This window comes from Lactobacillus sp. B4026, from assembly GCF_026535825.1.
GTDB lineage: Bacteria > Bacillota > Bacilli > Lactobacillales > Lactobacillaceae > Lactobacillus > Lactobacillus panisapium.
The window spans coordinates 57,672-98,789 of sequence record NZ_JAFNPD010000009.1; the positions used below are offsets into that span (position 1 = coordinate 57,672).

Consider the following 41,118-nt stretch of genomic DNA (forward strand, 5'->3'; position numbering starts at 1 on the left):
GAATGGAAACATATCTAAAACATAATAATTTTTCTTTTGCGGATCACTACCTGTTTTAAATGTTTGATTTTTTTCCCAATAATCTTGCCATTTTTGCTCAACTACTTTGTGATTGTACATAAACATTTCCCTCATAAAAAAAGTCCTATGAAATAAACTCATAGGACGAATAATCGCGGTACCACCTAAGTTTCACGTAAATTAACGTGACCCTCACAAGCCCCTTAACGCGGATAGCAAACGAAAGATTTAACCTAGGCTCAGTTCACAATATATTTTTCAAGTCTTGCACCAACCGACTCTTCTCTATAGAAAAATAAAATTGCTACTAGTTCCTAACCTTTATTTTTTGATCAATAATGATTATAATTTACCACAAATGCTAAAAAAAACAAGGGGAGAAAGATATTTGAACACTACAGATCATTCGAAAAAAGATACAATCATACCCGCGACCATATTTTTACTTATCTACGCGGCTTGGGCAATTCTGGTTTCCTCTGGCAACCAATTTATCCATCAGTTTGATAAATCGTTAATTGGTTTAATTTGTAATAATAACCCTGCTATCATCAAATTCGCAACCACTTTTACCAACTTGGGCAATACTAGCGTTATTATGGTTGCGACCATTATTCTGGTAATTGTTTTAGGCGTTTTCCGCAAATACGCTTTCGCGGTTTTTACGGCGGGAACAATGATTGCAGCTAATGGTTACAATTGGATCATTAAACATGCGATTGGTCGGCAGCGACCAATGGTGCACCACCTTGTTGAAGCGCATGGTTACAGTTTTCCTTCAGGACACTCCGTGGGAAGTGCCACACTTTTTGGCATTCTGATCATTTTAACCATCTTGCTAGTTAAGAAGAAGGGACTTAAAACCATTCTGTGTATCATTTGGCTATGTTTCCCCATACTGATTGGCTACACGAGAATCTTTGACCATGTTCACTATCCATCCGATGTTGTCGGTGGCTTTTTAGAGGGTATCTCCTTCTTACTAATTGGGTATTCATTTTTATACCATTACTATTTAGATAAATGAAGATTAAGTCGTTTTAAATAAACGGCTTTTTTATTTGCTCTTTTTCTTAAAAACAGCTCAGAACATTATTTGATAACGCTAAGCAAATCTCGCTGCAGGTGTTCTTGTAAAACCGCGTGAAGTTTAACCAATTGGTCTTGATAATCCGAACTGAAATTTCGTGGGCTTTGATCATTTACAAACCGACCGGCGTTTGTCATTCCCCAAAATTGAGCGGTATCGTCATCAAAAACTTTAAATGCATTCATGTATTTATCCCAGATTTGATCGTTTTGACCAATGCCATCGCCAACATAACCTTGACCACCACCAAGGTAGCCGCAATTCATGATGGTGTACAGATATTTCCCGCTAAGTAACCCGGTTAGACCATTTTTACCTGCTTCATAGGCAAATCCGGCAGCAAAAACTTTTTCAATATAGCCCTTAACGATACTTACAGGGGCATCATGCCAATTGGGATAAGCAAAAAGAACCACATCTGCCTTTTTTACAAACGACTGCTCTTGAGCAAGGTAAACCGGTGCTTCACCTAGACCATCTTTGACATAGTAAAACTCTTCTTGGTGTAAAACGGGATCATAATTGAGATCATAGAGATCGCGTAATTCAACTGCCCAATCATTTTCTTCTAAATAGCGCATAGCGGTATAAACCAAATCATAAGTTAAACTATATTTTCTTGGTTCTCCGACGATAAACAAGGCCTTTTTCTGATTAGGTTTAGCGTTAAAACCGTGTGGTTTATATGGCTGCTGCAATTCTTGCGGTACTACTGTCCCAGAAGTTCGTATTTCTCCGTTTAAAATTTTTTGAACTAATTCCATTTAATTATTTCTCCTCTGCTAGTTTTACCTTAACGGCAAATTTTTTAGTTTTAATGATAATTTTTATGCCTGCTGTTTGTTCTTACTTTGATAGATACTATTAAAAAGCAAGGCAAGAATGATTGCTACTAGTGAAGCCACAAATACTCCCTTTAAAGCACTGAACAATACCTGACGCAGCTGCGGAACCAAATTGGCTGCTAGCTCCTTGGCTTTAGCCGATGAAACAATTTTGTTCATCATTGCCTGATTTAATTGCGGGTGCTTGGCTAACTGTTTAGCAACCACCGTGTTAAAGGTAATACCAAAGATTGACATCATCATTGTTTGTCCTAAAAAGCGCATCAAAGTATTAAACGATGTGGCGACGCCCACATTACTTGGTTCAACTAAAACTTGCGCCTGTACTTGGGAAGCAGGAATTACGACACCAAAGGCAACGCCATTAATCCCAGCAATAACGTAATAAGTCCAGACGGGCGTAGTAATCGGTAAGATTAAGAGTACGCAATCTACTATTAAGATAATTGTTAATACCCCATAGAAAGTCTTCCGAACACCCCAACGTTTGAGCAGTCTGCCTACCAAAAATGAGCCAACAACCCAAAGAAGTGAGCAAGGAGTTACCGCAAAGCCTGCTACCGTGGCACTAACACCTTTAACTCCCTGCATCCAAGTCGGAAGATAGAATTCAAAACCGGCAACAACACCACCAATTAATAATGTTGTCATGTTCATAGCCAGAAATTGGCGCTTTTTAAGCATTGTTATGGGCATTATTGGGTCTTCGGCACGTTTTTCTTCCCGGTAAAAAAGTATGGCACAGACAAGCACCACTGTAAATAAGACAAGAAGATACACTGGCTTAAGTGTGCCCAGCTGCTGCAATAAAAACATTAAACTCAGAAGCAAAATCATTAACCAGAAAGTGCCTTTAAGATCCAGTTTGACCTTTGTTTTAGCTCGTGATTCATTCATAAAGATGATTACCAAAATTAAGGCAAGAAGACCAGTGGGCACGTTGATGTAAAAGACCCAGTGCCAGGATAATTTTTGGATAACAAAACCGCCTAAAAGCGGCGCAATAATGGATGCTACTAGCCAAAAACCGGAATTGAGTCCTAACATTTTAGCTCGTCTTTCTGGTTCATACATGTCAGCTAGGATAGTCATCGCAACAGGCTGAATAGCACCGGAGCCCAAGCCTTGAATAACTCGAAATAAAATTAACTGAACCATGTTATGGGCTAAGCCGCAAAGAGCTGAACCAACTATAAAAAGCGTTATTCCAAATAGAAAAATTGGTTTACGTCCAACACTGTCTGCCAATTTGCCAAAAATGGGTGTTGATACCGTTGTCATGAACACAAAGATGGCAACAACCCAATTCATAATTTTTAAACCATTTAGACTTGAAACAATCGTGGGCATTGCTGTTGAGACAATTGTTCCTTCGATAGCAGTCATAAAGGTGGTCAAAAATACGGCAAGCGTTATGACCATTATATTAACTTTTTTCAAAATTCTTCCTCCTTAATCTCAATTTGTTGCTTAAAAATTGCCGATTTTAACTTAGTCTCCCGACTTTAAGTCAAAAAGCTGGCATGATTATCTGCTTATTTACTCCCACTTATTAACATACTAATCAGACCATTTCTATATTATTAATTGTCATCCCCTCTTTATTAGCTAATTCAAGCCATAATTCATTATCATTAATTATCATTTTTGATCACGTAAATATATCACAAAATATTACTATGATAAACACATTTTAATATTGCCATTAGGTCAAGTAAAAATTACTAGTAGAAGCTTTTTTGATAACTAATTGACTATTGCGAGTTATGTAGCAGTAATAAATTAATATAGAAACATATTTATAATCTTGAATTTATAAAATTTAGAAATCACTTTCTTTAAATGCTATACGCTTATCGGTTTTTCTACTATTTTTTAGCCATATCAGATTATTTGTTAACGCCTATTTTTCTTATTATTAATCACTCTTTTAATGCTGGCTTTTTGTTTATTAATTATGTATTAATTCTTACTTTGTATCTATCAAAACAATACGTACAGTTAATTTTTGCAAAACAAAAAGGGAATCGAAATTCGATTCCCCAAAATTGTTGATCTTCAGTTTTAATACTTTAGGTTAATTTTCTTGTTTCTTTTTATAAATGCAGTTGAAAATAATTGACAGAACAATTGCTACAAGTGATACGGTATAGACTCCCTTAAGAGCACTAAAAAGTACTTGACGCAATTGAGGAATCAAATTAGCTGCTAATTCTTTTGCCTTTTCTGCCGAAACTATTTTGTTCATCATTGATTGTGTTAGGTTTGGGTGTTTTGCTAGTTGACTGGCAACGATTGTATTAAAAGTAATACCATAAATCGATACCATCATCGTTTGTCCTAAATAACGCATTAACGTGTTAAATGAGGTTGCCACCCCAACATTATTTTGATCAACCAATACTTGTGAGCGAACTTGCGCAGCGGTCATAACAGAACCAAAGGCGAACCCATTCATTGTGGCAATAATACAGAATACCCAAAATGGCGTATGTACCGGTACGATTAAGAGCATGCAATCAGCAAGCAGCAGCAGCGTCAACATGCCGAAGAATGTTTTGCGCACGCCCCATCTACTGAGCATCCCGCCAATCAAAAATGAACCGATCACCCACATCACTGAACTTGGTGTAACCGCAAAACCAGCAATTGTAGCAGACGTCCCTTTAATCCCCTGCATCCAAGTTGGAATATAGAATTCGAAACCAATCACAACGCCTGAAATAAACAGCGTAATCATGTTCACTGCCAAAAATTCTCTACCTTTAAGCATCGTCAAAGGCATTATTGGATCTTCAGCCCGCTTTTCTTCATGGTAAAACATCATTGCACTAAGAATAATTAAAGCTGCTAAAGCCAGTAAAATAATTGGGCTAAGTGAACTTAATTCTTGCAAGGTAAACATTAAAGTTAGTAGTAAAACTACTAGCCAAAATGTTCCCTTAACATCCAACTTGGTCTTCTTTTTCGCTTTTGGTTCACTTAAGAACACAACAACGAGTAAAAAGGCAATTAAACCAATTGGAACGTTAATGTAAAAGACCCAGTGCCATGAAAGGTTTTGGACAATAAAACCACCGAGTAATGGTGCGATCACCGATGCCACTCCCCAAAATCCGGAATTGAGTCCTAACATCTTAGTCCGTTTTTCCAAAGTATACATATCGGCAATGATCGTCATTGCAACAGGCTGAACAGCACCAGAGCCTAGACCCTGAATCACCCGAAATAGGATTAGTTCTAGCATGTTATTGGCCTGACCGCAAAGTGCAGAACCAATGACAAAAAGAGCAATCCCAAAAAGAAAGATTGGCTTACGGCCTATGCTATCAGCTAATTTGCCGTACAAAGGAGTGGAAACAGCTGTCATAAACAAAAAGATTGAGACAACCCAATTCATAATTTCTAATCCGTTCAGATCAGAAACAATAGTCGGCATTGCAGTTGAAACGATTGTACCCTCAATGGCGGTCATAAACGTTGTCATAAAAATTGCAAGCGTAACTATTGGTACATTAGTCTTTTTCAAAATTACTGCTCCTTCAATTTACTTATTTTCCTTAACAAAATCCAAAAGTGCTTGAATTTTATCGGTTTTCTCCCATGGTAAATCGATATCAGTACGACCAAAATGACCGTATGCAGCCGTTTGCTCATAAATTGGGCGTCTTAAATCTAGCATTTTAATTATGCCGGCAGGACGCAAATCAAAGACGCTTCTAACTGCCTTAGTCAGCAATTCATCACTTACTTTGCCAGTATTTGCAGTATCAATCATGACAGATACAGGGTGAGCCACCCCAATAGCGTAAGCTAATTGGACTTCACACCGCTTAGCTAAACCAGCTGCAACAATGTTTTTAGCAACATAACGAGCAGCATAGCTAGCACTACGGTCGACTTTTGTCGGATCCTTACCTGAGAATGCGCCGCCACCATGACGAGCATAACCACCATAAGTATCAACAATAATCTTTCGCCCAGTAAGACCAGAGTCACCCTTAGGTCCGCCAATTACGAACCGACCAGAAGGATTAATCAAAAATCTGGTTTCTGCATCAAGATATTTGGCAGGAATAACTTTTTTAATTACTAAATCAATCATTGCTTGCCGAATATCTTCATTACTTACCTGGTCATCTGTTTGCGTCGAGATAACAACAGTATCAACCCTCTTAGGCTTATTGTTATCATCATACTCTACGGTGACTTGCGCCTTCGCATCAGGTCTAAGCCAAGTCAAAGTGCCTTCTTTACGCAATTTTGCGACTTGACGCATTAACCGGTGTGCCAAAGAAATTGGCAACGGCATTAATTCGGGTGTTTCGTCAATGGCGAAACCAAACATAAGTCCTTGATCACCAGCACCTATTTGGTCAAGCTGATCATTATCAGACTTATCTTCCCGCGTTTCAAGTGAGTGATCAACACCACCAGCAATATCAGGAGATTGCTCGTCAATTCCGACTAAAACAGCACAATTATTGCCGTCAAAGCCAAGCTCTGGCTTATCATAGCCAATTCGCAAAACAGTCTTTCTGACAATGCTCTGGATATCAACATAAGCACTAGTTGATATCTCACCAAATACATACACAATGCCAGTATTGACAATCGTCTCGCAGGCTACATGTGCATCCGGGTCTTGAGCAATAATTGCATCAAGAATCGCATCGGAAATTTGATCAGCAACCTTATCAGGATGCCCTTCAGAAACTGATTCTGAAGTAAATAAACGTTTTTCCATAATAGTCCCCCTTAATAGACGTTAGCTATTCGGTTACAAGGCATCTCCAAATCTTGGATCCTCTCAGGACTTGAACCGATAAATTATTCGTTCTTTTTGTAAAAAAAAGACTACCGTAGTTTCGGTAGTCCTAGAACGATGGAGGATACAGGGCTCGAACCTGTGACCTCCTGCTTGTAAGGCAGATGCTCTCCCAGCTGAGCTAATCCTCCAAAGTGACCCGTACGGGATTTGAACCCATGTTACCGCCGTGAAAGGGCGATGTCTTAACCACTTGACCAACGGGTCATGTTCTGAATCAAAGCACATTCAATAGTATACTAGATAAGCGCCAAAATGCAAGAAGAAAATGCCAAAAAATTACAACTTTTTGAAAAAAGCGCTTTTATCCTTGAAAAAGCAAAAAAACTCAATGCCAATTTTGACATTGAGTTTATTTATTATTCTTTACTTTGTTGCTGCTGCAACAGAACTTGATCGTACTTTTTAATAAAAGGCCAATAAACAATTGCGGATAAAGCAATAATAACAAACTGCCATAATGCGGTCCGCCAGCCACCAATCAAGAATCCTGAAATGATTGGCGGTGTTGTCCAAGGAACCATCACGCCGGAAAACAATGGTAAAACACCAATTGCCATTAACCAGTAACTAAAAATCCCAACTAAAGTCGGAAAAAGAACAAATGGCACTAGCAGGTACAAATTCATTACAATCGGTACCCCAAAAATAACCGGTTCGTTAATATTAAAAATATTAGGGAAAAGCGATAATTTGCCAAGTTCCTTTAAAGTAGACGATTTAGCAAAAAAAGTCATATAAATGACAAGTCCCATCACAATTCCAGCACCAGTCATACAAAGATAATTATCCCAAAATTGCTGCGTAAAAATATGGCCACCATTAGCAATGGTTAATTTCTTTCCTGTCGCTAAAATTGCCTGATTTGCAGACATATTTGACTGAAGAATAGGCGTCAGGATTGCACCACAAATGGCACCGCCGTGCACTCCGCACCACCAAAGAAGAGACATTACAATTGTCATAATGACGACTCCGCCAAGAGAATCCGTTACTCCCTGCAATGGAACTTGAATTGCCGAGTATATTAATTCTGCAAAACTTGTTTTTGCCAAAAAAGTGAAACAGGCACAAATCGCACCCGCCACGATCAAAACTGCACCGGTCGGAATTAATGCCATAAAGGAACTTGCAACTGCAGGCGGTACTCCTGTTGGTAATTTAATTCGCCAATTTTTTTTGACACAAAAACTATAGATATAACCTGCTAAGAGCCCAATAATAATTGCGCAAATCATCCCTTGACCAGCAGTCCAGGTCTTAGAAATCACATTTGGAATAATCTGACCAGCTTTGGGCTTAATATCAGGTGGCAGTACCATAATAAATGCACTCAATGCAGCCAAACTGCCGGAAAAAGGAGAATCGATCTGCTCATTTTTAATATAGGTATACGCGATTCCAACGGTCGCAAAAATTGCCATTAAGGAAAACGATGATTGATAAATCTGATTAAAGATCGCAGCCCAACCACTTGCAGTAATCGCATTTGCAACTGCAGGAATTGGAATGTTTGCCAGTAACATAAAAAGTGAACCAACAATTAAAAACGGTAGGACAAACATCATCCCGTCTTTTAATGCCTTGATAATTTTGGTATTGCTAAATTTTATAACACTTGGGACGATTTTTTGATTAATATAATTACTCATCTTTATTTACCCCACTTGATCGGCTAAACAGTCACCGTTGGTCGAAATAATATGTTGATACCATTTAAAAGATTTTTTGCGATAAAAGCCTGCCGCGCCTTTTTTCACTTGCTCTAAGTCAATATAGATAAAACCATAGCGCTTTTCAATTTCACCCGTAGAAGCGCTAATAATATCTATTGCAGCCCACGGTGTATAACCAATAACATTAACACCATCAATTTCAATGGCTTTGAGCATTTGGACTATGTGCTCTTGTAAATAATTAATTCGATAATCATCATTCACCGTTTCGTCCTTTAGTTCATCAAATGCACCTAAGCCATTCTCAACGATAAAAAGCGGCTTCTGGTATCTTTCATAAGCTAAATTCAAAATATAACGTAAGCCGACCGGATCAATGGCCCAATCCCATGCACTTTTAGGTACGTGAGGATTAGCTTTTTCAACATAAGTATTTTTTTCGTCATATTCAGCAATAGTTGATTTGTAATAGCTAAATCCCAAAAAATCGACTGTCCCCTTTTTTAAATTTTCTAAATCCTCATTTGTGATGTCTAAATTTAAATTTTGTTTTTCCCAGTGCTTTAAAGTGTATTTTGGGTAAGTTCCCCTAATTTGAACATCGCTAAAAAAGAAACGTCGATCCATTGCTTTCAAACTAGCAATTTGATCTAATGGCTTACAACTGGCTGGATAAATTGGACCTAAATGCAACATACAGCCAATTTGATTTTGCACATCAATTCTTTTACCTACTTGTACCGCTAATGCGCTGGCCACAAACTGGTAATGCGCAATTTGATACATTGTCTGCTCAACATTTTCATTTTCACTGTAAACTACTCCTGCGCCAGTCCATGCGTTAAATGGATTATCTGTATCGATTAAATTGTTAATTTCGTTAAAGGTCATCCAATATTTTACTTTTCCGCGATAACGCTTAAAACAGACTTCGGCATACTTGAGAAAGAAGGAAATCATTTTCCGATTGCGCCAGCCACCATATTTTTTGGTTAAATAATACGGCATTTCAAAATGTGATAGCGTAACGACTGGCTGAATCTGATACTTTAAACATTCTGCGAAAACATCGTCGTAAAACTTTAACCCAGCTTCATTAGGCTTTTCTTCATCTCCTTTAGGAAAAATTCGCGACCAAGCAATACTAAGCCTAAAGCACTTAAAGCCCATCTCTGCAAAAAGCTTGATTTCAGCTTTGTAGTGATGATAAAAATCAATGCCCAAATGATTGGGATATTCCTTGCCCGGTAAAATGCCAGCTGTAATTTCACGTGGCTTTTTAGCGCTCCCCTTTGTCATTACATCGGCTACGCTCAGACCTTTACCAGCAACATTCCAGGCGCCTTCATACTGATTAGCGGCAACTGCGCCGCCCCATAAAAAATTTTTATCTAACAATTTTTATTTATCCTTATTCTGTTCAACCAATTCCGATAACTTCTGGATCTCATCGTAATTATCAATCATTTTCATCGACATCAACACGTTGAACAAGTATTGAATTGATGTGACATACACAATATTACTAAGATCCATCGTATTTCTTGTTGTTTTAATGACCATCGTTTCGTCGCAAACTTGGCAAATTTTTCTTTTGACTGAATCACAGACTACAACCACGATGTAGTTTTCGCCTTTCAGTTGTTTGGCAATATCATACATATGAGAATTATTACCCGTATGGGTTAAAACAAAAGCAAGTGGTTTTGAGCCACAGTTTTGAAAAATTTTTGCGTGCATTAAATTTAGCGAATTATATGCTTGGGCATCTACCCCAACCTCTTGAAAATTCCAACAAAACAATTGTGCCAATGGGTAATTCAAACCATCACCGTAAATTTCAATCCTTTGAGCTGCATTTACTAAATGAGCCACTCTTTCTAATAATTCAGTATCAAAAAGATCCTTGGTATAAGACAAAGAATTTTGCTGAATAGTCGCAATTTTGGCTAAAACATCATTTGGTAGCTCTGTACCAGAAAATGAACTGCTTTTGAGATCATTCTCCAATTCAATAATCGTCGGCAGTTCCACTGCTAACTGATATTTGAATTCGGTAAAGCCGCTCATTCCGGCTTTTTGACAAAGACGAATCACGGTCGATGAACTAGAGTAACTGGCTTTAGCAATTTCGTGAACTGTCATTCCCAAAACCTTTTGAGGATTAGTGCTTACGTACTGTAAAACTTCCCGTTCTTGACTAGTTAATTGGTCATTATGCAACAAGTTGTCTAAAATCATAATTTTCCTTTCGGCGCCTAGATTAATTATTCATTTGACAAAGTCATTATATCTTGCAATCGCTTTCTTATTCAACGTGATCATGGTTTTTGGCAGAATTATCCTACTTTTCTGCAATTTAGCAGCAAATTCTGGCATAAAAATCCAAGAATGATTTTAAATAACAAAAAAAGCGAGAAACGCTATCGCTTCTCGCTTAAAAACTTTTTTAATTTAATGGAGGATACAGGGCTCGAACCTGTGACCTCCTGCTTGTAAGGCAGATGCTCTCCCAGCTGAGCTAATCCTCCAATTTGTCGTCATCCAATGACTACTCTTAAAACTTTAGCATACAAAGGATAACTTGTCTATTATTTTTGGCAAATTAATTAACAAAAGCTAATTTTTAATCAAGTATTGACATAATAATCCTACCTAGAACTAATTACACCGCTTCTAAAATAGCTTATGCGAAGTCCTTTCATTAATGATTTTAATAATTAACCAGTAAAAAATTTATGGCAAATTCTTCCAAAGTCTATCTATAAAACTAAATTTTTGGCTCGCCAGATTATTAGATAACAAAAAAGCGTAGCCAAGCTACGCTTTTAAATTATAATGGAGGATACAGGGCTCGAACCTGTGACCTCCTGCTTGTAAGGCAGATGCTCTCCCAGCTGAGCTAATCCTCCAACTTTGTATCATGAAATGATTACTTTTAAGAGTTTAGCACACAAAAGATAACTTGTCCATGCTTTTTCAAAATTTGGCTTTTCGGTTACTGTTAAAATAAAGCTGGCAGCTTTATTATCTAATAAGATGTAATCAGTCATCTACTAAGCTCTTTTTAACAATTTTGCAGGCGATTATTTAAATTATTAATAATTTAAATAAATAACATCAACAATTTAATAAAGACCTGAAAGCGTTTGTCACACAATGGTTTTTAACATAAAGTCATGACAAAATGTTTAAGCATTTTTCTCTTTTAAGTTGCTCATTAAATCCACAAGTGCTATAATTCTAGACGAGTTGACGTAATAGCGATATGTCAGCTTACATATATACTTTACTTTATAATTTCATGTTAATATATTAACTTTCTAAATAATTAACGTAATTGAATATTATTCTTATACAATTATGGTTAATAACATACAAAAAAAGCCTTCATCAGCTTTACACAGCTGAATGAAGGCTTTTTACTTTTCTTTAAAACAAAGACAATTTAACTACTTAATTTGATAAATTTAATAATATTAAAAAGATAATTCTTACTTTTTAATTAATAAAAGAGACAGGTCATAACAACTAGCGAGAATTAAAATAGCACAAATGCCCGATTCCCAGTCACATAAACAGGCTTACCATGATATTTTTCTGCTAATTCAAAGAATCTCCCTTGACGACTCACAAAGCGATAAACCTTGTTAGTTGTTAATTGATATGCTTTTTTACTGTTGGCAGTTGGATGATAGAGTGCGTGTGTGTTAGGTAGTACAACCTTAACCCGACCACCAATATTGTCGTGTGTAGCAATCGGATTGGATTTAGTTATGCCAGCTCGGCCATCAACCCATTGGTTTTTACCGAGCTTAAGCGCACCGCCTTTTTCATCTAGGACTTTCCAGATTGTATTGTATTTTAATGATCTAATACTATTTTTTAAGTTCGCACTATCATACAAATTACAACCTTTCTGATTAGTCACAACAAATACACGTTCAATGTCCCATTTGGCTAACGGGTGAATTGATTCCTTCTTATTTACGTCTTTTTGCAAAGAAGTTGGATTAAAGCTAGTTTTTAATGGCAGCACATTAATATTGCCGTCAACGTTTAGTCCCCTATAGTTGCTAGTAAATTGCCAGATGGCCACACCGTCCATGCTTGGGAAGTAAGCCATGTTGGCAGAGTTAACTGCAGCCACTGTCGGATAGCTTGCCACCCATAAGCAGTTGCCGTAGGTCTTGACGATACTTCTGTAATCTACCTGGTTGCGCATCGCCGATGCTCCAGAATAGAACAATGGCGCATAGCCGTTGCTTTTAATCACAGCCATTGCTGCTAAGATTGCTGAAGTGCTACTCGAGACACCGCAATAAATATTATTGCCACTGCCATTTTCCCAATCGACAGCCAGGTATGTACCCTTGGGCAGACCAAGCTCAACTGCTTTCTTGCAAGCAAATTCGGCTTCGGTTTTCGCCCTGGCAGTGTTGTTTGAAAAAGTCGCATAAAAATAGCCCATTGTCATTAGACCATGAGCATTGCTAGACGCTATTTGTGCTTTTGCTCGAGCATAATTATAGCCCGGGTAGTTGTATTGCATTAGCTTAACAATCGTTCCTTTAGAATAAGGATAAGCTACGTTTTCGCCCTGGAATTCAGAAACGTCTGTTAAGTAGCTTTTACTTGGCAGTGTTGTCATTGCTATCAGTCCCATCTGTTTCAGTGTTGTCAGTTGGTGTGTTGGCCATTGGATTAGCTACTGGCTGATCTTCGTCATCTTCGGCAAAGCCCTGGATGTCATCAATGCCAGAGGGCTCATCGTCTTTTTGCGTTTCTTGATAAGCTTTCTCAATCATCCCCTTAGCTGTTTCTGAGGTAATCTTAGTCTTTGATTGCTTAGCCTGGGCCAATAATGCAGCAGTAGCAGCTGCTTTCTTTTCAGCTCCCGTTGCGTCTTCATGAGTTGCCTGTTGGGTAACAATGTATTGCGCCACATCATAGAGCCATTGAATCTTGTCGGCCACGGCAGGATTGTGCTGCCTTGCGTAAGAATAGATAGCTACAATACCTACAGCAATCAGTACAATGTATGGTAATGCCAGATTTATAATATTAGTAATTTGAGTCATTTTATTTCTCCAAAAAAATAACGCCTATTGGCGCTTTCTCAATTCTTCTTCAAGTTTTTCAGTTTTTTCTTTCTGTTTGTAGTAATCTTTTTTAAATTCATCCCTTTCTGCTGTTAATTCTTTAATAATCGCCTCGTAATCTGCCTTATTATATTTGTGGGTAACGGCAAGCGCTGTGGCAAATGCACCAACAAAGCCTCCGATCACTTGTAGCAAATTGATTAAATCATGCAAGTGACCACCCTCCTAACTCTTGTATGCTGCTCTCACGATTAAAATAAAAATAATAAAATCACCAATAACAGTGTGTGCCATCCGCATTTGCCCACCTAAGAAGGCATGCCATAACTGCGTTAATGCGAGCATAAAAATAGCAGCACCACATAAAATTAATAGTAAATGCTGCCAAAATTTACTTTTGTTGCCAGTCAGGGCTGATATCAAAAGACAAAAACCTAATAATAGAATTACAATGTCTATTCTTTGGTCATTCATGGTACTAGTCAGTTCAGGTGGCCAGAAAAAATAATTGCGATCAATCCAAAGGGATGCACCAATAGCAATAACTCCGATACTTGCTATAGCTTGTTCAAAGTTATTGTTTATATTATTAAGCATTCGGTGCAACATATTTGTCACCCGTAATCTCTAGATAGTCATCAGCCGTTAGGGCTCCAATTTGAACGAACGAATTAATTATTGTTTTGTTATACAATCCAGAACTATAAAATTGCATTGCGAGATTTTTAAAAATGTTAAGCATTAGTACTACCTCCATCCTTAGCAACCGCAGGTGCTAGTAACTGCAACATCTGAGCCATCTGTTTTGATTGCTCAGTTTGACTTTTCGCAATATCATCTAAGCTATTCTTTAAGTCCTTGTTTTCATTAGTTACTGATGTAGCTTGCTCTTGGGCTGATTGAATTGCTTTTTCAGCATTCGTTAAACGAACGCTGGTACTTACTGCATCCTGGTCAACCCACACGTGTTTAGTCCAATCATATTTAGGATTGTTCATACCTTTAGGTTCCTCTGCAACAAAAGGAAATGCAAAATCAGCATTTAATTTTGCTGGAATCGGAATTGGTAAGCAATCAAATTGATCATTGGATACATAAACAATCTGTTTGAAGTAGCCTGTTTCATCCACTAGTTTTTCTTGTTCTTTTGAATCGTCTTGCCATTCTGCCATTGTTTAATTCTCCTTTACTAAATTAATAAATTTCTTAATTGTTAGATAACTATTCGTATTATAATAAGTAATATAAATATTACCCTTGCTATCAGTTATTATTTGTGTAGGTCTATAATAGACTGAGATGCTGGTATTAGTAGTATCAATTAGTAAGTTATCCCATATACAAGTGCCATCAGACGAATACTTAGCATATGTAGTATATCTATCACTATTAACTGCATGATAAAATGCAAAATAAACATTTTCTTGGTAATCAGTACATATAGCACTACAAAACCCATTACAATTAATAGTAGCTATAGCTTTTCCACTTTCTGCATCATATGTGTTAATGAAGCCTTTTTGAACAGACCCAACATAAAGAATATCATTAAAAGCTAACTTTATTGAAGTGACCCAAAACCCTGTATTATAGGGTATCTTAAACCTGTTACCTAAGTCGCTTTTATCATATCTGTAAACATATCCACTATTATACTGATTATCTCTCGTACCAACAAAAACGTATTTACTAGTATCTGTTGTTGTTACAGAAAATCCAGCATAGGGAATATAAGCCTTTGCAAGTAAGTTTAAGTTCAAGTCAAACTTAAATAACATGCTGTTAGTAGAAAAGTACATATTGCTAGCGTCTTTTGTCATATCAAAAACCCAATCATCATTGGTATCAGATGTAATAGCACTTAAGTTGATACTTTTTATTAAAGTTCCATCTGTAGCTACCTTAGCTATATTAAATTTATATATATCATTTAGTGCTTGGTACCCATAAACAGAGCAATAAATACAATCAGTCGAAACTAAAAGTGAGCGTATTCTATAATAATCCCATGATAGTGAGTCCTTATCAAAAGACAAGCTTTCTGTCTTCCAAATTACTCTTCCTTCTGTGTCAATTTTATACAAAAAATCAGCTGCTCCAACATAAATATTATCTTGGCTATCCTTACCTATGGCAGTGGGCATATAATTGTCATAAGTCTTTGTCCACACTTCTGAACACGTGCTAGGCAATGTCTCCCAACCTTTAGACTGGTATATTAAAGCATTGTTGAGATATGCTTGCTGAACAACTTTCTTACCGAAAAAGATATTACTTAGCGTCATTTAACCACCACCTCATAATCTGAAATAATAAAGTAAATTGTCATTGGGTCATAGCTGGTTAGAGCTTGATATTGCGTTAATGTGCCTGTCCAAGATTTCATCATCGACTGCTTAATTTCAGTCATTTGATTCTGCACATTGCTGTAATCATCAATGTCAAGCAATCTTCTAAACTTACCTCTCCAATTATTAATCCCCGAAATCGAACGGATAGCAATCATAGTATCCTGTGCTTCTGTTCCATGATTGAGAAAGATTATCTGTTCACGGTTAAAATTATCGTGATTCAGGACAAACAGATAGCCACACATAGCTGTGCCACCCATAGTTGTATAAAGGCCATCCAACGCATCTTTTCTAATTGACGAAGTTACTTTGGAGTCCATGAAACGATAGATACCAGTTTCTACAGCTTGATCAACGTCAAATGGTTCAGCTGCACCATAATCATAATCTGGATGATCAATATCAGATAGAGCAAAGTTACCATTGCTATCTGGATTCTTGTTGTTAATTGACAAAATTCTTTTAGCAATATCAGCGGTTAGAGTATCATGTGCAGTTTTAGCATCTGTCTTAGTTTCTAAGCCTGATAAATCAGGTTCAGGAACATTTAGATTTACGATACCGGAGCTATCGGGTTCAATTGGCTTACTACCATTGAGACTAATTTTTCTTAATGAACCATAAATATCTTTTAGGTTCTGGAAATCGAATGTGTAGTATGAATCGGAAGCATATTTGTATTCAGCACGATACCAAACATTGTATTCATTTTTGGTTGCTTGAAATAGAAACTGCTGGTAATAGTCGAATGATCTATCAGGTCTGTTTCCAAGCAACACTATTAGATAGCTTTTTCCTTGCTGCCAGTAGTCTGCTGGTGCTTTACTACCAAAATTAAACCCGTTTTCACTATAATAAATTCCTGGTTGCGTAATTGTATCAGGATTAATGTCATTGCTAACCTGCACGGGCTTTGAAATGGTACTTATTTTAGCTATATCATTTTTTAATCCATCATGAATATTTTTAGCGTTTTCTTGAACTTTACTCAGATCAGCATCTGTCGAAATCTTTTCAAAGTTTTCAACTTGTTTGTTATCGATTCCAGCTCTATTACGCATATAGACTTGCGAGTCAGAGCCATCAGCACAAATATAAACGATTTGTTGATAAGTTGGTGCGTCTTTTTTAAGGGGAATATTAAAAATCCAGCCAGATACCATGCTAGTAGTAGGATTTGCTTTAAAACCTAACGATTGCAGCTGACAATCCGTATATTTTGTAATACCCACTGAGTCATATTCATCAAGGTTAATCTGAGTTTTATTCAAGCTATTTACTGTGTCAGTAAGTGCTGATAATGAATTAATTTGTTGGTTAATTTCTTCCTTAGACTTAGCAATAACTTCAGGAAATTCTGCTTCTAAAGTTTCCTTCATTTCCTTGATTTTAGTATTCATTTGACTAAGAGAGACTAGGCCCTCTTCTGGTGGCTTTACTACGACAGTTGTATCATGACTACGTGCAAAAGCAAGATCTATATCAATTGAAGATGTTGCGGCACCATTTGATCCTGCTACTAATGTCTGTTCCACTTCGCTAGGAGTGGTCGCCAACAATTGCTCTTTATCATCCACACTGGTTTTTGCAAACCAGCCAATTGAATTGAAAGTTAAGTCCTGCGTTACTTGCGCATTGTTAAAACTAGCATTGATTGTAACAGTTGTATCTTGAATATCTACAACAGTGGGTTTAGTCGCAATTTGCTCACCTGTTAATTCGGTTAAGGAAAATCGTTCATCATTACTCATTCCCTTAATATCTTGCGTATAAAGTACGGTTTTAGTATAAGTGATTTCACCCTTGGCACCGTCAACCTTTGTCAACATTTGTTGCCCTACTTTGGTTATAAATGTTTGTCCAAATTTTTGCATTTTTCATCCTTTCTATTTTATTTCTAACTTGATATGTTCACCGGATCCTACTGTAGTTCCAAAATAATTAGTAGCGGCAGTCTTGTAATACAATGGTGCCCATCCTGCTTTTAATCTAATGCTTTCATTAGATGTAACAGTTGCACCAAAATAATCAACCGCATCCGTTTTGGCATCAAAATCAATCCGGTCAAGCCATGTCCCCAGTGCAGCCAATTGCTTAAGATTGCTAAGGATTAGCTTTTCTGATTTGACGTTTTCAATCTGACTATAAGGGATTTTTAGAATAAAATGCCGCGGACTCGTAATGAAAATCTTAAAACCTTGGTCTTTTTGCAGAGCCGACTTAGCAATTGTCAGAATATTAGGCGCCGTTCCTTGTGCTCGTGCTAATAATGTACGTATGTAAATCAAAAAGCGATAAAAATTGTCATCGTCGCTCGTCCTGTATGCTCGATGATCTTGCCCTATCATATCCAGAGCAGAGCCTCGAGCTTTGTTGATTTCACGCCACTTTTCCACTTGGCCGGCTGATGCACTGATGCCATTTAATGGCTGGTTAAAAGTATCTACTAGCTGCCATAAGTTGGTGCCTTGATAATTAGCCCAATACTGCGATATTTCTGCTAACAGTTCATCGGTTGTGGTTGGTGGGATGGAATTAGTATCTCTAACCATCAACTACCACCTCCACATTTGAGGGCGCACATACTGGCACCTCAAAGCGTTTAACCTGTACATCGGTATAACCCAGCTTATTCTTGACTGTTCCAATCTTAATTGCTGCTTCTTCAACGCCTGGTTTGTCATAAACTTCTGAAAACAGTTTCGTTAAATAAACCGTCTGGCCCATTTCTAAAGCATTAATTTTTTGGGCAATATCTGCCTGAATCTGACTCACACTGTCATCTTGATTCCAGTCATCAGTTGTCTTAAGTTCCACTTGCAGATAAATTGGTACTTCCGTGGCTGAATCAAAGTGAATCGTCTTCACAATGCCAGCCTCATCAGTGATATTAACTGCTTTTGACCCAGTTAAGGTTACCCCTGCTGCTACCCGGTCATTAAGAACCTGGGCGATTTCTTTATCAACACCGCCCAAAACATAAATATGAACGCTATATGGCGGATTACCGTATTCATCAGCAGTAGCTTGATCATTGTCAACAATACCGACCTCACGAACACCCGGCAAGTTCATTAGAGCAGAGCGTATACCGTTAGCTGTTGGCCCTTCTTGGGCTACATTTTCCATAATTAAGCGGCTGCGGTAATCTTCATCGGTTTCTTCATCATTGCCCCCACTGGCTGGTTCTAGATTAGTTACTGCAATAATCGTGTCATCAGGATTGGAAACAACCGTAATCGTATTGGCCATTACGTTGTTCATCTCACCCGTTTCATCTGACTCTAAGTTACCAAGCCCAACCCAGTTACCAGCGTCATCTTGCTTGGTCAGCACATCATCAGTTAGGTTGAAAATAATTCCGTCTTCAGTTTCAAACTGCTCACCAGCTTCAATTAAGTATTCGCCATCAGTTGTGATCTGCAATGTGGCATAACTGGGAGCGGCCACTTTTCGTAAAACGCCAATGTTTGCTCCTAAGTGATCCAGCGCGCTGTCATTAGCTGTGGCATAAAAGCCAGAATAGTAGACTAGCTGCAGCTGCTGATTCATTTCAGTTAAACGCCAGGCATACATTCGTGCCAGGCTACCAAAGGTTGAATTAGAAGTTAAGGCAATATCATCCCCAAAACGTGATTTCATATCATCTTGCACTGCATCTAGCCATTCTTCATAAGTAGGAGCAATAAAGCCCCGGTCGGTTAAACCAAATTTAATTGCCAATCTCTAAGCCTCCTTTCGCTATTCCTGTTGTGCCATCAGCCAAGGCAACATTGACTTTAAAGGTAATTTCCAAGACTCGGTTAGGGTGCTGCTTAAAATTCAAGTCCGTCACTTGCTGAACTTCCGGTACATTACGCTCAATTGCATCAACCATATCAGTTTGAGCCACGTTTTTTTGAAAATTTTTCAAGAAAAAATTAGTGTAGTTGGTCCCTTGCTCTGGAGCCAGGTTCTTCATTTCGCCTAACCTAATTGACAGTGTCGCTCTAATACGCTGAGCAATCTCATCAATCCCGTCGACTAGCATTAAGTCATGGGTTAACGGGTCGACCATAATGTCACCGTTTTGGTTAACTGCTAAGTCTCTCAATAGATGTCACCTCCTAAGACGCCAACAATTACTGCATCATTGGCATCATGAAGACGGCTAGAATCAGGTAAATAAGTGCTGCCGGCACCTTTCCAATTGTTATTGTCACGATCTAAAACTACTGTTACCACTACTGCACCTTTACGCATCAGCTTCTTTTTAGGCAATTTAAAACCGCCCTTTTCCAGAGCGGTTTTTGATTGATCAATAAATTCATCAAATAGATAACAGTTAGCAGCTACCGGCACGTCTAGATATTGGGCAGAGGCTTGACCATCTGAGGTTTTAGCCAGCGGCTGAATATCGGCCACGTGCTTTTTAGCATTATATTTAATTACTTTAGCAATCTGGGCACATTCAATTTCAGCTTTAATCGCATGCTTCAGGTTTTCCATCCCGCGATACATTGCCGCATAGGCATCATTATGTGCATTTGCCATTTAAAACCTCCTAAATCTTAACCAGCGTGCTTTGCGTTTGCGGATTGTCGCCATCAAATGAGTGCTGACCAGATTTGACATAGTAGTAACCTTTACAAAATTTGCTTTCCATGTGAATTCCAACGTTAGTCGTAATTTCTGGAATAAGCGGCGTAACAATTTCCCAAGCGTTGTCTTTTTCATTGTCCTCACTCAAAGTTGGCGGTTGAACTAGGTCTTGATCATCAATCTCAATCCATGTTCTTTTTTTGCTTTTAGGATTAACAATTTCTAATTTACCCCGGACATAAGTCATTTTTGAACCGGTCTTTTTGACCAGACCTTTAATTAAAGTTAATGGCTTGCCCTTTGCCGTGTAGGACTTTTTTATTTTGGAATTTTTAGCTAAGTCAATCTTGGCTATTTTTATTTTGGCTTGGCTGGCAATACCCTGAATGATTTTCTTATAAGTCGTACCTTTCCGGTATGTCTTGTTAACAAAAACCGTTTTGGTAGCCCGCGTTTTCACGCGTTTATTTTTAGTTTTGGCTTTTACCCAAACCTTTTTGCCATTTTTATAGGTTTTATAATGACCGGCTTCCGTCGTCTTGATCGTCTTAGAATTCTTCTTACCTTTAGTGACTTTTAATTTACGAGCCTTAATGTTGTTATAATCGGTGCCTTCAGTGAATGTAAGAACTTGGGTAATTGTTACACCATCGCTTTGGCCCTTTTCTACTTTGGAAATATAGCCTTCCGCAAGCAACTTCTTGGATTTGCCCCAGTTAAAGTAAAGGGCCGCTTGTTCGTCTTTTTGGTAAAAACTACTATGATCCTTACTTAAGTTATAGACAGTCACCGTGTTTTCCTGCGGGCTTGGCGTATCGGAAAAATGAACTTCAAAGCCAAATGGGTAATTAGTTTCAAAGCCTTCATCATTGTGTAAAATCTGCTTCTTGCCCTTCTCGTTAGTTACCTCAAACCACATGTTAGGGTTCCTAGTCACAATTGCCAACTAGTATGACACCTCCTCATCAGTCTCATCATCAGCGGTCTCATCTGGATCATAGCCTAGAGGCTTAATCGTCGGATCAACTGTTTCTGAACCGTTCGGGTCAACCACATCAAAGTACAGTTTGACATTATTGCTAAAATTACCCTGGCCAGCATCAGTTGCTTGCGCCGTTTCATCCATAACGCGCAAATCAATTCGTGGCAAACGTGGGTCTGGAATATCAATACCAACAAGCTGTCCTAAAATTAACGGTTCCTGTTCTAATAATGTTTCGCCATCTTTTTGAATGGTAATTGTATAGCAGTCGGCAAACCGATTGTAATCAACTCTGAGTGTATAAACCTCATCCACAATCTCAATATCGAAAATATCAGGTAGGTCATCAACATCTATTGGAATATAGTTGCGCATCTGTGCCTCCTACTTAACTCTAATTTTTTTGCCGGCAATTATCTTATTGGGGTTTTTAATCTTATTAACCTTGGCTAGCCATTTAACCGATTTACCGTATTTTTTAGCTAAAGCCGATAAAGTATCGCCGGCCTTAATAGTTAAAGCGGTATATTTTTTAGAACGATTACCAGCTTTGGTTTTTGAAGATTTTGAGGATTTTTTTGAAGTAGTCGTAACTTCGGCTGCTTGGACATAGGCAAAAGTAATCGAAACGTGCAAATTATCTGCTAGGTCAGTAAAGTCGCGGGTTAATCCGGTAATAATCAGGTGCGTGTAATAAAGATCACCGTGATAAGTTAATTCAACGTGATTTTGGTTCCATTTACGTAATGCCACATACTTGTCATGCGCATTGTCCCCATTTTCGCCCGTCAAAATGCCTTCAATCGTAATTGTTCTGCTGGCCATTCTGGCATAGCTTGAACGAGGTGTCCCCTCGTCAACTGGCCACGAAGTCACATTACTTGAGTCACTTTCTGATTCACTATCTGATGGCAAAATGTAAATAACTTGACTACCGTCTTCTCCCGCATTTGTGGGATAAATAGCGCAATTTCCTTCATTTTTCCAATCATCGTTATGTGCATCAAGCTGCTGAGAAACGTTGTCTTCATAGTTGCTTTGCTTAGTAAAATTGCTCAACTTGTCTTTAGCTTTTTTTAGGGCCTTATTTTTTCGCTCATAATTCTTCTTAGCCGCTGTCTTAGCCTTTTTAGCTTTAGCTAATTTAGCCAGGCGCTTATTTTTGGCTGTGGTTGTTTCATTTTTAGGCGTTTTCTGCAATTTTTTTACGGTGGAATTAGCTTTAGTGCTCTTTTCATCAGCCGCTTGATAAGCTTTTTGCGCTGTCTTTACGGCTGATTTTGCTTTTTTTACCGCCGTGGAGTCGTTAACCGAAACAAGTTTATAATCATATGCCATGATTCGCCTCACTTTCTAATACATTGAAGGGTCGCTGCCAAATTCAAGACCAATTGATTCAAAGAGATCTTGAATCTTACGGTCAATGATTTCGGCATATTTTTTAGCATCCCCCTCAGATGAAATATTACCGTTAATGTTGATTGTCACATTCGGTACATTAGCACCAGTCTTAGGCATTTTAACCTTGCTTTTATTGATTAAATTATCAAGGCTCATGCGTTTTGATTGCTCATGTGAGTAAACATGTACTGGGTTCTTAAATTGGGCTATTTCCGGTCCATTTTCGCCAACTAGGACGTTTTCACCCACTGGTGGGTTACCACCATTAGCGTAGCCTTTGCCGTTACCCAATGCCGATAAATTGTCGCCATATGTATGCTTGGCATAATTTAATGCAGCATAGATGTTATCCGGTCCGTTAAAAATGTTGCCGGCACCCTTACGCTTAAAGGTGTTGAAAGTCATGCGTTTTGTCTGCATTAAACCTAATGCCGGGCCGGAGCCGTCACCGTCTGGATCTTTTCCAGGCTGAATTGCGTGCGGGTCACCATGTGATTCTGTTTGGATCTGACGCAAGACCTTAGCAACCATACCTTGGGATGTTGATAAGTGCAGCATCCCTAGAATACGTTTAACTGTGCCTGCCCAGCGCTGAACACCTTCACCACCAATGTTAGGGCCAAGCTCGCCTTCATCACCCAGCTTGTCTTTGATCCACTTAATTGCACTAGCGCCGAGTTCTCGCTTAGCTAAGCCCAATAAAGCAGAAGAAGGCTTTTTATTGCTTGATTTAGCTGTCGCATCATGCAGACCTTTTACCCGGTAATAACCATAGCCCATCGACTTATCATCTGAAATCCGCGAAACGCGTGCACTAGGTGGCGTCTCATTAAACATTGTGCCTTTTTGCGGGTTCTTAATAATACCCACGTGACCTGCAGCTCCGGAACCATGACCAAAGATTACTAAGTCGCCTGGCACGGTCTTGGATAGTGATTTACCTAAATATTCGACACCACTTGAATTTTGCATGTCAACGGTTGAACGACCAATATTTAAATGATAGTGACGAAGTGCCTGCATTACCATCCCGGAACAATCACTAGCAAGTTTTGAAGCAGCACCCATCACATAGCGGACACCACTAAAAGTTGATTCAGCGTACTTCAAAAACGCTTCACGGGTACCACCACGACCTGCACCGTCACCAATCGCATCACCAATGACTGTCCACATGGCGTTCATCCATGGCACACCAAACTGCTTACCAGAATTTTTAGCCAGATCAACTGTACCTGCTGTAATGTCAACCTTACCGGACTTGAGCTTGCTTAAGAACATATCACTAAAGCTCTTGGCCGGATTAGCAGCACCGCGACTAGCAATCTTTTTAAGCATGCTAGTTGAAACGCCACTTCCCTTAGCAAAATGAGTTAAGCCCCAGCTGTGAGCTAGGTCTTGCGTTTGCATTCCGTTAAGGACCGCATCCCCTTTTTGAAGAGGAAGAATGCGGTTGTCACCACGTGGCAGCCAAATGTCACCGGATGCTTTGACAATTGCCTCTTGGCGTGGGCCAGACTGAGCATCATTGACCATCGCTAGAGTATTGTTATTCAGCTGACCATTTGAACCAGTGGCAAACTTGACCGGTTTAATGACACTGTCATTTCCGCCGAATTGTCCTAATACCTTGTCAATACCACTAATACCACGATTAATTTGTTCAATCGTGTCTTTCATGGCGTCTTTGGCGTAGCCTTTCATGCGGCCCATGGCCTTGCCAAAACCTTTTGCCGTTGATTTAGCTAGGCTTACAGTACCATCATGAAGACCGTCCATCTGCTTGTTAACGCCTTTACGCATATTGGTATAGTCGCGAATTGACTGCACTCGGGTCTTTTTAGTCTGCTTACCCGTCTCAGAAGTAATCTTTTTCCAAGTTTGATTAGTGCTTTTGGCAGTATGGTCTAATTTAGTATTACCAGCAGCGTAACCGTTAAGCACCAGACCTGCACCAAGACCACCTCGCATTACTTTTTGCGTATCACGGGCATTCAGAATCCGTTCGCCAGCTTTAACATGGGTAAACTCAGGCCCATTAGCACCTAGGATACGGACATGACTGCCATTAACCTTATAAGCAAGCTCTGGGCCACCTTCACCAACTAATGCACCATGACTAGAGCCAATATGGCCACCAGTAGCATGAGCTTTTCTGGTCGTTGCTCCTTTTTTAGCAGCGCCAAAAAAGCTTTTAACATTGTCACCAATATTGCCGGCCCACTTATTAAAGCCGTCTTTTTGTTGGTCAAACCACTTAGTAAGGCTTTGCCACTGCTCTTTAAACCAGCTAATCACACCTTTGACACCTGACATAAAGCCAGTAAACATGTTTTTGGTACTCCAGCCTAAGTTTTCCAGAGACCAGAATTTTTTCGGTGGCTTTTTAGCAGTCCAGCCTTTTCTCAAGGAACTTACACCATTAATAGCTGCATGGTAAACGCTGTGATTCCAAATTTGTTGGCCAGCCCAGCCTAGTGTTTCAAGCGACCAGAACTTTTTCGGCGGTTTCTTTGCCTTCCAACCTTTTTTGATACTGTTTACGGCCTGACCGGCTGCCTTCCCAGTCTTTCTAACCATATCGTGAGCAGACCAGCCTAGGTTTTCTAAAGACCAAAACTTCTTCGGCGGTTTTTTACTCTGCCAGCCTTTAGTAAATTTATTAACGGCTTGACCGCCCCATTTACCGACAGCACCACCGATTTTGGCACCTACTGCCGCACCTAACGGGCCACCAAACCATAGGCCAATACCGCCACCAATGCCAGAACCGATTCCCTTACCAATATCCGCACTACGTTTATCCGCCGAATGCCGGTTTTTAAATGCATCTAAAAAGCTCGATCCTGCATCAATAGCAACACCTGCACCGGCTGCTACTGTGCCAATTTTGCCAGCTGTTGACAGATTTTTAAATCCTTCTTTGAATCCACCAGCAGAATGAACTGATTGCAACAGTCCAGTAAGTTTTCCTGCACCGCCGTTAGCAGTTTTTGAAAATAGTCCTCTGAAAAAGCCACCCGACTTAAAAGCAGGATCTGCTATCTTATCTAGGTCTTTTGTAGCCTCGACACCCTTAAAGCCTTGATAGAAATATTTAGTACGCTTAAGTCCTCTATAACCACTTCCAGCTAAGGAAATCAACGGGCTTGCTAAAGCCTTAGTAGCCTTTACTGAATAGATGGCTACAATTGCATCCGAAATTGCTTTCAGAGCCGTTTTATTTTTAGCTAAGTTGCTGAAACCTTCTGCAACTGCATGAATAGCACCACCATGCTTATCTGCATTTTGACCAATTAAGCCAAAAGCCTTCCCAATATTAATAAAAATGCTGGAAAAACTCTGCCACACACTTTGACCAACAGTCTTGGCGATGTCAAAAATACTTTTGCCGAAAGTTCTGATATCCTTGCCGTGATCCGCAATCCAGCTAAAACCACGGCTGAGGCCTTTACCCAAATTATTAATGCCACCATTAATCGCTTTAGTTAAACCATTAGATCCCTTGCTCTTACCGCCAATGACTCCAGTAACAGCCTTGTTTAGGCCAGAAGAAACAGTTGAACCCAGTCGAGTAAAAGTCTTATCTGTTTGCTTTGAAGAAACCCAATCGCTTATCTGTTTATTTAACGGATTCTTGATTTTGGTAAATGGCTTTTCAAATGCTGAAGACAATCGCGGGATTTGCGTCTTAACCGTTTGAATCATACCCGGGATTGTTTTTACAAAATCATTTGCACGACTTTTAGACTTATGCGCAGTTTGTTCAATTGCATTAATTAATGTAGTTGAGCTTACCTTTCCAGTAGCAACTAAGTCAGCCATTTGTGTCTTGGTCAAATGATGATTGTTAGTTTGCATTTTAAGCGTTTTTTGTAAATTATCGCGTAACTCTGGAAAGATGCCAGTCAAAGTCTTAAAACCTTGAACCGAGACATTACCCTGCTTCATTGTTTGACTTAAAGCATTACTAAAGCTGTTGACCTGCCCATTAGTAGCATGATAAGCGTTTTGTAAGGTAAGGACCGAATTAGTTAACTTACCAGTTTGACCCACGTTTTGCTTAACGCGATAAAATTTTTGACTAAGGTGATCAACCGCAGAACTTGAATGATGAGTTGCTGTCGCAATTTGATTAATTTGCTTAACCATTGCCGAACCCTGATGACTGCCTCCGGTTAGAGTATTCCACTTGCCTTTTAAAGCCTGCTGCTCTTGTTGATATTTTTGTGCCGAACTAACAGCTGATTGCAAACCACCTTTAAGATAATTAAAACTTGTTTTTGCAGCAGTAGTTAAATTACCTTTGGAAAATAAAGATTTAAGTTTAGTCTGTGTTTTATCGGTTGAAGTACCCGTTTGCTCAAGCTTATTTTTAATTTTATCCAGAAATGATGGGTTAGTCTTGCGCATTTCCGCATTAGTGGAAGAAACAGATTGCTTAAGTTTATTTAGGTCAGTAGCTGTCTGGTTAATCCGAATTAGCTGATGTTGATAAGCATTACTTGCCTTGCCCGAAACCTGCTCAATTTTCGCAAGTTCTTCTCTTAGACTTTGTCCTTTTTGGGTTAATTTGCTAATTGCATCTTGATATGCTTTAACCCTTTCTTCATTTGCACGATATGTTTTGCCCGCCGATTCCAGACGTTGGATATAGGACGCTGTAACAGCATTAACGTGGTTAATCTCACTAGGCAAGCCATTAGGCATATGCAAGCCGGAAATTCTCCGGTCAACTTTACTCAGTGCCTCATAAAGTGCCCCAGTTTGTTTATTTGCCTTTTCGAGTTGACTAAAGTCGACATCAATATTTAGACTATATCCTTCATGATTACTAGCCATTATCCGTTATCCTTTCCGTATTTTCAGGCAAAATAAAAGCCTTTCATTCTTCTGACAGGCTTCACCTCATTTTTTAGTTTTATTTCTTTGCACCAAAGGCCATTGCAATACCATTATTGGTAGCAACTTGGGCCAGTTTGATTTGATTTTCAGTATTCCGGCGATCAATCTCCTCCATTACCGCAAGTTGATCGCTAGTAGCATGATCCACCAGTTCAAGCGGAAAGCCATGGGTAACCAGTCGCAACTGGCGCTCGAGAGCATCGGCTTTTCGCTTAATTTGTTTTTTACTTAATTTCCCCGTTAATCCCATCGTTAAGAAAGGTTAACACCTGAATTGTCACTTCACCTAAGCCTGCGTGGGTATCCCAGAAATCAAGTGAGTTAATCTTCGGTGAGACAATCACATCTTTGATTGCTTCTTTCATCAATAAACTAAAGACCATATTGCCGTATTGATTAGAGGCAATATCTTCAATTTCCATTGCACGAGCAACACCAGGAAATTGCAATGTTAGTGAATATTCATGATCAGTATCTTGGGCGACAACAATAGTCTTAGTTTTACCCATCATACTTGCAATCGTTGAACTTTCAGCATCTTTCGCGCTTTTAACTTGCTTTTGATGAGCCTCTAAAGCTAATTCTGAATTACTCTTTGCTGTTTTCTTATCTGCCATAATTAAAATCTCCTCTTGTTCCTGCTCTACACACAGGCTTAATTAAATTGCTATTCTGTTATTAAATTACTTACTTTTATTCATCAACTAAACTTGTTTCTTCAAGGTAAATTGCCTTGATTTGCCATGCTCTGTTAGATGCTTCATTACCGCCAGTTGAGTCAGGGATTTTAGCAATATAACAGTGAGTGGCAGAAATATGAATAGTTGAAGTAATGATATCTACGGAAAAATTACCAGTTGCTGCCAAATCGGTTAATAGCTTATTGGCTGGTGACGTTTCAAACAAATTAAGTGTAATTGTTCCACCATGCTTGCTGCTTTTTGAAGCAACACCATTACCTTGTGGGTCCTCCTTAACAGTTACGAGATCGTTATCGTAAGTCGAAGTAAACATCGAATCTTCGCCGAAGGCATAAACTTGTTGACCATCAACCATAACGGTAGTATCTGCAGCTTGATAAGTCTTGGTAGCTAATCCTGTAAGTGCTGAATTTTGTGACATTGATTAATCCTCCTATTATTGCAAAATTGTATCTGAATTCACTGAACCATGAATTGTCAACGAGTGAATTGCACCTGATGCATGGTAAGTAAAGCTCAATCCGCCATAATGACGGTCAGATAAATCTTGTGCAGATTGCTGCTGCCTTGGTGTAGCACTAACTGTGTAATCAGCTTTACCGTTATCATCAGTTAAAATAATTCCCTTTTCAAAGGCCTTAGTGAGAACTTGTGTGGCAGTTGCCAGGACCATGTTAATACCGGTTTGATCATACGGGAGCTTGTTATTTGATTGTAAAAGCTTTTCAAGTTGGGCCTGCATCTCGTTTTTAACCCAGATAATGCCGTGAAGTGTATCAATATATTCACCAGATAGTGACTTGCCTTCAGTAGTTTGATCCTTGCCAAAAACAGTTGTATAAGCAATTGCATTGACTTTATTGATACTATTTAATTCATTTGCAGTTAAACTCTCCGGTGAGATACCTTGTAAGGTCTTAAACTTCCAAGTAGTTGATCCCACTGGCAAGGTCGCAATGGCACCGACAAAGGCAGCATCCATTGGTTCAGATAGGTCATGCTTCAGTCCAATTGTGTAGTTTTGACCTTGAAGACCATTAAGCAATGAAACGTCATTGGTTTGAATTACTAAAAAATGATCTTTATTAGCCTCAAAAATATTCGATAAGGTAGTTAAAGCTGTCTTGTCATCATTGCTCTTAGCCATAATTGCAAAAGTCCAGTTAAAGAACCAAAATGCACCAAGTGCTTCTTGCTCCTTACCAGCCGGCAAATCCAAGATAGCGATTCTATCCGAATGATTGTCTTGCGTAAAATAGCTTTCAGCTTTCATTAAAATTGCTTCGTTATCGGCATAGTCAATCTTGACCGCGTCCAAGTTTTTATATTCCCGATAGACAGCACCGGTATTCTTATCCGTTTTTCGCAATAAAAGGCCATTTTCTATTTCTTCTGACGTTAAAGTATCAGATAGTGTTTGTGCTTGCGTATTAGCCCCGGATTCCACTGGTTTAGCCAGTGAATTAATCAGTAATAAATTACCTAATCCCACAGCCATTTGTGGTCTAATTACGGACATAATTACGTCCACATCAGAGATTCTATCGTATGCCTTGATAGTATTTCCCATTATTTTTCCTCCTAATTAATCGTTAGTGACAGTTTCGTCTGTCACCTTAACTTGGCTTGCAGCTTTGATAGACTCAATGTCTGTATCTTCAAAATCAAACTGCAAGTCATTTTCCTGAAATTGATTGCCACCATTAACTAAAAATGAACAATCAAAGCCAAAATCATTGTCATAGTTGATTCCTGCTAAAATTGTTCGATTACTCGTATTAGAAATCTTTTGTAACACAATTTGTGCCTGCGTGAAAATTCGCTGGTATGCACTTTGATGCAATTTTGTAAACAATTTTTGTGCTAGTAAAGATGCACTCTCTGCACTTGCGGCATGAACATCAATCTGCATCGTACACAGATATTGCGGATGATCAGTTAACCAATCACTTGTTGTTGGCTGGTTAAAAGTGATCCAAGTAAAAGTCACAAAAGGCATTTCTTCCATGTGCGCAATATTATTTTGTTCAACCAGTTCGCACTGGCACACATGATTAACGATTTTGCCTAAAAGATACTGAATTAGAAAGTGATCCGATAGTTCCGGTAACGTCTTATCCATTTGGATGCTGATCATCCCCTTTCAACTCATAAATGACAACATCAGAGTAATCGCAGTAATTAGCAAAATTAACTATTCGAAAAGTCCCCTTTTGTGAAGGAACCTTTACTTTAGTATTGATTGGGTATTGCGCGCAAGAAATCCAAAGCAAATCGGCCTGGGCCAATTCTCCTCCCGCTAAGAATTGCGCCATAAACGAAGAGTTAGAATTGTAAGGAAAAACCGGCTCGTGCCTCTTTATTTCTTCTACCGGTTCTTCAGCTTGTTCTGGCACCCTAATTCCGCCTACATAATGATAATGAGCCGCTTTAGTCTGTTCACTATCCGGATAAACCCAAATATCTACGCCAAATTCCTCCAGCATTTTTTGGAAAGCAAGATAAAATCGCCCCATTTAATCACCTCCAAGCGGCCAAATTTTCCACGTAATTTCGTTGACTAACTTATCAATTTGCTTATTTTGGTGCTCCTTTTTACTCCATGTAATTAGACTTTGACGCAAATCGTCGCTCGCAGTTTTACCTAGACTGGCTAACAGGTCGCGTCCCTTCGCATGTGCCAATAAAATCCGGTTGACTCCAGTTTTGATTTCTTGCCGATACTTTATTTTATTTTCTGCTAGAGCCTTTCGAATAAAGGGTTTAGCTGGCAAATCAATTCTTTTAGTCACATAGAAATAAGCTACTAGTTGTCCATGCTGTCTAGCACAGGCAAAATGCTTTCCCTTCGGAATAAAAAGGCCGTTAATATTCTGCGGCTTAACACTTTTTCCGTATTGCTTAAGCGCAGTTGCTGTCGGCAACCATAGATAATCCCCTTTTTTAGGAATAAGATGGGCGCCATACTCAGTTGCACGCACAATTTCAAGTATTACGCTGTTATTTTCCGCAAAAAAGCCGATGACTACTTGATGCTGCTTTAGGTAGGTTAGTTCACGTTCAATTGCCTGAAAATCGATGGCTTTTTGCTGTTTAAGGCTCAATGTTGAATCACCCGATAGCGTGCACGACCGCCGCCAAATACTTTTAACAAGTGTAAGTAGGTTTGTCCCCATTTTGAGGAATTCAGCCAGTCAAGCCTACTCGTATCATGAAAGTGGCGTTCCAACACATCAACCTTTTCCGCCGTAACTCCTTGACCGGTCTTACCTTGAATCGCAATAAAATGCAAAGCTAAATACTCAGTAGCCAATTTTCGCACCGGCATTTGTTCACCATCAATTTTACTTACTCTTGGAAAATGATCCCCCAGTGCAATTAAATAAGCATTCTCAACTGTAGCCATAATCGACTGTTCATCTAAATCAGCCGTCATTTCTGGAGCAAGCCGTCTAATATCATCACTTGTTACCTGCTCATTCATTTTTTACCTCACAAGCTAATTAATATTCAGCAGTTGAACAAAGGCTGACGGATAGCGTACAGCTAGCCCTCCATGTCGTTCTACGTACGGGATCTTAGTTACGCCGTTAGAGTATTCTGGTTGTAATTGCGTTAATGGCATTGCATCTGGAATTGCACAGATTTCAGGATCAGTTAAGCAAATTATTCCCATATCCTTACTCTTATCGGCCTTAGAAGCATTTTTAGCGTGCCAATATTGACCTTCTAATTCAGGCACTACTTGAATTGAAGCAAACCACGGCTCAATCATACTTCGTACGGTTACTTGTGGGTTGTACTTATTAAATGGGCGATTCAGTAAATCTAATTCTGCCTGTGGTAACAGCAATGTTGGCTTAGCCGCAGCATATCCGATTAAATGTGTAATCTTGCCAACCGCTTCTTGGAAGAAGTTACGCAATTTTAATGCACCATTTTCAGGATCAGCAATTAGTTCAGCAAAAGATTGCTCCGCATTAATTTGCTGAAACCCAGTCACATCAGTTTTGGTATTCGTCAAACCAACAATTCTGGTTGAGCTGCTACCGGTCTCCAAACCATTAAAAATAATTTGGTCTTCACGTTCGGCCATTCCTCTGGCAACTAACTGAGCTTGATCAACCAATAGATCTACTCCCACTGAACGTGCCCGTTCTAATTCAAGCCAGGAATATGATGCTGCAAGTGCACTCTGCGTAATTGGCGTTTCATATTCTTTAAAGCCTTCGTCAACCACCGGAATATCAGTCGAGCGGTTAGTATATGCTTTGGCTAAAGCCTTGCCATCACGAACCCGGTAGCGGTAAACAACCGCATCCCGGCCGATGCTAATCGATGAAAATAATGATCGAGCAATTAGTGGCGCAGTTTTTGGATCGTATACGACTTTATCAATAAACGTTAGTTGTTCTTTGGTCGCAATTCCCAAATTTGGCATTTATTTTCCTCCTTTTTATTGTTGTTCAGTATTACCTGAAACAGATGTTGCGGTAGTGTTCTCAGCTTGCTTTTCAGGCCATTGCACTCTTGTTTGCAAGCTGGCTGTACCACCTTTTTCACCATCGCTCAGAAAAATACCAACTACTCGGTCATTAACTGAGGCTGTTTTAAAACAGCCTGATGCGTCAACTGCAGCGCTTTCACCACGAATAACGTCAGTCGTAATCGGCACTGCAATCGTTCCGTCGCGCAAGACCCCTAAAGTTTCACCATTTTCCCAATGGTCTTGCTTTGAGTCATCCTCCGTAAAATGATCTGCGTTGACATAGCTTCTTTTTAAAGCTACGCCGTATATTGGTCCACCAGTTGCTGGCACTACTTTACCATCCTGTAAAACTACTGCTACCCCATAATCGATTAAAGCCCCAGCATTTTCCGTATTAATCGTCACTGGTTCTGTAGTAGCAATGCTGCCAGGCGATAGTTGACCATCGTCATACAATTTACCATCTGGAATTGCCATTTATTTATCCCCCTTTACCTGTTTTGCTAAATTATAGCGAGCTTTTAGCAGCTCCAAAGCTGATTGACTGCCACTATCTGTTTTTAAAACTGGACCGCGGTAACCAACTACTTTGGCTTGCTGATGATTGTGATCCATTGCAGTAAAGTAAGCATCAATATATTCATCTGATTTATTGCTCAATTCAGCCGTATCGTCTACCTGCCTGATAGCGGCTAGTTTTAGTTCTTTACTCGATTTGCCCTTAAAAGAATAATCATCCCCAAGATATGGTTTAATTTGGTTAATTAAACTTAAACGTGACTCAACCGCTTCATCCAAATGATCATTTTCATATTGATAACTTTTGGTTAGCTGTTTTTCCAACGCATCAGCTTTAGCCTGTGCCTTAGTGGCACTTGCCTCATTCAACTTGGCTTTTCCTTCTAACTCAGCTAATTGTTGTTCTAAATCCTTAATTTGTTTTTTTAAGGCCGCTATTTTCTTGGCTTTGTCAGAAAGATCATCGTCTAATTTAATTATTTTTGCAGCATCAGCAGTTGCAACAGTAATATTTTGGCCGTCTAGGCGAACCCGTGTCGTTTCCATTTTTTCACCCCTTTGCTTTGTATGTTCCTCTACCATTTCAGCACTATCACCAATCAAGCGAACGTTGTGACCTGCCCGACCGCGCCTCACAACCGCAACATGGTTAATTTGGATATTTTTTTGAATAGAGTCATAACTAATCCCACGAAATTCGCCCTTGACTGGAACAACATCAGTTTGAAAACCAATTGATAATTCTTGCTTTCCCTGATTAATTTCGTTAATTAGATCATGATCTGTAATCGTTAAATCGACTCTTAACGTGTCGTGGTCTACATGTGCGTTAGATGCCGTAAATCCCTTCATATATTTAGCAGCATTTTGCTGTGTCACTAATTCAGCTGGGTGATCATCAGTTACCGGTTTATTTTCCGCGCTTTTCACCGTACTTTGCGTCAATAATTCCGTTGGTAATTTAGCTTCCATCTCAACCGAATTATCAGCTTTTAAATAAGGAAATACACCAACACGAGCAATTGGCACATTAGCTATGTGAATAAAGCCGGTCTGTGCATCTTTTTTGATTAAGTCAAGTGGTGCCGCATCATATCGGGTTAGCATTTTTACTTACCCGCAGGAACATAGACCGGCGTAACGGGCAAATATAGTGTTTGGCCTTCGAGAATTTTCCAAGTCGCTTTGTTTAAGTGGTTAAAATAGCGTAATTGCTGAAGAGCAAGACCACATTTTTGCGCAACGTCGAATAGAGTCTCATTTTTTTGTACAACATAGGTTTGACATGCTGAATAATCAAATACTCCTTCTGGATCTTTGGCCATTATTTTTTCACCTCCTTTATTTGTCGCTGGGGTAGTATTCTCTTCTGAACCAGTTTTACCCAAAATTTGGTCCTCAGTTTGTGTCTTCACGATCTTGGTTTCGTCTACTTTGTCCATTAGTTTCTCCTTTACTATTAATTAACATTTTTTGACCGCCAGTTTTAACAAGTGCTTACTAGCTTCAGCCTCACCTCCTTCAAGGGGCTTCAAGACTTAAGCCATCATCGCTTAATCTGCTTTGACTTACCTACAAGCTGCATCCCTTGAATAGCATTATTTCCTTGACCATCAAGAAGTCGCTTAGCCTCTTTAGGTGAATAAATCCCTGAACTGACTGCAGTTGCCGCAGCATTCATATGATTGAGCAAAGTCTCTGATTGCGTCTTATCATCAGGTGACCAAAGAGGATTAAATTCAATATGCCAAGTTAATTTAGCCGGATCTTCTTGACCATTGCCGACTTCATCTGCATACATTAGCAATTTAACAATATATTCGAGTTCCGGCTTTAAGAGTGATTCCTGAATGGCCTTCACAGTATCGTAGTAGTTAACTACATCTTGGCTGGCACCGGCTAGTGTCCCAGCCTGCTCGCCAGTTAAAACCGACTTGGGAATATTACAAGCCGCGCTTAGTTCTTGCCAAACAAAGTTAAACAACGTATCAATTCCCGTTGTTTGCGTTGAAAATTTATTAAGGTCATCATCTGAACTAATAAAGGCGATTGCTTCCGTGTTCATTACTTGACCAATTTCAGCTCGATCTTTGCGATATTGTGTTTCTTCTTCACTCATCAACTTATCGCTTTTAAAAACCTTGAATGTAAATTCGCGAAGCATTTTCCCGGTTGATTCCAAGGCTGTATCGAGAGCTTTAATTTGATCGGAGCAACGAGTTAAGATTGATGTACCTGTTTGATCATCCTCAAATTTATCTAGACTAATATGAAAGTAACGCGATTTATCAATAATAATTGGTTTACTTTTTACTTGAGGTGACTGTTGAAGTCCTGTTGAACTAACTGTTGCCCCCTGTTGAACCTGCCGAATAACTACTGCTTGCTCTTTTTTGAAATTGTCACTAGTTGGATCATTATTTACTTGATAACGGTCAACGTGATTTTGCCCAAAGGCGTGAACAAATGAAACAGTACTAATATTTTTTGGATTGAGCGGCTTGCTTTCCGTTTGGGCATTTTTTTCTTTGACACCAATATTAAGATAGCCATCACCATGAAGCCGTTGATAAATAATTTGCTGCGTTAGAGCATCATTTAGTCGCAAATTATCAAGAGCGTCTTGATAAATCTCCTGTTTTTTAGGATCATCGGGAATAACCAGGCGCCAGCCATTACGAGTAGCGTCTTCAGCGGGTTTGGCAACAATTCGGTGAGCAATTGCATTGTGCTTAAACTGATTATTAAGCATTTCGTAATCTTGCTGGTCAGACACAAACCGCCACCCTAAATTGTCATAGGATAACCCGGAATAATAATCCGTTGCATCAGAACGCAAAACATGCTTTGGCCGTTTTTTCTGTTTATTAAATAAACCCATTTTAGTTCCTTTCTAAAACCTAATAATCGGTTTCTGATTCCATTTTGCTAGTCTTCGAAGTGCATAAACCATCGCATCCACATTATCGTCGTGCGGCATATTTGGGAAACCCAATACTTCCTCAAGCCATTGGTCGATTGCAGGAACCCATAAAGGATGCGGAAGAAAAATCTGCCCAGCTTCCCATAATGGACTGACCGAACTAGCCCGTGCCTGCTTGCTATCCGCACCAGGTGAAACCGGCATGATACCAGGAATCTCTTTTTTTAAAGTATCAATAATTGCTGGCCCATTTGCCTTGTCCTCAACTAACTTGATTGTTGCTTGCGGAAATCTACGTGACATGTTTCTGATAGCGTCAAGTGTTTCGGTAAAGGTTAAGCGCTCGTGAACCCAGTTAGGCCGTAAATAAAATTGTGCCTGATGCTTTGCCCAGGTTTGGCCGGCTACGAAATCATCGTTATCCCTGCTCTTGAAGGTAGTGTCCCAAGCCTGCACCTCACAATCAATGCGCTTAGGCAAAAGTGCAACATCTTTTTCACTTAAGCCTAAACTAATCATTGTTTGGCGATCAGGTACGTAATAATTGACCCATTTGCTCTTAAAAAGATTGCCCCCTGCCAATGTCGGTGCTTGTTGATATAAAGCAGCAAACTTATGTGAGCCCATATCTAGCTTGTGCTGATTGAGTTCAACTAAATCGTGTAATTTTGGGCATAAAGCTTCGCCATTATGCCGTCCAATTACATCACGTTCACCATTAGCCAGATTACAGGCAATCGCAGGCAGTTTAATTTCTTCCCATGGCAGTGCCATCTTTTTGAGTAAGCGGCCAGCCAAATCATCAACTTGCCACCTAGTCATAATGACAATGACAGAACCGTGTTTTTGCAAGCGTGGAAAAAATGTCAGATTCCACTCATCCCAAATTTTGGTTTTGATCGTTTGTGAAGCCGCTTCTTCCGCATTTTTTAACGGATCATCGATAATTAGCAAATCGGCTGGCATCCCTGATGCTCCACCTAACATTGATGTTGCATATAGACTGCCCTCATGATCTTTAATGCCAAAACCTTTGCTGTTAGCCTGCCCGATTTTTAGGCCAAATAAGGGTTCCGACCACTGCTGAAAATGTCGCCGATTCGCCTGTGAAAATTTAGTAAATAAATCTTGTGAATAGGCGCTGATCATAACGTGATTATCTGGATTTTTCATTAAGTAATAGCTAGCAAAAGTCTTCGTGATCGTTAGTGATTTACCATGTTGTGGTGGCATTTCGACAATATAAAAGTGCTGCTTATTAGCGACAATCGGCTGTAATTTGTCACATAAATACTGCGTGTGCCTGTAAAGCTTTGCTTTAGGATTTGCCAGTTGAAAATAATATTCATATTTACGACGTGCTAATTCCATTTGCGCACTTAATCTAGTTAATTGCAGACCAGTAGGTCCTAGCTTTTCGATTAGCCTTTTAGTTTTACTATTTAACTTCATCGTTTAAGTCTCCTAAATGAGCTAATCTAGTTAGATCTTCTGTACTTAAATCAGCCATTAATTTCATTGTTGCATCGGTTAAGTGGTTTACTTCTTCTGCTTGTGCTGTCGCTATTTTAGCTTCAGCAATTGCTTTGTCAGTCTGCGCTTTTATTAACGGATCAAAAGGATTACGTTTTAATAATTCTTTGGCTGCAGATAGGCGATCTTTGATTGAGACGGGCGATTCAACTACGCCATTAGTAGATGAAATTGACCGTGAAGGCTCACCACGCATTACTGCCGATAAATATTCAAGAACTTCTTGTTGCTGGGCAATTTTGCTATTTTCCAGTTCCTGTTGTCTTTTTTTAATGTAGGCAGCTATTACTGGTTTTTTTAAATTCTCAGCACCAATTGAATAGGCAGATTTTTTGGAGTATCCGGCTTTTAAAGCAGCTTTAGTTGCATTGCCTGAAACAAGGTATTCATCCGCAAACTTCTGTTGCTTTAAAGTCATCTTCAATCTTTATCACCCTCTTATGCTTACCAGAATTTTGACAATAAAAAAGACGCTTAATTAAGCGCCCAATTTTTAATACACATAATTTAAAGTTAACCATTAAGCTAGTTAATGGCTATGATACGCGGCAGGATTTGCACCTACTTGTTAATAGCATGGATCCGAAAATTACTACTATTTGATCGCCTTATTAACAATGACTCACACACGTATCACCACATAAGATAAACAATTTTATCTTTGCGTTTTTCATATAGTAACCGAGGAGGAGTTAACAGATCGAAAAATTAAGGCTAAGTACTTATCCCTAATCTTTCGACAATAACATAATACCGCCTATTGAGTACCAGTGAGGTCTCATCATGGTCTCTTCAAACTTTATTGCATGACAGGCTTATTTTTTTCATAAACCCGTAAGTCCGGCAAATCTGCTTGATCTTGCTGGCGCCAATAATCCAGTCTTTCCGCAAATTCTAGCAGTGCGCTCGATTTTAAACGATAGTACTGCGCTTTTTGATATCCCAACCGTTCATAAATTTTATAGTCATCCAGTCGTTTAATGTAATAGTAGTAAATAATTGTTGCATACGGCATGTCCCTCGTATTAGTGCAATTGGCAATTGTATCATTAACAGCCTGCACACAATTACCAGCATCGATGTTAATACTCATATTCTGCTCTTGGTGATTCACGCCGCTGTGATTAGTAACACCGCTAGCATCAAAAGTTGGACTTGCTAAGTCTGTTCGATGCTTACCTGATAAATTTAAGTAATGCTCAAAGTCGTTAGTAAAAAAAGACTTTACGTTTTTGACTGTAGCTGCTTTATTTAATTTTACTTGTTTTAGTAAATTCAATTTTTATTCCTCCTTGGGGCTCCTTTTGACAAAGCTGGTCTCCGATTAGATACTGATCGTGCCAGGCTAAATCACGCCATAAGAATGCTTTACGCGCTTGATATAAGTGATAACCACAAAAGGCAAGCTTAATTTTAGCCACCGTTAAGCTATAACAGCTTGACTTAACTATTATTTGGAAATTTTCAAAGCCGTTACTAAAAATTTTGGGTTCATGATCTTTAACTGCTACATAGCGAAACTTAGGCTTAGGCTGCAAATCATAATTAGAAGCAATTTGTCTAACTAAGTAAAAGGACATTCCTGTTTTTGCTACAATATCATGCAAATTAAAGCCATCTTTCATGAGGTCAATTACCACTTTCTCATATTTAGTCAAATCAATATTGTCGCGGGCAGTAATGCCAATTTGCTCATGTATTTGATGCAAGATGGGATTGTTATCTGGAACTAAGTCCAAAGAGCCGTAATCAGCTTCGAGTTTATGAATTAAATCATACGGGATTTTCATTTCAATTCTCCTTTCACTGCAAATGTGTTATTAATCGCTCAAGTAGTTGCAATATCCATCATTCGTGATAAAATTTAACTATGACAAATAAAATAAAACCAATAATAAACCTGTAGCGTCAACAAACAGTTATAATATTTAGTTTTATTTTTTATTACTTAATTACTTGATGAAATCAATTATCAATCACTTTAAGTAAAAAGTCAACAGTTTTTAATCATTTGCGATAATTTTGTTTGATGGAAACGTGAGGAAAACTGAAATGACTACTTTAGATCGAATTAAAGTAATTGCGAAAAAGAAGGGTTGGTCATCGTTGCAAAGTCTAGCGCTTAAAGCAGGAATTGGTGCCAACAGTATTTATCGCTGGGATAAGCAAACACCCAGTACAGCAAGTTTGAAAAAAGTGGCTAAAGTATTACATGTCTCTGTTAATGATTTACTCGGTGAATCAAGTCCAGCAGAAACAGTCAAGCGAATTGACTTAGCTGACGACATTCCACTTGCTTATAATGGAAAAGCGGTTCCTGAAAAATATCTTGATATAATCCGTAACCTAATGGACTCTGATTTTAAAGAAGGCAAAAAAGGTGGAAAATTTAATTAAATACATGCTAAATTATGCATTTGACCATGGAATTAGTTACGCGTTATTAGACCAGATTGATCCTGATTATCCCTCAGTTTCTTTTACTGATATTGGTAGAATGGTTATCAATCTCAATTGGAAAAAGCAAAATGAAATACCTTTTATGATTGGTCATGAAATTGGCCATTTTGCCAACGGCGATAAGGGAACTTTTTACTATATTAATTTGAGTACACCAGTTGAACACCAGGCCGATTTATTTTCACTAAATCTAATCTACAAATATGCTTCAAAGCAGTTCTATACATTCGATGAGCCCGGACCTTTTATGCAGCAGTTCGCTATACCCTATCGTCTAGAAGGAGCCACCTACAAGCTATTTCAGAAAAATAATGATTTAATCTTCTAAAAACGCAAAAGGCAGTTAAGATAAACTTAACTGCCTTTTTTGCCTTTAATTAGTTTTATATTTTACCAAATAAAAAATAGTTACTAAAACTAAATTTAGTAACTATTTAACGTGTATTACGGAGTGTGAGAGATTTGAACTCTCGATACAGGATTAAAACCCGTATACATGATTTCCAATCATGCTCCTTAAGCCACTCGGACAACACTCCATAAAGCTCCGGCTGTCAGACTCGAACTGACGACATCTTGATTAACAGTCAAGCGCTCTACCAACTGAGCTAAGCCGGAATATTAAAAAAGCACGGCAGCTTCCTACCCTCGCAGGCAGTCTCCCACCAACTACTCTCGGCGTGAAGAAGCTTAACTGCTGTGTTCGGCATG

At 39.0% G+C, this 41,118-nt stretch carries 45 protein-coding genes, 6 tRNA genes and 1 riboswitch (1 of these 52 cut by a window edge); of the genes, 3 read left to right on the top strand and 48 right to left on the bottom strand.

The window, feature by feature from the left end:
• Window positions 1-120 carry the start of a leucine--tRNA ligase gene (leuS, locus tag J3U69_RS08060; protein ID WP_220268237.1) on the bottom strand. It extends 2,295 nt beyond the left edge of the window, so the window shows 120 of its 2,415 coding nt (coding positions 1-120); it begins with the start codon at window positions 118-120; its stop codon lies off the left edge, out of view.
• 259 nt (window positions 121-379) lie between these two features.
• On the opposite strand from leuS, the gene J3U69_RS08065 reads away from it, so the two are divergent.
• Window positions 380-1,048, top strand: coding sequence for a phosphatase PAP2 family protein (locus tag J3U69_RS08065; RefSeq protein WP_103751943.1), 669 nt, complete (start codon window positions 380-382; stop codon window positions 1,046-1,048).
• A gap of 65 nt (window positions 1,049-1,113) precedes the next feature.
• Here J3U69_RS08065 and J3U69_RS08070 read toward each other — a convergent pair whose 3' ends face one another.
• From J3U69_RS08070 to J3U69_RS08290, 45 genes are all read right to left on the bottom strand, one after another.
• On the bottom strand, window positions 1,114-1,875 hold the full coding sequence (locus J3U69_RS08070) for an NAD(P)H-dependent oxidoreductase (RefSeq protein WP_267413638.1): 762 nt from the start codon (window positions 1,873-1,875) through the stop codon (window positions 1,114-1,116).
• Between the two features lie 63 nt (window positions 1,876-1,938).
• Window positions 1,939-3,396, bottom strand: coding sequence for an MDR family MFS transporter (locus tag J3U69_RS08075; protein WP_267413639.1), 1,458 nt, complete (start codon window positions 3,394-3,396; stop codon window positions 1,939-1,941).
• Between the two features lie 637 nt (window positions 3,397-4,033).
• Window positions 4,034-5,485 (bottom strand): MDR family MFS transporter, encoded by a 1,452-nt coding sequence (locus J3U69_RS08080; protein ID WP_103751923.1) that lies wholly within the window; start codon window positions 5,483-5,485, stop codon window positions 4,034-4,036.
• Between the two features lie 18 nt (window positions 5,486-5,503).
• A complete protein-coding gene (gene metK, locus J3U69_RS08085; RefSeq protein WP_103751924.1) occupies window positions 5,504-6,703 on the bottom strand; it encodes a methionine adenosyltransferase in 1,200 nt (399 codons plus the stop codon).
• Window positions 6,701-6,784: riboswitch (SMK box riboswitch) on the bottom strand. It overlaps the preceding gene by 3 nt.
• Before the next feature lie 58 nt (window positions 6,785-6,842).
• A tRNA-Val gene (locus J3U69_RS08090) sits at window positions 6,843-6,915 on the bottom strand.
• A gap of 4 nt (window positions 6,916-6,919) precedes the next feature.
• Window positions 6,920-6,991, bottom strand: a tRNA-Glu gene (locus J3U69_RS08095).
• 152 nt (window positions 6,992-7,143) lie between these two features.
• Window positions 7,144-8,436, bottom strand: coding sequence for a PTS sugar transporter subunit IIC (locus J3U69_RS08100; protein ID WP_267413640.1), 1,293 nt, complete (start codon window positions 8,434-8,436; stop codon window positions 7,144-7,146).
• Window positions 8,437-8,442: 6 nt separating this feature from the next.
• Window positions 8,443-9,858 carry a 6-phospho-beta-glucosidase gene (locus J3U69_RS08105; RefSeq protein ID WP_267413641.1) on the bottom strand — a complete coding sequence of 472 codons (1,416 nt, stop codon included), beginning with the start codon at window positions 9,856-9,858 and terminating at the stop codon, window positions 8,443-8,445.
• 3 nt (window positions 9,859-9,861) lie between these two features.
• The gene (locus J3U69_RS08110; RefSeq protein WP_267413642.1) at window positions 9,862-10,701 is read right to left on the bottom strand and encodes a MurR/RpiR family transcriptional regulator; all 840 of its coding nucleotides are present in this window, start codon (window positions 10,699-10,701) and stop codon (window positions 9,862-9,864) included.
• A gap of 217 nt (window positions 10,702-10,918) precedes the next feature.
• Window positions 10,919-10,991 (bottom strand) — tRNA-Val (locus tag J3U69_RS08115).
• 308 nt (window positions 10,992-11,299) lie between these two features.
• Window positions 11,300-11,372 (bottom strand) — tRNA-Val (locus J3U69_RS08120).
• Between the two features lie 9 nt (window positions 11,373-11,381).
• Window positions 11,382-11,513 carry a hypothetical protein gene (locus J3U69_RS08125; protein WP_267413643.1) on the bottom strand — a complete coding sequence of 44 codons (132 nt, stop codon included), beginning with the start codon at window positions 11,511-11,513 and terminating at the stop codon, window positions 11,382-11,384.
• Between the two features lie 488 nt (window positions 11,514-12,001).
• Window positions 12,002-13,111, bottom strand: a complete 1,110-nt coding sequence (locus tag J3U69_RS08130; protein WP_267413644.1) for a GH25 family lysozyme — start codon at window positions 13,109-13,111, stop codon at window positions 12,002-12,004.
• Window positions 13,092-13,541 carry a phage holin, LLH family gene (locus J3U69_RS08135; RefSeq protein WP_267413646.1) on the bottom strand — a complete coding sequence of 150 codons (450 nt, stop codon included), beginning with the start codon at window positions 13,539-13,541 and terminating at the stop codon, window positions 13,092-13,094. The genes J3U69_RS08130 and J3U69_RS08135 overlap by 20 nt, the downstream gene beginning before the upstream one ends.
• A 24-nt stretch (window positions 13,542-13,565) precedes the next feature.
• Window positions 13,566-13,775 (bottom strand): hypothetical protein, encoded by a 210-nt coding sequence (locus J3U69_RS08140; RefSeq protein ID WP_267413647.1) that lies wholly within the window; start codon window positions 13,773-13,775, stop codon window positions 13,566-13,568.
• A 12-nt stretch (window positions 13,776-13,787) separates the two neighbouring features.
• Entirely contained in the window at window positions 13,788-14,180 is a 393-nt protein-coding gene (locus tag J3U69_RS08145; protein WP_267413648.1) for a hypothetical protein, read from the bottom strand.
• Window positions 14,152-14,304, bottom strand: a complete 153-nt coding sequence (locus J3U69_RS08150) for an XkdX family protein (protein WP_267413649.1) — start codon at window positions 14,302-14,304, stop codon at window positions 14,152-14,154. Before J3U69_RS08150 ends, J3U69_RS08145 begins: the two co-directional genes overlap by 29 nt.
• Complete coding sequence (locus tag J3U69_RS08155) at window positions 14,297-14,734, bottom strand: hypothetical protein (protein ID WP_267413650.1); 438 nt, start codon at window positions 14,732-14,734, stop codon at window positions 14,297-14,299. The genes J3U69_RS08150 and J3U69_RS08155 overlap by 8 nt, the downstream gene beginning before the upstream one ends.
• A gap of 3 nt (window positions 14,735-14,737) precedes the next feature.
• Window positions 14,738-15,847: a hypothetical protein gene (locus J3U69_RS08160; protein ID WP_267413651.1), complete on the bottom strand. Its 1,110-nt coding sequence runs from the start codon at window positions 15,845-15,847 to the stop codon at window positions 14,738-14,740.
• Window positions 15,844-17,787 carry a hypothetical protein gene (locus tag J3U69_RS08165; protein ID WP_267413652.1) on the bottom strand — a complete coding sequence of 648 codons (1,944 nt, stop codon included), beginning with the start codon at window positions 17,785-17,787 and terminating at the stop codon, window positions 15,844-15,846. The genes J3U69_RS08160 and J3U69_RS08165 overlap by 4 nt, the downstream gene beginning before the upstream one ends.
• Before the next feature lie 12 nt (window positions 17,788-17,799).
• Window positions 17,800-18,465 (bottom strand): hypothetical protein, encoded by a 666-nt coding sequence (locus tag J3U69_RS08170; RefSeq protein ID WP_267413653.1) that lies wholly within the window; start codon window positions 18,463-18,465, stop codon window positions 17,800-17,802.
• Window positions 18,458-19,636, bottom strand: coding sequence for a baseplate J/gp47 family protein (locus J3U69_RS08175; protein ID WP_267413655.1), 1,179 nt, complete (start codon window positions 19,634-19,636; stop codon window positions 18,458-18,460). The genes J3U69_RS08170 and J3U69_RS08175 overlap by 8 nt, the downstream gene beginning before the upstream one ends.
• Complete coding sequence (locus J3U69_RS08180; protein WP_267413656.1) at window positions 19,626-20,006, bottom strand: DUF2634 domain-containing protein; 381 nt, start codon at window positions 20,004-20,006, stop codon at window positions 19,626-19,628. Before J3U69_RS08180 ends, J3U69_RS08175 begins: the two co-directional genes overlap by 11 nt.
• Window positions 20,003-20,446, bottom strand: a complete 444-nt coding sequence (locus tag J3U69_RS08185) for a hypothetical protein (RefSeq protein ID WP_267413657.1) — start codon at window positions 20,444-20,446, stop codon at window positions 20,003-20,005. The genes J3U69_RS08180 and J3U69_RS08185 overlap by 4 nt, the downstream gene beginning before the upstream one ends.
• 10 nt (window positions 20,447-20,456) lie before the next feature.
• The gene (locus J3U69_RS08190; protein ID WP_416381939.1) at window positions 20,457-21,431 is read right to left on the bottom strand and encodes a hypothetical protein; all 975 of its coding nucleotides are present in this window, start codon (window positions 21,429-21,431) and stop codon (window positions 20,457-20,459) included.
• A 9-nt stretch (window positions 21,432-21,440) separates the two neighbouring features.
• Window positions 21,441-21,851, bottom strand: coding sequence for a phage baseplate plug family protein (locus tag J3U69_RS08195; RefSeq protein WP_267413659.1), 411 nt, complete (start codon window positions 21,849-21,851; stop codon window positions 21,441-21,443).
• A gap of 9 nt (window positions 21,852-21,860) precedes the next feature.
• Window positions 21,861-22,814 carry a LysM peptidoglycan-binding domain-containing protein gene (locus tag J3U69_RS08200; protein WP_267413660.1) on the bottom strand — a complete coding sequence of 318 codons (954 nt, stop codon included), beginning with the start codon at window positions 22,812-22,814 and terminating at the stop codon, window positions 21,861-21,863.
• Window positions 22,815-22,829: 15 nt separating this feature from the next.
• A complete protein-coding gene (locus J3U69_RS08205; RefSeq protein WP_267413662.1) occupies window positions 22,830-27,719 on the bottom strand; it encodes a tape measure protein in 4,890 nt (1,629 codons plus the stop codon).
• A 79-nt stretch (window positions 27,720-27,798) separates the two neighbouring features.
• A complete protein-coding gene (locus J3U69_RS08210; protein WP_267413663.1) occupies window positions 27,799-28,032 on the bottom strand; it encodes a hypothetical protein in 234 nt (77 codons plus the stop codon).
• Complete coding sequence (locus tag J3U69_RS08215; RefSeq protein ID WP_267413664.1) at window positions 28,007-28,399, bottom strand: hypothetical protein; 393 nt, start codon at window positions 28,397-28,399, stop codon at window positions 28,007-28,009. The genes J3U69_RS08210 and J3U69_RS08215 overlap by 26 nt, the downstream gene beginning before the upstream one ends.
• Before the next feature lie 76 nt (window positions 28,400-28,475).
• Window positions 28,476-28,904, bottom strand: a complete 429-nt coding sequence (locus J3U69_RS08220) for a hypothetical protein (protein ID WP_267413665.1) — start codon at window positions 28,902-28,904, stop codon at window positions 28,476-28,478.
• 15 nt (window positions 28,905-28,919) lie between these two features.
• Window positions 28,920-30,053: a DUF3383 family protein gene (locus J3U69_RS08225; RefSeq protein ID WP_267413667.1), complete on the bottom strand. Its 1,134-nt coding sequence runs from the start codon at window positions 30,051-30,053 to the stop codon at window positions 28,920-28,922.
• A gap of 15 nt (window positions 30,054-30,068) precedes the next feature.
• Window positions 30,069-30,605, bottom strand: coding sequence for an LIC_12616 family protein (locus tag J3U69_RS08230; RefSeq protein ID WP_267413668.1), 537 nt, complete (start codon window positions 30,603-30,605; stop codon window positions 30,069-30,071).
• A complete protein-coding gene (locus J3U69_RS08235; RefSeq protein ID WP_267413669.1) occupies window positions 30,598-30,999 on the bottom strand; it encodes a hypothetical protein in 402 nt (133 codons plus the stop codon). Before J3U69_RS08235 ends, J3U69_RS08230 begins: the two co-directional genes overlap by 8 nt.
• Entirely contained in the window at window positions 31,000-31,587 is a 588-nt protein-coding gene (locus J3U69_RS08240) for a hypothetical protein (protein ID WP_267413670.1), read from the bottom strand.
• The gene (locus J3U69_RS08245) at window positions 31,584-31,967 is read right to left on the bottom strand and encodes a DUF4054 domain-containing protein (protein WP_267413671.1); all 384 of its coding nucleotides are present in this window, start codon (window positions 31,965-31,967) and stop codon (window positions 31,584-31,586) included. Before J3U69_RS08245 ends, J3U69_RS08240 begins: the two co-directional genes overlap by 4 nt.
• A gap of 15 nt (window positions 31,968-31,982) precedes the next feature.
• Complete coding sequence (locus tag J3U69_RS08250; RefSeq protein ID WP_267413672.1) at window positions 31,983-32,924, bottom strand: major capsid family protein; 942 nt, start codon at window positions 32,922-32,924, stop codon at window positions 31,983-31,985.
• Between the two features lie 15 nt (window positions 32,925-32,939).
• A complete protein-coding gene (locus J3U69_RS08255) occupies window positions 32,940-33,449 on the bottom strand; it encodes a structural cement protein Gp24 (RefSeq protein ID WP_267413673.1) in 510 nt (169 codons plus the stop codon).
• The gene (locus J3U69_RS08260) at window positions 33,450-34,598 is read right to left on the bottom strand and encodes a DUF2213 domain-containing protein (protein WP_267413675.1); all 1,149 of its coding nucleotides are present in this window, start codon (window positions 34,596-34,598) and stop codon (window positions 33,450-33,452) included.
• Between the two features lie 2 nt (window positions 34,599-34,600).
• Window positions 34,601-34,933 carry a LysM peptidoglycan-binding domain-containing protein gene (locus J3U69_RS08265; protein ID WP_267413676.1) on the bottom strand — a complete coding sequence of 111 codons (333 nt, stop codon included), beginning with the start codon at window positions 34,931-34,933 and terminating at the stop codon, window positions 34,601-34,603.
• A gap of 104 nt (window positions 34,934-35,037) precedes the next feature.
• The gene (locus tag J3U69_RS08270; protein WP_267413677.1) at window positions 35,038-36,372 is read right to left on the bottom strand and encodes a DUF1073 domain-containing protein; all 1,335 of its coding nucleotides are present in this window, start codon (window positions 36,370-36,372) and stop codon (window positions 35,038-35,040) included.
• 12 nt (window positions 36,373-36,384) lie between these two features.
• Window positions 36,385-37,785, bottom strand: coding sequence for a phage terminase large subunit (gene terL / locus J3U69_RS08275; protein WP_267413681.1), 1,401 nt, complete (start codon window positions 37,783-37,785; stop codon window positions 36,385-36,387).
• 67 nt (window positions 37,786-37,852) lie between these two features.
• Complete coding sequence (locus J3U69_RS08280) at window positions 37,853-38,365, bottom strand: terminase small subunit (protein ID WP_267413683.1); 513 nt, start codon at window positions 38,363-38,365, stop codon at window positions 37,853-37,855.
• A gap of 381 nt (window positions 38,366-38,746) precedes the next feature.
• The gene (locus J3U69_RS08285) at window positions 38,747-39,226 is read right to left on the bottom strand and encodes an ArpU family phage packaging/lysis transcriptional regulator (RefSeq protein WP_267413679.1); all 480 of its coding nucleotides are present in this window, start codon (window positions 39,224-39,226) and stop codon (window positions 38,747-38,749) included.
• The gene (locus J3U69_RS08290) at window positions 39,195-39,737 is read right to left on the bottom strand and encodes a hypothetical protein (RefSeq protein WP_267413680.1); all 543 of its coding nucleotides are present in this window, start codon (window positions 39,735-39,737) and stop codon (window positions 39,195-39,197) included. Before J3U69_RS08290 ends, J3U69_RS08285 begins: the two co-directional genes overlap by 32 nt.
• Window positions 39,738-39,999: 262 nt before the next feature.
• On the opposite strand from J3U69_RS08290, the gene J3U69_RS08295 reads away from it, so the two are divergent.
• Window positions 40,000-40,344: a helix-turn-helix domain-containing protein gene (locus J3U69_RS08295; protein WP_220219968.1), complete on the top strand. Its 345-nt coding sequence runs from the start codon at window positions 40,000-40,002 to the stop codon at window positions 40,342-40,344.
• The gene (locus J3U69_RS08300; protein WP_220219969.1) at window positions 40,328-40,735 is read left to right on the top strand and encodes a M56 family metallopeptidase; all 408 of its coding nucleotides are present in this window, start codon (window positions 40,328-40,330) and stop codon (window positions 40,733-40,735) included. Before J3U69_RS08295 ends, J3U69_RS08300 begins: the two co-directional genes overlap by 17 nt.
• A gap of 119 nt (window positions 40,736-40,854) precedes the next feature.
• Here J3U69_RS08300 and J3U69_RS08305 read toward each other — a convergent pair.
• Window positions 40,855-40,946 (bottom strand) — tRNA-Ser (locus J3U69_RS08305).
• Between the two features lie 6 nt (window positions 40,947-40,952).
• A tRNA-Asn gene (locus J3U69_RS08310) sits at window positions 40,953-41,025 on the bottom strand.
• Window positions 41,026-41,118: the final 93 nt, after the last annotated feature.

What these genes read in the sequence shown, in the direction of transcription:
- J3U69_RS08065 (WP_103751943.1), top strand. Translation starts at nt 380, where the DNA reads ATGCTAAAAAAAACAAGGGGAGAAAGATATTTGAACACTACAGATCAT.
- J3U69_RS08070 (WP_267413638.1), bottom strand. Translation starts at nt 1,875, where the DNA reads ATGGAATTAGTTCAAAAAATTTTAAACGGAGAAATACGAACTTCTGGG.
- metK (WP_103751924.1), bottom strand. Translation starts at nt 6,703, where the DNA reads ATGGAAAAACGTTTATTTACTTCAGAATCAGTTTCTGAAGGGCATCCT.
- J3U69_RS08100 (WP_267413640.1), bottom strand. Translation starts at nt 8,436, where the DNA reads ATGAGTAATTATATTAATCAAAAAATCGTCCCAAGTGTTATAAAATTT.
- J3U69_RS08110 (WP_267413642.1), bottom strand. Translation starts at nt 10,701, where the DNA reads ATGATTTTAGACAACTTGTTGCATAATGACCAATTAACTAGTCAAGAA.
- J3U69_RS08125 (WP_267413643.1), bottom strand. Translation starts at nt 11,513, where the DNA reads ATGACTGATTACATCTTATTAGATAATAAAGCTGCCAGCTTTATTTTA.
- J3U69_RS08130 (WP_267413644.1), bottom strand. Translation starts at nt 13,111, where the DNA reads ATGACAACACTGCCAAGTAAAAGCTACTTAACAGACGTTTCTGAATTC.
- J3U69_RS08135 (WP_267413646.1), bottom strand. Translation starts at nt 13,541, where the DNA reads ATGACTCAAATTACTAATATTATAAATCTGGCATTACCATACATTGTA.
- J3U69_RS08150 (WP_267413649.1), bottom strand. Translation starts at nt 14,304, where the DNA reads ATGCTTAACATTTTTAAAAATCTCGCAATGCAATTTTATAGTTCTGGA.
- J3U69_RS08155 (WP_267413650.1), bottom strand. Translation starts at nt 14,734, where the DNA reads ATGGCAGAATGGCAAGACGATTCAAAAGAACAAGAAAAACTAGTGGAT.
- J3U69_RS08160 (WP_267413651.1), bottom strand. Translation starts at nt 15,847, where the DNA reads ATGACGCTAAGTAATATCTTTTTCGGTAAGAAAGTTGTTCAGCAAGCA.
- J3U69_RS08165 (WP_267413652.1), bottom strand. Translation starts at nt 17,787, where the DNA reads ATGCAAAAATTTGGACAAACATTTATAACCAAAGTAGGGCAACAAATG.
- J3U69_RS08170 (WP_267413653.1), bottom strand. Translation starts at nt 18,465, where the DNA reads ATGGTTAGAGATACTAATTCCATCCCACCAACCACAACCGATGAACTG.
- J3U69_RS08185 (WP_267413657.1), bottom strand. Translation starts at nt 20,446, where the DNA reads ATGGCAAATGCACATAATGATGCCTATGCGGCAATGTATCGCGGGATG.
- J3U69_RS08195 (WP_267413659.1), bottom strand. Translation starts at nt 21,851, where the DNA reads ATGCGCAACTATATTCCAATAGATGTTGATGACCTACCTGATATTTTC.
- J3U69_RS08200 (WP_267413660.1), bottom strand. Translation starts at nt 22,814, where the DNA reads ATGGCATATGATTATAAACTTGTTTCGGTTAACGACTCCACGGCGGTA.
- J3U69_RS08205 (WP_267413662.1), bottom strand. Translation starts at nt 27,719, where the DNA reads ATGGCTAGTAATCATGAAGGATATAGTCTAAATATTGATGTCGACTTT.
- J3U69_RS08210 (WP_267413663.1), bottom strand. Translation starts at nt 28,032, where the DNA reads ATGGGATTAACGGGGAAATTAAGTAAAAAACAAATTAAGCGAAAAGCC.
- J3U69_RS08215 (WP_267413664.1), bottom strand. Translation starts at nt 28,399, where the DNA reads ATGGCAGATAAGAAAACAGCAAAGAGTAATTCAGAATTAGCTTTAGAG.
- J3U69_RS08220 (WP_267413665.1), bottom strand. Translation starts at nt 28,904, where the DNA reads ATGTCACAAAATTCAGCACTTACAGGATTAGCTACCAAGACTTATCAA.
- J3U69_RS08225 (WP_267413667.1), bottom strand. Translation starts at nt 30,053, where the DNA reads ATGGGAAATACTATCAAGGCATACGATAGAATCTCTGATGTGGACGTA.
- J3U69_RS08230 (WP_267413668.1), bottom strand. Translation starts at nt 30,605, where the DNA reads ATGGATAAGACGTTACCGGAACTATCGGATCACTTTCTAATTCAGTAT.
- J3U69_RS08235 (WP_267413669.1), bottom strand. Translation starts at nt 30,999, where the DNA reads ATGGGGCGATTTTATCTTGCTTTCCAAAAAATGCTGGAGGAATTTGGC.
- J3U69_RS08245 (WP_267413671.1), bottom strand. Translation starts at nt 31,967, where the DNA reads ATGAATGAGCAGGTAACAAGTGATGATATTAGACGGCTTGCTCCAGAA.
- J3U69_RS08250 (WP_267413672.1), bottom strand. Translation starts at nt 32,924, where the DNA reads ATGCCAAATTTGGGAATTGCGACCAAAGAACAACTAACGTTTATTGAT.
- J3U69_RS08255 (WP_267413673.1), bottom strand. Translation starts at nt 33,449, where the DNA reads ATGGCAATTCCAGATGGTAAATTGTATGACGATGGTCAACTATCGCCT.
- J3U69_RS08260 (WP_267413675.1), bottom strand. Translation starts at nt 34,598, where the DNA reads ATGCTAACCCGATATGATGCGGCACCACTTGACTTAATCAAAAAAGAT.
- J3U69_RS08265 (WP_267413676.1), bottom strand. Translation starts at nt 34,933, where the DNA reads ATGGACAAAGTAGACGAAACCAAGATCGTGAAGACACAAACTGAGGAC.
- J3U69_RS08270 (WP_267413677.1), bottom strand. Translation starts at nt 36,372, where the DNA reads ATGGGTTTATTTAATAAACAGAAAAAACGGCCAAAGCATGTTTTGCGT.
- terL (WP_267413681.1), bottom strand. Translation starts at nt 37,785, where the DNA reads ATGGAATTAGCACGTCGTAAATATGAATATTATTTTCAACTGGCAAAT.
- J3U69_RS08280 (WP_267413683.1), bottom strand. Translation starts at nt 38,365, where the DNA reads ATGACTTTAAAGCAACAGAAGTTTGCGGATGAATACCTTGTTTCAGGC.
- J3U69_RS08290 (WP_267413680.1), bottom strand. Translation starts at nt 39,737, where the DNA reads ATGAAAATCCCGTATGATTTAATTCATAAACTCGAAGCTGATTACGGC.
- J3U69_RS08295 (WP_220219968.1), top strand. Translation starts at nt 40,000, where the DNA reads ATGACTACTTTAGATCGAATTAAAGTAATTGCGAAAAAGAAGGGTTGG.